Source organism: Streptomyces diversicolor, assembly GCF_057537855.1.
On sequence record NZ_BAAJXA010000045.1, the window covers coordinates 1 to 57,671 of the forward strand.

At 71.9% G+C, this 57,671-nt stretch carries 47 protein-coding genes and 1 pseudogene (1 of these 48 running past the window's edge); 29 read left to right on the forward strand and 19 right to left on the reverse strand.

The window, feature by feature from the left end:
• Positions 1 to 608 precede the first annotated feature (608 nt).
• The 5 genes from AC27LF_RS37000 to AC27LF_RS37020 form a co-directional block, all read right to left on the reverse strand.
• Positions 609 to 1,271: a hypothetical protein gene (locus AC27LF_RS37000; protein WP_479660706.1), complete on the reverse strand. Its 663-nt coding sequence runs from the start codon at positions 1,269 to 1,271 to the stop codon at positions 609 to 611.
• Between the two features lie 405 nt (positions 1,272 to 1,676).
• Positions 1,677 to 1,883 (reverse strand): hypothetical protein, encoded by a 207-nt coding sequence (locus AC27LF_RS37005; RefSeq protein ID WP_479660707.1) that lies wholly within the window; start codon positions 1,881 to 1,883, stop codon positions 1,677 to 1,679.
• A 160-nt stretch (positions 1,884 to 2,043) separates the two neighbouring features.
• On the reverse strand, positions 2,044 to 2,820 hold the full coding sequence (locus tag AC27LF_RS37010; RefSeq protein WP_479660708.1) for a hypothetical protein: 777 nt from the start codon (positions 2,818 to 2,820) through the stop codon (positions 2,044 to 2,046).
• 140 nt (positions 2,821 to 2,960) lie between these two features.
• Positions 2,961 to 3,155 (reverse strand): helix-turn-helix transcriptional regulator, encoded by a 195-nt coding sequence (locus AC27LF_RS37015; RefSeq protein WP_479660709.1) that lies wholly within the window; start codon positions 3,153 to 3,155, stop codon positions 2,961 to 2,963.
• A 536-nt stretch (positions 3,156 to 3,691) separates the two neighbouring features.
• Positions 3,692 to 4,795 (reverse strand): beta family protein, encoded by a 1,104-nt coding sequence (locus AC27LF_RS37020; RefSeq protein ID WP_479660710.1) that lies wholly within the window; start codon positions 4,793 to 4,795, stop codon positions 3,692 to 3,694.
• 473 nt (positions 4,796 to 5,268) lie between these two features.
• On the opposite strand from AC27LF_RS37020, the gene AC27LF_RS37025 reads away from it, so the two are divergent.
• The 4 genes from AC27LF_RS37025 to AC27LF_RS37040 all read left to right on the forward strand — a co-directional run bounded on the left by AC27LF_RS37025 (position 5,269) and on the right by AC27LF_RS37040 (position 7,134).
• Complete coding sequence (locus AC27LF_RS37025; protein ID WP_479660711.1) at positions 5,269 to 5,427, forward strand: hypothetical protein; 159 nt, start codon at positions 5,269 to 5,271, stop codon at positions 5,425 to 5,427.
• Positions 5,428 to 5,430: 3 nt separating this feature from the next.
• Entirely contained in the window at positions 5,431 to 5,622 is a 192-nt protein-coding gene (locus tag AC27LF_RS37030; RefSeq protein ID WP_479660712.1) for a hypothetical protein, read from the forward strand.
• Between the two features lie 65 nt (positions 5,623 to 5,687).
• Positions 5,688 to 5,837 carry a hypothetical protein gene (locus AC27LF_RS37035; RefSeq protein ID WP_479660713.1) on the forward strand — a complete coding sequence of 50 codons (150 nt, stop codon included), beginning with the start codon at positions 5,688 to 5,690 and terminating at the stop codon, positions 5,835 to 5,837.
• 106 nt (positions 5,838 to 5,943) lie between these two features.
• Entirely contained in the window at positions 5,944 to 7,134 is a 1,191-nt protein-coding gene (locus AC27LF_RS37040) for a hypothetical protein (protein WP_479660714.1), read from the forward strand.
• A gap of 51 nt (positions 7,135 to 7,185) precedes the next feature.
• Here the strand turns inward: AC27LF_RS37040 and AC27LF_RS37045 are convergent, their stop codons facing one another.
• The gene (locus AC27LF_RS37045; RefSeq protein WP_479660715.1) at positions 7,186 to 8,016 is read right to left on the reverse strand and encodes a DUF234 domain-containing protein; all 831 of its coding nucleotides are present in this window, start codon (positions 8,014 to 8,016) and stop codon (positions 7,186 to 7,188) included.
• 308 nt (positions 8,017 to 8,324) lie between these two features.
• Between AC27LF_RS37045 and AC27LF_RS37050 the strand changes: the two genes are divergently transcribed.
• Together AC27LF_RS37050 and AC27LF_RS37055 are read left to right on the forward strand one after the other, a co-directional pair.
• Positions 8,325 to 8,795, forward strand: a complete 471-nt coding sequence (locus tag AC27LF_RS37050) for a GNAT family N-acetyltransferase (protein WP_479660716.1) — start codon at positions 8,325 to 8,327, stop codon at positions 8,793 to 8,795.
• A gap of 327 nt (positions 8,796 to 9,122) precedes the next feature.
• Positions 9,123 to 9,533, forward strand: a complete 411-nt coding sequence (locus tag AC27LF_RS37055; RefSeq protein ID WP_479664451.1) for a hypothetical protein — start codon at positions 9,123 to 9,125, stop codon at positions 9,531 to 9,533.
• 17 nt (positions 9,534 to 9,550) lie between these two features.
• Here AC27LF_RS37055 and AC27LF_RS37060 read toward each other — a convergent pair.
• Positions 9,551 to 10,239 (reverse strand): annotated as a pseudogene (locus AC27LF_RS37060) (SWIM zinc finger family protein); the annotation flags it as partial.
• A gap of 202 nt (positions 10,240 to 10,441) precedes the next feature.
• Here AC27LF_RS37060 and AC27LF_RS37065 point away from each other — a divergent pair.
• Entirely contained in the window at positions 10,442 to 11,770 is a 1,329-nt protein-coding gene (locus AC27LF_RS37065; RefSeq protein ID WP_479660718.1) for an MFS transporter, read from the forward strand.
• An 87-nt stretch (positions 11,771 to 11,857) separates the two neighbouring features.
• Here the strand turns inward: AC27LF_RS37065 and AC27LF_RS37070 are convergent, their stop codons facing one another.
• Positions 11,858 to 13,912 (reverse strand): TerD family protein, encoded by a 2,055-nt coding sequence (locus tag AC27LF_RS37070; protein WP_479660719.1) that lies wholly within the window; start codon positions 13,910 to 13,912, stop codon positions 11,858 to 11,860.
• Between the two features lie 1,279 nt (positions 13,913 to 15,191).
• On the opposite strand from AC27LF_RS37070, the gene AC27LF_RS37075 reads away from it, so the two are divergent.
• The 8 genes from AC27LF_RS37075 (at position 15,192) to AC27LF_RS37110 (ending at position 25,903) form a co-directional block, all read left to right on the forward strand.
• Complete coding sequence (locus AC27LF_RS37075; protein ID WP_479660721.1) at positions 15,192 to 16,148, forward strand: TrbL/VirB6 family protein; 957 nt, start codon at positions 15,192 to 15,194, stop codon at positions 16,146 to 16,148.
• A complete protein-coding gene (locus AC27LF_RS37080; RefSeq protein WP_479660722.1) occupies positions 16,145 to 18,289 on the forward strand; it encodes a protein kinase domain-containing protein in 2,145 nt (714 codons plus the stop codon). The genes AC27LF_RS37075 and AC27LF_RS37080 overlap by 4 nt, the downstream gene beginning before the upstream one ends.
• Positions 18,290 to 18,317: 28 nt before the next feature.
• On the forward strand, positions 18,318 to 20,447 hold the full coding sequence (locus AC27LF_RS37085; RefSeq protein ID WP_479660723.1) for a bifunctional serine/threonine-protein kinase/ABC transporter substrate-binding protein: 2,130 nt from the start codon (positions 18,318 to 18,320) through the stop codon (positions 20,445 to 20,447).
• A gap of 314 nt (positions 20,448 to 20,761) precedes the next feature.
• Positions 20,762 to 21,265, forward strand: a complete 504-nt coding sequence (locus AC27LF_RS37090; protein ID WP_479660724.1) for a hypothetical protein — start codon at positions 20,762 to 20,764, stop codon at positions 21,263 to 21,265.
• Positions 21,266 to 21,273: 8 nt separating this feature from the next.
• Positions 21,274 to 22,254 carry a hypothetical protein gene (locus tag AC27LF_RS37095; protein WP_479660725.1) on the forward strand — a complete coding sequence of 327 codons (981 nt, stop codon included), beginning with the start codon at positions 21,274 to 21,276 and terminating at the stop codon, positions 22,252 to 22,254.
• Between the two features lie 270 nt (positions 22,255 to 22,524).
• The gene (locus AC27LF_RS37100) at positions 22,525 to 23,961 is read left to right on the forward strand and encodes a peptidoglycan-binding protein (protein WP_479660726.1); all 1,437 of its coding nucleotides are present in this window, start codon (positions 22,525 to 22,527) and stop codon (positions 23,959 to 23,961) included.
• Complete coding sequence (locus AC27LF_RS37105; protein WP_479660727.1) at positions 23,958 to 24,656, forward strand: ABC transporter ATP-binding protein; 699 nt, start codon at positions 23,958 to 23,960, stop codon at positions 24,654 to 24,656. The genes AC27LF_RS37100 and AC27LF_RS37105 overlap by 4 nt, the downstream gene beginning before the upstream one ends.
• Positions 24,653 to 25,903, forward strand: a complete 1,251-nt coding sequence (locus AC27LF_RS37110; protein WP_479660728.1) for an ABC transporter permease — start codon at positions 24,653 to 24,655, stop codon at positions 25,901 to 25,903. The genes AC27LF_RS37105 and AC27LF_RS37110 overlap by 4 nt, the downstream gene beginning before the upstream one ends.
• Before the next feature lie 645 nt (positions 25,904 to 26,548).
• Here the strand turns inward: AC27LF_RS37110 and ku are convergent.
• Entirely contained in the window at positions 26,549 to 27,607 is a 1,059-nt protein-coding gene (gene ku, locus AC27LF_RS37115) for a non-homologous end joining protein Ku (RefSeq protein ID WP_479660729.1), read from the reverse strand.
• A gap of 62 nt (positions 27,608 to 27,669) precedes the next feature.
• On the opposite strand from ku, the gene ligD reads away from it, so the two are divergent.
• Positions 27,670 to 28,551: a non-homologous end-joining DNA ligase gene (gene ligD / locus AC27LF_RS37120; protein ID WP_479660730.1), complete on the forward strand. Its 882-nt coding sequence runs from the start codon at positions 27,670 to 27,672 to the stop codon at positions 28,549 to 28,551.
• A 225-nt stretch (positions 28,552 to 28,776) separates the two neighbouring features.
• Here ligD and AC27LF_RS37125 read toward each other — a convergent pair whose 3' ends face one another.
• Positions 28,777 to 29,580 carry a nuclease-related domain-containing protein gene (locus AC27LF_RS37125; protein ID WP_479660731.1) on the reverse strand — a complete coding sequence of 268 codons (804 nt, stop codon included), beginning with the start codon at positions 29,578 to 29,580 and terminating at the stop codon, positions 28,777 to 28,779.
• Between the two features lie 552 nt (positions 29,581 to 30,132).
• Between AC27LF_RS37125 and AC27LF_RS37130 the strand changes: the two genes are divergently transcribed.
• Genes AC27LF_RS37130 through AC27LF_RS37140 form a run of 3 tightly spaced genes read left to right on the forward strand, consistent with a single transcriptional unit; the run spans position 30,133 to position 33,342 of the window.
• Positions 30,133 to 30,483, forward strand: coding sequence for an SH3 domain-containing protein (locus tag AC27LF_RS37130; RefSeq protein ID WP_479660732.1), 351 nt, complete (start codon positions 30,133 to 30,135; stop codon positions 30,481 to 30,483).
• A 43-nt stretch (positions 30,484 to 30,526) separates the two neighbouring features.
• The gene (locus tag AC27LF_RS37135) at positions 30,527 to 31,888 is read left to right on the forward strand and encodes an FtsW/RodA/SpoVE family cell cycle protein (protein WP_479660733.1); all 1,362 of its coding nucleotides are present in this window, start codon (positions 30,527 to 30,529) and stop codon (positions 31,886 to 31,888) included.
• Complete coding sequence (locus AC27LF_RS37140; RefSeq protein ID WP_479660734.1) at positions 31,885 to 33,342, forward strand: penicillin-binding transpeptidase domain-containing protein; 1,458 nt, start codon at positions 31,885 to 31,887, stop codon at positions 33,340 to 33,342. Before AC27LF_RS37135 ends, AC27LF_RS37140 begins: the two co-directional genes overlap by 4 nt.
• 145 nt (positions 33,343 to 33,487) lie before the next feature.
• Here the strand turns inward: AC27LF_RS37140 and AC27LF_RS37145 are convergent, their stop codons facing one another.
• Positions 33,488 to 34,594, reverse strand: coding sequence for a ferritin-like domain-containing protein (locus tag AC27LF_RS37145; protein WP_479660735.1), 1,107 nt, complete (start codon positions 34,592 to 34,594; stop codon positions 33,488 to 33,490).
• Between the two features lie 124 nt (positions 34,595 to 34,718).
• Here AC27LF_RS37145 and AC27LF_RS37150 point away from each other — a divergent pair, with 124 nt between their 5' ends.
• From AC27LF_RS37150 to AC27LF_RS37165, 4 genes are all read left to right on the forward strand, one after another.
• Complete coding sequence (locus tag AC27LF_RS37150; RefSeq protein ID WP_479660736.1) at positions 34,719 to 35,657, forward strand: AurF N-oxygenase family protein; 939 nt, start codon at positions 34,719 to 34,721, stop codon at positions 35,655 to 35,657.
• 62 nt (positions 35,658 to 35,719) lie between these two features.
• Positions 35,720 to 36,373, forward strand: coding sequence for a TetR/AcrR family transcriptional regulator (locus tag AC27LF_RS37155; protein ID WP_479660737.1), 654 nt, complete (start codon positions 35,720 to 35,722; stop codon positions 36,371 to 36,373).
• A 10-nt stretch (positions 36,374 to 36,383) separates the two neighbouring features.
• Entirely contained in the window at positions 36,384 to 36,710 is a 327-nt protein-coding gene (locus AC27LF_RS37160; protein ID WP_479660738.1) for a hypothetical protein, read from the forward strand.
• Between the two features lie 114 nt (positions 36,711 to 36,824).
• A complete protein-coding gene (locus tag AC27LF_RS37165) occupies positions 36,825 to 37,865 on the forward strand; it encodes a C40 family peptidase (RefSeq protein WP_479660739.1) in 1,041 nt (346 codons plus the stop codon).
• Between the two features lie 75 nt (positions 37,866 to 37,940).
• Here the strand turns inward: AC27LF_RS37165 and AC27LF_RS37170 are convergent, their stop codons facing one another.
• The 5 genes from AC27LF_RS37170 to AC27LF_RS37190 are packed head-to-tail and all read right to left on the reverse strand — an operon-like array spanning position 37,941 to position 44,168.
• Positions 37,941 to 39,194: a styrene monooxygenase/indole monooxygenase family protein gene (locus AC27LF_RS37170; protein WP_479660740.1), complete on the reverse strand. Its 1,254-nt coding sequence runs from the start codon at positions 39,192 to 39,194 to the stop codon at positions 37,941 to 37,943.
• A 40-nt stretch (positions 39,195 to 39,234) separates the two neighbouring features.
• The gene (locus AC27LF_RS37175) at positions 39,235 to 39,873 is read right to left on the reverse strand and encodes a GTP-binding protein (protein WP_404025918.1); all 639 of its coding nucleotides are present in this window, start codon (positions 39,871 to 39,873) and stop codon (positions 39,235 to 39,237) included.
• Positions 39,854 to 40,273, reverse strand: coding sequence for a DUF742 domain-containing protein (locus AC27LF_RS37180; protein ID WP_479660741.1), 420 nt, complete (start codon positions 40,271 to 40,273; stop codon positions 39,854 to 39,856). The genes AC27LF_RS37175 and AC27LF_RS37180 overlap by 20 nt, the downstream gene beginning before the upstream one ends.
• Complete coding sequence (locus tag AC27LF_RS37185; protein ID WP_404025914.1) at positions 40,270 to 40,773, reverse strand: roadblock/LC7 domain-containing protein; 504 nt, start codon at positions 40,771 to 40,773, stop codon at positions 40,270 to 40,272. Before AC27LF_RS37185 ends, AC27LF_RS37180 begins: the two co-directional genes overlap by 4 nt.
• Positions 40,770 to 44,168, reverse strand: a complete 3,399-nt coding sequence (locus AC27LF_RS37190) for a sensor histidine kinase (protein WP_479660742.1) — start codon at positions 44,166 to 44,168, stop codon at positions 40,770 to 40,772. Before AC27LF_RS37190 ends, AC27LF_RS37185 begins: the two co-directional genes overlap by 4 nt.
• A 397-nt stretch (positions 44,169 to 44,565) precedes the next feature.
• Between AC27LF_RS37190 and AC27LF_RS37195 the strand changes: the two genes are divergently transcribed.
• On the forward strand, positions 44,566 to 45,357 hold the full coding sequence (locus AC27LF_RS37195; protein WP_479660743.1) for a hypothetical protein: 792 nt from the start codon (positions 44,566 to 44,568) through the stop codon (positions 45,355 to 45,357).
• A gap of 316 nt (positions 45,358 to 45,673) precedes the next feature.
• Here the strand turns inward: AC27LF_RS37195 and AC27LF_RS37200 are convergent, their stop codons facing one another.
• A complete protein-coding gene (locus tag AC27LF_RS37200; protein ID WP_479660744.1) occupies positions 45,674 to 46,165 on the reverse strand; it encodes a MarR family winged helix-turn-helix transcriptional regulator in 492 nt (163 codons plus the stop codon).
• Positions 46,166 to 46,383: 218 nt separating this feature from the next.
• On the opposite strand from AC27LF_RS37200, the gene AC27LF_RS37205 reads away from it, so the two are divergent.
• Positions 46,384 to 47,205, forward strand: a complete 822-nt coding sequence (locus tag AC27LF_RS37205; RefSeq protein ID WP_479660745.1) for a lysozyme — start codon at positions 46,384 to 46,386, stop codon at positions 47,203 to 47,205.
• Positions 47,206 to 47,274: 69 nt separating this feature from the next.
• Here AC27LF_RS37205 and lon read toward each other — a convergent pair whose 3' ends face one another.
• Together lon and AC27LF_RS37215 are read right to left on the reverse strand one after the other, a co-directional pair.
• Positions 47,275 to 49,707 carry an endopeptidase La gene (lon, locus tag AC27LF_RS37210; protein WP_479660746.1) on the reverse strand — a complete coding sequence of 811 codons (2,433 nt, stop codon included), beginning with the start codon at positions 49,705 to 49,707 and terminating at the stop codon, positions 47,275 to 47,277.
• A 334-nt stretch (positions 49,708 to 50,041) separates the two neighbouring features.
• On the reverse strand, positions 50,042 to 50,836 hold the full coding sequence (locus tag AC27LF_RS37215; protein WP_479660747.1) for a rhomboid-like protein: 795 nt from the start codon (positions 50,834 to 50,836) through the stop codon (positions 50,042 to 50,044).
• Between the two features lie 234 nt (positions 50,837 to 51,070).
• Here AC27LF_RS37215 and AC27LF_RS37220 point away from each other — a divergent pair, with 234 nt between their 5' ends.
• The 4 genes from AC27LF_RS37220 to AC27LF_RS37235 all read left to right on the forward strand — a co-directional run.
• A complete protein-coding gene (locus tag AC27LF_RS37220) occupies positions 51,071 to 51,748 on the forward strand; it encodes a spermidine synthase family protein (protein WP_479660748.1) in 678 nt (225 codons plus the stop codon).
• A 113-nt stretch (positions 51,749 to 51,861) separates the two neighbouring features.
• A complete protein-coding gene (locus tag AC27LF_RS37225) occupies positions 51,862 to 52,602 on the forward strand; it encodes a response regulator transcription factor (protein ID WP_388720890.1) in 741 nt (246 codons plus the stop codon).
• On the forward strand, positions 52,599 to 53,708 hold the full coding sequence (locus tag AC27LF_RS37230) for a sensor histidine kinase (protein ID WP_404025898.1): 1,110 nt from the start codon (positions 52,599 to 52,601) through the stop codon (positions 53,706 to 53,708). The genes AC27LF_RS37225 and AC27LF_RS37230 overlap by 4 nt, the downstream gene beginning before the upstream one ends.
• Positions 53,709 to 53,989: 281 nt before the next feature.
• Positions 53,990 to 57,671, forward strand: partial view of a multifunctional oxoglutarate decarboxylase/oxoglutarate dehydrogenase thiamine pyrophosphate-binding subunit/dihydrolipoyllysine-residue succinyltransferase subunit gene (locus AC27LF_RS37235; protein ID WP_479660749.1) — the 5' portion only. It continues 149 nt past the right edge of the window; the window shows 3,682 of its 3,831 coding nt (coding positions 1–3,682); its start codon is at positions 53,990 to 53,992; its stop codon lies beyond the right edge, outside the window.

Here is a 57,671-nt window from a genome sequence, read left to right on the forward strand (position 1 = left end):
CAGCGCAGACCTGACGTACGGCCTGGCGAGGAACACCTGCCCGCACCCGGTTGGAAGGCGTACTGGTTCGCCGGAGTGCTGCGGCTATTCGTCAGCGGAGCCCTGACCGGTGCTGTGGCAGCCACCTACCCGCAGAGCACGAATCCACTGGTGGCGTTTCTCATCGGGCTAGGAGCGCTGTCAGCCGTCCAGCAGGCAACGGCAGTGGTGCCGTTGGTGGTCAAGAGCGCAGGAAGGGCTGCTCTGGGCGGCGTAGTGGACGAAGCCCAGATGCAAGTAGGGACTCCCCAACAGAACGGGCAGCAGCCTGGCCCCCGGCAGTCGAACGGTGCTCTGCCACGGCCCCAGACGGGTAGTCCTTCAGCAGAGAATCCGCAGCCGGACACGGGCGTTGTCTCAGAGCAGGATCCGATGGGCGGAGGAGGTGCGACGTGACAATTACTGCCAATTCCTTCACAGGCCGCGTCCTAGCCGTGTTGTCACGTCGCTCGCCTGGCTTCCGGCCTCCCCCGAAGACCTCCAGTCTCCTGCCGCCGGATAGCCCTGCTACGCCTCCTCCAACTCCACTCTCGGATGCTCCTCACCGCCGTGATATTCCTCAGGCTGGTTCAGCCCTGGGCAGCGTGACAGGACTGAGCCTGGCTGACGTAACAGCTCGCTGGAAGCTCGTGTCTCCACAGGAGCGGCTCCGGCGTCGCGGCGCCCTCCTGACAGCTGCGGATGTCCTGCAGACTGCCACCGCGGCCCTCGGTCTCGGCCGTGCCCTTGACCGCGCTCGCGAACTCGACTTGGCTCTCGACCACGGCCTCGACCGCCACATCGACCTCGACTACGCCCGCGCCCGCGACCTGGCCCACCAACTCGAACGCGCCCGCGAACTCGCCCGCCACCTCACCCCCGACCTCCTCCGCCACCGCCATCTCGCCCCCGTGCTCGAACTCGCCGACGAACTCGCCCACCCGTTCGGTCTCGACCTCGGCCTTGACTCCGCCCTTGACATCGACCTCGCCCGCGCCCTTGCCCTCGACCTTGCCCTCGCGCTCGACCTCACCCGTCAACTTGACCGGCTCCTCGACCGCGACTTCGGCCTTGCCCTCGACCTCGCCCGCGCCCTCGAAAGCGGAGTCGCCCCCGCCCGCGCCCGCGAACTTAAGCTTGACCTTGACCTCGACCTTGGACGCGCCCTCGGCCTTGCCCGCGACCTCGCCGGCCGCCTTGACGTCGCCCGTGGCCCGGCTCGCGATCTTGCCCTTGACCTCATCGAAGCTCATGACAACCTGACCGACGCTGCAAGCAACTTCCTTGGCGCTGATCTCGCCGTTGTGGACCTTGTTGAGATCAACCTGGCAGGGATCCGCTGGGACAACGACACACGATGGCCCACCCCTGAGTGGACAGCTCGTATCTCCAGAGCGTCCGTAGAGGACCCTCCTGGATCCGGGGTCTTCGTTGTCCGTCCCGAAGAAGACCACGACTTCGCCGATCTGGGATCCCTGGCACCAATCTCATGAGACGGCACAGCAGGCATTATCGCCGTCTTCTTCCAGCGTCTTGGTGATTTTCGCGTTGGCCGCTTCCTCGTGGCCGTCGATGCAGCCGTGGTAGCGGCGATGGATCACCTCGGGAGAGTTGCCGACTCGCCGGGCTACCTCGGCGATCGGGACTCCGGCGTTGAGTCATCGCGTGATGCAGGCGTGCCGCAGGTCGTAGGGTCGCCCGGCCAACGGCGAGTCGACGCGCTCAGGTGGGAGCGCGTACTCCCGCGCTTCCTCCCACACACGCCAATAGGTGGATGAGCCGACCACTCCCCCACGTTCATTGCCGAACACGCGGCCTTCCTTGGCTGTGCCGAACGCGTCCAGGTGCACCTGCAGGATCGTCACCAGAACGAGCGGGATGGGGACCGGACGGTCACTCTTGGCCTCCCTTGCCTTCAGCCCACGGCGGTCGTGACGTTCTCCGGAGTCGGTCCATTGCTTCCCGGACACGGGACGCGTCTCCCGGAGCGTCAGCGTGCCCCATCCTGAGTCCGGGAGATGGCAGTCAGACCGCCTCAGCCGGACGCAGGCCCGCGTAGTACAGGACCGCGTAGAAGGCCACCAGGCGCCTCCCACGGCACCGATCCCACGATCCAACGGAAACTGCCGCAAGCAACTGACGGGCCTGTAGGGCGTTCACGAGGACGCGCCGGTCCACCATGTCGTTGGAGCCGACGTGCTTACGTCGGGCGCGCTGAAGCGGGTTTTCCGAGAGTGCGCCCGCGATCACTGCGTGTTCGAGAGCGGTGTTCAGGGCACGGCGGCGACGCCTGTACGTGTCGCCCGCCGCCGGGGTGCCGTCCAGCTTGTATCCGAGGCGATAGAGCACGTCCTCGAACACCGCAGCGTCTGCTACATCGGCCACCGGACGATCCGTCGTCGTGAGCCAGTCATACGCGGCTTTGAGGTCGGCCGGCGGGTCCTCGCCCGCATTCGCGGGCACGATCCCCCACCGGAAGGCCAGCCGCAATTGCTCGTCCGAGGGAGCGCCGTCGCAGCGTTTGACCATGGCGAGCGTCACGGCGGCAAGACCGTCCGCCATGCCCTCTCGGGCCTTGGCCGCGCTCGTACGCCACCGCCCGGCGACGTATTTGCGGCAGAACTCGAACCACCGCAGCGGCGGTTCTTCTTCTGAGGCTTTCGCCGCTTCCGCTGCCGCGCGGACTTCGGACTCAGGCTGTCCGCTTGCGATCTCGAAAGCCTCGCCCCGGCGCATTGCCTGCCGCAGTTCCGAGCTTCGGTTTTCGGCGAGTGCCGACGTGGCGAACGTGGCGCTACTCACCTTCCCGCCTACGACCCATCGCAGTTGGTACGGGCGCGCTTTCCGATTGACTTTCGTGACCTTCCACAGTCGGACGTCGAGGGAATACCCCTGCTTGGCCTCCCCCTACGGCCGGAGGACGGGAGCGTTGTCATCCGTGCTCACGCAGCGTCCTCCCGCTCTGTAAGCCAACGTTCGTACTCCGACCGCCGAATCCGTACATCGCCGTTGGGGAGCTTGATTGCGCGGGGGCCTTTGCCGAGTTGGCGCCACCGGTAGAAGGTCGATGGGGCGACCTTCAGATCGGTGATGACCTCTTGGACGGTCATCTTTTCGTCCTGCGTACGGGCGGTCATTCCCTCTCCCTCGGCTTCGTCCGTACCGGACAGGCCGGACGGCTCCAATTCCGACTGTCCGGGGTGTTCGTGCTGGTCAGATGGGGTAACCGGACAGCCGGACAGTGCGCACCCTCTTGCGTGCCCTCTGTCCGGGTGTCGGTGTCCGGGTAGTACCGGCCGCTTGGGTCCTTGGTGAGCTGTCCGGCGTCGGCCATGCGGTTGCAGGTGCGCCGGATCGTGTCCAGGTCGACGTTCGGCAGCTCGCCCGCCATGTCCTTCGGCTTGGCGCCGGGGTGAGCGCGAATCGGCTGGTCAGAGCCCATCTGCAAGCTCAACTCTGATTGTGCCCCGGAGCCGTGTGCGCAGGTTCGAATCTTGCTCTCAGGCATCGCCGCAGGTCAGAAACGTGTTGTCCCTCTGTTGGCCGGACGCAGGTTCATCCCCACCCGGAAACCCGCAGGAGAGGGGAAGGCTGTCCAGGCCGGCTCGCCAGGCGCGGGCAACGCGATCTCCCGGGTGCGCGCGATGCCCATGCTCCCTGGAGCTTCGGTGCCTCACAAAGCGCCTGTCATCAGTCGGCCGACGAAGTCCATGTGCTGCGTGTGCCCCGCCTGGAGCCACGTCTCGGCATTGCCGGAGCCTTTCGAGCCGTTACCGTACGCGCAGGCTCGCAGCCAGCGCTCACCTTCGGCGTGTCCCGGGTCGCCGAGCCCGCGGAAGCCGTTGTGCTCGACTATCCAGCGGGCCTGGGCGCGTACCCGGGAGACGTGGTCGGGACCCCTGGTCGGCGCTCGGGCGATGAGGAAGCCGTCCGGTGTGGTGTAGCGCAGCAGGCTCCAGCCCGGGCCTGGTTGCCGGACGGGGGCGAAGTTGGCGCTGCAGGCGTGCTCCACGGAGTAGTCGCCGTAGACGATACTTCTCGCCAACTCCGGGCGGGCGGTGCGCACCAGGTGGTGCAGCCGCCAGTCGTGGCGCACGGCGGTACGGGTGGGTTGCATGTCGATGTCGTCCATGACCCGGGGGAAGGCGCCGGCGGTGAGGACGAGCGTGCGCCACGGGACGAGGGCGCCGAGGAGGTCGATCGCGATGAGGGCGGTCTTCACGGCTTCCCCGGCGTCCGTGACCGGTCCGAGGTCCAGAATGAGGTCGAGGCGGGAGGGTGGCAGGCAGAGGCGGTCGATCAGGTCGAGGAGCTGCGGGCGGAGACTGCCGTGCGGGTCCAGAGGCTCGTGGAGCGCGAGCCGTATACCGAGGCCGCGACCACTGAGGAAGGCGAGGTCGGCGGCGTAGCGCTGGTGCCTTGGGGCGCGCTCGGGCCCGGTGACCAGGCACAGGCGGCTTCTGACGGCCAGGTGCCACAGGCTGCCCGCGGACCCGTGGATCAAACGCTCGACGTGGACCGCGTCGACCCAACCAGCGTTGTCGCCCATCGTCTCGATGAGGTCGTTCACGCGCGGGGTGAGCCAGTCATTCAGCAGGGTCTCGTCGGTCTCCGGGTCGGACGCCGGAGGTACGCCCCGAAGACGCTCAGGCCCGACACGTGGTACCAGGGTCCACAACGGCTCGATCCGGCGCCTTACCGACGCGTCCATGCGTTCGTAGGCCCGCCTGGCGGCTCGGGTGGTCGGCAGTACCGGTACGTAGACGGTTCTGGCCATCGCGGCTCCCCCGTGGTCCCGCAGCATGGGCGTGTCGCGCCTGATCGAAGGGTGCGGGGAGAGCTTTCATGACGAAAGAGGGCCATTCAGGCCACGGCGGCGGTCGGAACCGCGTTCGGCGCGCCCGTGCAGTCACGCCAGCGGGGCTGTCCTCGACCGTCCGGTCCGCGTCCCGCCCTGCTCTGCAGGACTCGATGGCATGCCGAAGAGCCGTGGCCGACGCAAGCCGGGTGGCGGCAAGAGCCCGTACGCCGTTCGCCGCATCCCCTGCGACTGTCGGATCGTGTCCTGCGGGAGGCCCGAACGCAGCCTCTGGAAGACAGGAATGTCCTCGCGGTGGAGGCGTGGGCGAGCGGGTGTCTGGGCGAGGCGTGGCCGGCCGCCGGGATGATGGAGCCGAGCCGGAGCAGACGCTGTGTCTTGAGGTGGTGGGACGGGCTTCGACGACACCGTCCCCGCATGGCCTTGCCGCGGTGGCCGCGCTGGAGGGGGTCGGCCCGTCCGACGGCCGCTCCCTGCTCGGCGAGACAGTGGAGATCCTCGCCGGGTCGCAGCCGCTGCCCGCCGGGCACGCGGCCGCGCCGCACGGCCCGGTGCGGGCCTGGCGCGCGGTGGATGTGTGGGACAGCTAGCGGGTGCTGTTCGTCGAGTACGACGGTCCCGTCCCGCACACGCTGATGGCGCAGATCAGCGAGGTCGGCGGCACGATGGTCGACAAGCCGGCGCTGCTGACGCCGGCGGCGGCCGAAGCCTGGGCGGCGATGCGGGAGGACCGCGAGGTGCCGATGCCGCCGGTCGAACAGGACTCGGCCCTGGTGCTGCGGTGACGGGCATGCCCTGGCCCCGCCAGGACGACGAGGATTCTTTCGGCGGCCTTCGACGACAAGGAGGCGTGGGGTCCGGCCAGGCGGATCTCGGCCGCCTCGCCGCGCGGGGCGTCGACCTCACCGACCGCGATGCCGTCGACGCCGCCCTTCGCGCCCTCGACGCCGAACGGCTCGCCCGGCACCTCACTGGTCGGCCCCGGCCGTCCGGCTCCTGACACATGCCCCCAGCCAGACGCGCGCCGCGCTGGCAGGCGGCGGCTCGTATCGTAGGGCAGAGATCTGAAGAGCAGGCAGGAACAAGTGGATCAGAGCGATTCCCTCATGGCGCGTCCCTCAGTCGGAAAGCTGCTGGCACGGAGCGGAGATCTCAAGAGCGAGCTGGTGGCGTTCGCGCAGGGTCCGCGCTTCGCTCGGCGACTGGATGCCCGGCTCGACGAGGCCGAGGACCGACTCGGCTTCCTGGACGAGGCAACCGCCATCCAGACGATCGATCACTTCGCGCTGCAGTACCGGCTGGCCGACGGCTCCACAGTCGTCGAGCAGTTCGTGGCCCAGCGCCGGCCGCCGCTGTCGCAGGACGAGCGTGCGATGCTGCTCGGCTGGCGCGACGTGGTCGAGGGCCTCTTCGAGGTACAGGGCCTGGATCGAGGCGCCGCCCTCCTGCACAACCTGCTGGACGACCTCACCTACCGGGTCCACTCCAACCTGGGGCGGCGCGCTCTTAGGAAACTGCGTGACGGGATGTTCGTCGCCGCGCGCATCGTGCCCGTCCACCCCGACACCGACGCCTGGGTGGTCAGCGGCAACCTCACCACCTACCCGCCCGGCGACGGTTCGGAGTTGGCGCAGGTCGCCGTCCAGACTCTGGCTGCCCATCCGCAGCTGCTGCGCCGCAATCCCGAGATGCTGCGCATGGCCTGGGAGATGCAGGCCGAGGCCCGTTCCGACTTCATCGAACTGTTCGGCACCGACCTGCTCGTCCTGGACCCGGCAGAGGCGCAAGTCCGGTTGCGGGAGTATCACCGTCACCGGCAGGAGAAGGCCCTCGCCGAACTTGACGTCGAGGCCGCCGCGCGGGCGAGGAACAGCGGTCCCCCGGTTGACGAACTCAGCACCCTGCCCGAACACCTTCTCGACTCGGACGACATCGCTGTGATCTGTGACGAGGTCGAAGGCATCTGCTATTACGCCGACTTCGGCCGCCTCGACGCACTGTTCGCCGATCCCTCTCTGACCCGTGACCGCGCCCGCCTGAGGCAGCTCCGGGAGTACCTGAACGACGACTCCGTCTCCCCCATGGTCATCCGCCGCCTGGTCCAGCGGCATCCCGGGAACGCCGACGCGGTGTTCCGCGTGCTGCTGCGCAAGCCCGCGTTCACCTGGGAGCGGGACGGGGAGGAACTGCTGCGCCGTCGTAAGAAGAGTCACTACACACACGAGCCCCTGCCAAGCATCACCCCCGTCGGCGCCCGCCTCGCGGAACTCCTGCGCTCGGAAAGGCGCCCCAGCTGATGAGGCCCACCACCGCGCTCGCCGCCTTGGTCGCGGAGGCGATCGTCGATGCTACGACGAGTACGAAGAACTGGGGCATCCTGAGTCGCGTACCCCCGTCTCGCCGCTACTGCCAGGCACGGACCAGGTCTTCAGGCCCCAGTGCGCCGCGAGCGGCAGACCGCCGACGACACCGCTGCGGGACACCGCGACCAGTGGGGTGTCCGGTCCGGCACCGGGCACCGCGAGCGCATCCCGAGCCAGGGCGTCGTATTCACGCCGGCCGAACGGCTGGGACTCCCGCCACTTGATGGAGCCGACGAAGTGCACCGCGTGTTCTACGGGTTCACGATCGGTGCCCACCAGGTCGATCTCGGGGTTGTTCTGCCGGTTCCAGCAGCCGCCGACGGCCTCTGTCTCCGGCCATCGCTCGTCGGGCAGCAGCCGAAGCAGCGACTCGCGGATGAGCGGCTCGACCGCACGCCCGCGCCAGGTGGTCCAGGACCGCTCGTTGCGCTCCAGGGCGAGGTCGCCCCGGCCGCGCTCGATGAGCGGGATCCCTCGTTGCAGGAAGGCCAGCCAGAACCGGAGATACGGATCGGCGATGCGGTAGCGCTTGTTCTTGGTGTCGGCCTTCGCGGACAGTGGCAGGTCGGCCGCCAGAACCCGCTTGGCCTGCGAGGTGTTCAGCAGCGGGGACAGCGTGCCCGATGGCAGGGCACCTGTGCCCCCGGCCTGTGCCGCGATGGTGGAGAAGGTCCGCTCGCCGCTGCCCACCGCCTCCAGCACCGCCCGCGAGTGCGACGCCTCGGGGAACTCCCCCAGCAGCGACAGCTCGCCCGCGACCAGCAGCGGAGACAGCGGATTCGCCACGGCCTCGCGCAGGAAGTCCGCCCGGCCCATCCCTGGCCGCCACGACTGGACGATTTCCGGGACGCCTCCCGTGATCAGCAGCGCGTCCGCCGCATCTACGCTGTGGCTCCGGGCATGCGCACCACCACGTCAGGCCCAGTTGCTCTCCGCCAGGAGCTTCCTTGGACGCGGTCACAGTCCGGCGTGCCAGTTCCGCTCCAGATCCGCGGCGTCGAATACGCTGCCAGGACGTCCGACCTGACGTCCGTGGATTGCGTGCACACAACTGACTGCGGCACCGCGGCGGCTCTTCAGGTTGGCCCGGATGGCGTAGCTGCCCGTATGCGGAAGGGTGTGGCATGAGGTCCCCAGGCGTGCACCTACGGGAGGTCACCGACGACAACCGGGACGCTGTTCGCGCCCTCCGCGTCCGAGGTGATCAGAAGCAGTTCGTCGCCTCCGTGTCCAAGTCGCTCAAGGAGGCGGCCAAGAAACCGGAGGCCAATCCCTGGTACCGCGCCGTGTACCGCGGCGACGAGCCCGTCGGGTTCGTCATGCTCTCGTGGAAGCCGCCGGCTGGTCCCTACAAAGGGCGGCACTTCATCTGGCGCCTCCTCGTCGACAAACGGCACCAGGGGCGGGGGATCGGCCGAGAGACACTCACGCAGGTCGCCGCCCTGGTCCGTGCGGACGGCGCCACCGAACTGCTGACCAGCTACGAGCCCGGCGACGGCGAACCGTGGCCCTTCTATCAGAAGTTCGGGTTCGAACCCACCGGGGAGATCGACGACGGCGAGATCGTTCTGCGACTCGCCTTCCCCGCTCGGTGAGCTGTTACGGAAGCGCGACGGTTCTGTCCTCATGCGGGGGAAGGGAATCGACGTTGCGTTGTCACACCCGGTTACTACGCTTCGGGCATGGGGCTTTCGATATCCGTCGGGTTGCTTTATGACCAGGTGCGCAACGATCCGGAAGGGTATGAGTACCACCGGCGTGGCTTCGTGCGGCTTGGTCGGGCGCTGCGTGCTGAGGGGGTGCGGTGGGCGGAACCGGAGATCGCCGCTCCGCCCAGCCCTCACGTCTTCTCTGGCGGGTTCCCGTACGGGTATCTGACCCGGCTGCGTCGCGTCCTTGTCCTAGCCGACCGGGGAGAGCCCGTGGTTCCCGTCCCGCAGTCCGGCAGCGATGCGTGGCACCGTGACCTTGCGAGGATCGACGACGAGACCTCGTTGTTCGCCTCCCACCTGCTGTGTCACGCGGACAACGCCGGCTATTACGTTCCCGTCGACTTCGCCGATCCGCTCTTCCTCCCACCGGAGTCAGGGGTCGCCGGGGCCGGGATGGTCGGCTCCAGCCAACTGCTCCTGGCCGAACTGGACGGCCTCGCGCCTGCGTTGGGCATACGTCTCACCGACACACACGCCTCGCATCCGGGGTCCGTTGCACAGGACGTATCCGTCGGTCTCGCGGACGACGACCCGTTCGGACCGGAGAAGTGGGCCTGGGGCCAGCTCCGCCAGGCTTGCCTGGCGAGCATCGCCGGTGGGCACGCCGTGGTGTTCCACTGATTCCGGATACTCGGGGTTCACAGTGCGTGGTCGTCCATGCGGCGCATCAGGTTCCGCTTGCGTTTCTGGGCCGTGCGCAGGGCGGTGACGTACGCGGTGAACTCGTCCGGCGTGCCCAGGCGGCGGTGGCAGTCTCGGATGCTCAGCAGGAGGTCGACCAGCTGCTCGTAGACCGAGTTCCCGGTCTGCTTGGCCAGCGGCTCGGCCAGGCGCAGGTAGACGCCCAGTGCGTCGGCGGGGCGGTCGGCGCGCGCCTGGTCGGCGAGGGCGCGCCACTGCCGGTCCTGGGCGCCGGTCCGGGTGGCGGCCTGCCAAGCGCAGAGGTAGTCGACCAGGGCGGTGTCGACGGCGGCGAGGTCCCGGGTTTCCCGGATGTCGCGTTCCGCCTCGTCCAAGCGCCGGGCGGTATCCAGCTCACGCGCGATGACTAGGTGTGTGTGGCCGTTCGGTGCGAGGTCGGCCGCCTGGACGGCGATCACCGCGTCGACATCCCCGCCCGCTTTGGCCAGGCGTTCCCTCAGGTACTTCTCGGCCCAGCCGGTACGGTTGCGCCCCCATGCCTCGACCGCCGACTCCCGCAGGACGGCCATTCCCTCCGCGCCGAGTACGTCCTCGTAGTCGAGCGGATCGATGGCGGCATGCCGTCGTCCAAGTCGCCGAGCGCATGGCCGACCAGCCGGCGCGCGAGTTCCCCGGGGTCGGGGCGCCACAGCACCGTAGTGGCTGGTCGCTCCCCCACGTTCTCGGCTTGGCTCGAACAGGGGCCCCATTGCGGCGGAGCCGCATATCACTACAGCGGGCGGCGGCCCTGACGGTCTTGCCGCTCAAGTCGCGCTTCAGCGGTGGTCCCTATGGTCGCGCCCGGTGCTGCCCTCGGGTGAGTGGCGGCGAACACTTAAGGGGGTGCCATGGAGATCCCGGTACGGCTGCGACAGGCGCGCGCCGCGCTGCTGCTGGTCTTTCTCGTCCACGGCGCGGTCTTCGCCCTGCTGGTCACCCGCATCCCGGCGGTCCAGGACCGGTACGGGCTCAGCGACGCCGCGCTCCCGTTGTTCCTCGCGGCCGTGCCGGTCCTGGCCGGTGTCGGCAGTGTCACCGTCTCGCGCGTGGTACGGCGGGTTCCCGCCCCCGTGGTGGTACGCGTGCTCCAGCCCCTGATCTGTCTGTGCCTGGTCGGGGTCGGGGCGGGCGAGGCCGTCTGGCAACTGGTGGCCTGTCTGAGCGTGTTCGGGCTGCTGGTCGGTGCCATGGAGGCGAGCCTGAACATGACGGGCGTGGGGATCCAGCGCGGCTACGGTCGCAGCATCATGCTGGGCTTCCACGGTTCCGCCAGCCTCGGCGGCATCGTCGGCGCCCTGCTCGCCTGGGCCGGAGCCCACTGGCATCTCTCGCTGTTCGTCCTCTTCGCCGGTTCGGTCGCCTTGCTGCTGCCGTTCGCGGTGTCGGCCGGACCGCGTCTGACCCGGCAGTTGGGCGGGCCGGGCGCGGTGGCGGGCGGCCGTGCCATGGCCGAACCGGCCGCGCGGTCCGCTCGGTCACGCGGAGTCCCCTGGATGCCGCTGCTGCCGCTCTGTCTGATCATGACCGTGGCCGTCGTCGCCGACTCCACCGCCACCAACTGGAGCGCGAAGTTCCTTGAGGACACCCTGCACAGCTCGGAGGCGATGGCGACCGTGCCGTACGCCCTCTATATGGCGGCCACCCTGGTGGGCCGTGGTCTCGGGGACGGCTGGGTGCAGCGGTGGGGAGCGGTGGCCGTGGTACGGGCGGGTGTCCTGCTCTCCGCGGTGGGGTTCGCCGTCATCGCCGCCTCACCGGAACCCGTGACCGGTGCGTTCGGCTTCGCCGTCCTCGGCGCGGGGTTGTCCGTGATCATGCCCCAGCTCTTCGTGGTCGGTGCGCAGCGGCTGCCGGGGACGGTGGACACCGCCGTGGCCCGCGTCAACCTCTTCAACTACGTGGGCTTCCTGATCGGGCCGCCCCTGGTCGGGGCCGTCGGTGCGGCCGTGTCCTACCGGGCGGCCATGTGCGTGCCGCTGCTGCTCGTCCTGGGCGTCCTGCTCATCGCCGGCACCCTGGCCCAACCGGACCACCCGACCGGCCCCGACGCGCAATCCCACTCCGGCGCGGAAACCGACTCCCGGGCGGAATCCGACCCCGGCGCGGAATCCGAATCCGGCGCCGAATCCGCCGCGCCCGTCCCGCGGTCCGAAACGACCAGGACGACCGCCGGCTGACGGCGCCCGCGGCCGGCCGCTCGTCCGCCGCCGGGGGCCGGCGCCGCACCCTCGTTCGCTCGGTGCGGGCTCGCGGGGTCGAGGGTTTCAGTTCGCTGTCGTGGGTTTTCTGGTGGGTGTTCGGTTGGGGGGCGGGCCGTCCAAGTGGGCGACCACGGTGGTGTAGAAGCGGTGTACCGCGTCGTCGACGCTGCGGATGAAGCCGGATTCCGCGTTGCCGCGGCTGCTTCCCATTCCCTTGAAGAGGGACAGGCGGAAGCCGGTGATCTGGGTGCCGTTGTCCTTGGGCAGCATGTCCCCGGGTTCGGGGCGCAGCCGTTCGAGCGTTCCGCGTGGGCCGCCCGTCTCCCCTTCGACGAGGGTTTCGATGTGGAGGTCCGCCGGCGCCTCGGCCAAGCGGCGGACGAGCCGCTTCGCCCATGCCAGGGGGTAGCCCTGCTCGGGTACGGGGATCTCGATGAAGGTGCGGAGCTTGCCCGTACGCAGGTCCGCGCTGATCGCCAGGACGCCCGGCATGCCCTCGATGCGCAGCTTCGCTTCGAGCTTCCCTTCCAGACAGAGCTGATCGGCGAGGCGGTCCCGCAGCGCCTTCGGGTCGGTTCCGCGTCTGGCGCGTTGCACGGGCAGTACCTTCTGCCCCAGTTCACCGCCCAGCCGGAGACAGACCTGGCGAATGAGCCGTTCCCAGCTCTCGACGACCTCCAGTGCGCGGGGGTCTCCCTGGCACAGGGTCTCGTCGTCGATTCCGTTGCGTACCGGAACCCAGGCCGGGCCCATGTTCTGGAATCCGTGGCAGCCGGAGTTCTCGTGCTGCAGGTAGTGCAGCAGTTCCTGAAGCAGCCATGCGTGCGCCGCGTTGCCGACGCCCTCGTGCCGGATCAACATCTGGGCCTGATGGGCGACTTCCGCCCATGACAGGTGCCAGAGGGCCACCTTGTGCTTGCGCCGTCCGTCGATCTTCACGTCGACGAGCGGACCGCCCTCCAACGCGACGTCGTTCGACAAGGTGATCACGGCCTCGTAGCCACGGCGCGCGGCGATGTCCGCGTAGGCCTGTACCTGATCGGCCTTGAGGACATTGCCGTTGGTCTTCGTCTCGACCAGCGCCGTCCACAGCTTGCCGGCCCGCTCGACACGGATCACTCCGTCGGGGCGTCGCGGGGTGTCACCGTGCGGAAGCGTGACCTCGGTGAAGGTTTCCGTACGACCGGCCGGCGCCCCGAACGCGGCGGTGAGCCTCCTGCCGAACTCCGGTACCTGCGCCATGACCGACAACAGCACCGAGGTCGCTCGCATTTCACGGTCCCGGTCGCTCTTGAGGACCGAAACGGGGAAGAGTCTGGCCTCCTTCCACGACTCGTTCTCCGCCAGCGTCTTCTTGGCCGCCTTGGGCAGGGTGACCTTCTTCTTCGCCGTACGAGGCCGTGCGGTCGGTTTCCTCGGTCCTGGCTCGCTCTCCGGGCGGCGAGGAGCGGGGATCGCCTCCAGTGTCCCCGGCGGTGTCGGTTCGTCGGCCGGCCCCGGTGCCGGCGCCGGTTTCGTCGCGCCCGCCTGCTCGTCGACGGCGGCGTCGGCCGGTGCCTCTTCTGCCTCCGCGTCGTCCTCGATGTCGACCCCGAAGTCCGTCGCCAGACCGGCGAGGCCGGTGTCGTAGCCCTGGCCGACGGCGCGGAACTTCCACTCCTGCCCGCGCCGGTACAGTTCGCCGAAGATGATCGCGCTCATCGCGTCGGCGCCCTCGATGGAGAAGCGGAGCAGTTCCTCGCCGCCACCGTCCGCCAACGACAGCCTGACGCCCTCCAGTTCTGCGAAGCGGGCGCCCTCGTACCGGCTGGCGGCCACGACGATGCGGTCGATCCCGGACGGTACCGCGGTCAGGTCGAAGCTGATCCGGTCCTCGCTGCCGTCGGCCGTCGGTGTCTTGCCCAGAAGCTGCACGCTCCCGTCGGCGGCGACCGGGTTGTTGTAGAAGCAGAAGTCCGCGTCGCTGCGGACCTTGCCGTTCGCGTCCAGCAACAGGACGGATACGTCGGCATCCCCTTCGCCGGTCGGACTCCGCCAGCCCAGACCGACGATCACCGAATCGACGTTCTCGCTCAGGGCTGTCAGAGATACGTTCGAGCCCTTGACCATCTCCCGCATAAAGCCCCCCAACACGATGCACACCGGGCGTGAGAGCGGCCCCGCCCCAGTTGCCTGATGTACAGCACTATGTGACGAGCCGCACACGGGTGACTGTAGTGCCCACGGAGCACGATGGTAGGGAGTGCGGAGAATTCATGGAGATCATGTGGGCCGGGGTCCGAGGGGACCGTGGGTGCGCGGTGGGTCGGCGTCGTCCCAGTGGGCGCGGGTCGTGGGGTTGGCGGTGAGGGGGCGTGGGTGTCGTGCGTGGGGGGCTTCACATGGGTGGGTTTCCTGCGACTTTTCGCTCGCGCCCGTGACGCGGGATGCGCGCGTCGCGCTGGACGTAGTGACCCCCGTGCGGGGTCGGCGCCTGCACTCCGGGGGGAGGCTCGCGGGCGCTGGTGTGCAGGGCGGGCTCGTTTCACCCCCCGTTGCGGGTCTGCCCCTGCGCGAAGGGTCGGCTCGGGCGCCCCATACGTGGCAGGGCGCCCGAGCCGATGCCCGTCGGGATCGGCGGGATCGGCGTGTGATGAGGATCGTTGCCGGCGCGGTCGAGGGTGCGTCCGCGGCGACGGTCACCGACGACAGGGTGCCGGTGCCTGGCCGGTCGGTCCACACGCCCTTGAGCACGGCGCGGGTCCGGCAGGGCACGGTGTCGGTGATGTCCTCGGCGGGGCGGTGGGTCAGGTCGCCGGGTGTCGTAGTGCACCGCTGGCGGCCGGATGATGTGCGGCCGGAACTGGCCGCCAGCCACGTTGTGGTGACGGCGAAGAGGCGGGAGCCGTCGGGGGTGGAGCCGGTGGCGGCGGCGCGGGCGGCGTACTTTCCGTCGCCGCTGAAGGCGACCGCGCCGGCGGTGGCGCCGTACGGGAGCAGCGGGTAGGCATTCGCCGCCTCGGACAGGTCGTCGGTGTTGCGCAACGGTGTGCCGTGAGCGGCGTCGGGGCCGCGGCCTTGCTGTCGTCGGCGGAGAACGCGGCGCCGGGTGCGAGAGCGTCGTCGTGGGTGTCGTACACCAGGCCCGCCTCCGGCCGGAGTGCAACCGGCCACCCACGCCGTGTGGTCAAGTGTGCCCCGCGCAGGGGGCGTTGGTGTTCATCGCGCTCGACGCGGCACTCGTGACGCCCGTGAAGCGGCTGTGAAGATCCGCTGTTCAAGGGTTACACGGCTGTTGCCGGCCTGATGCGTCGCGCGTCGCATCGCCGTCTCCTCATGCGCCAAGATGAGTTGATCGATGCCCGCCAACCCCGGGCGGTGCGGTGTGCGGGCCGGGGCGGGCGGCGCGGGAGGGAAGATGGTGACGTACGCAGGGGCGCTCAGGCGCGGAAGACGGGCATCCGCGGTGCTGGTCTGTGCGGCGTTGGCGCTGCCGGCCGGGTGTTCGGGGGAAGCGGGGAGCGGGGCCGGCACCGGTACCGCCACCGCGTCCGCGACGGGCGGCGACTCGGCGGGCTCCGGCCCGGCCGACGGCGGCACGACCAACAGCGGTACGGCCAACGGCGGTACGGCCGACGGCAGCACCGCCGACAGCGACACGGCCGACGGCAGCACCGGTGCCGGCGCGCAGGCCGGCCAGTCGGCCACGGCTGCGGGCGCGGCCGAACCGCGGTTCCGGGCCGATGCCGCGCGGCTGCCCGAGACCCGGTCGCAGGCGCTGCGGCTGCTGCGTACCGTCACCGCCGGGCCGGACAGTTACGGGCCGGGCTACGAGCGCCGCACCCCGTACGAGAGCGATCCGGCCGACTGGCCGGTGCTGGGCTCCGACTGCGTCTGGCGGCAGGCGTCGCTGCCCGCCGACGTGCTCGGCAGCCTCACCCGCTATGCCCGGCTCCCGGCCGGCGGGGGCAGGGGCGAGGTGCGCGCCGCCGCGACCGTCACCGTGCACCGCACCGCAGGCCAGGCCGACGGGGAGATGGCCGAGACGCTGGAGGAGGCGCTGCGCTGCCCCGACCAGCAGCTGCGGGCCACCGAGCGGATCCGCGGTCTGAACTCGATCGGCTCCGGCTACGGGACGAACGGGAACACCTCGGCCGACGATGTACTGCTGGAGATGGGCGAGTATCTGAATCCCGGCCTCGGCAAGGGGGCGACGTCCTACTTCTGGGACCAGGTACGGCTCGGGCCGGTGACGATCGCCGTCGTCGTCGAGGGCGGCAAGGGGTATCCGCCGGGCGATCTGCTGACCGCGCAGGCGCGGGCGGTGGCCGCCATGGAGACCAAGGTGCGCGGCGAACTGGGGGCCGGCAAGTGATCGACCGCTCGCTGCGCCCCGGCGATCCGTCCTTCGTCGGCGGATACCGGCTGCTGGCCCGGCTCGGCGAGGGCGGCATGGGTGTCGTCTATCTCGGCCGGACCGACTCGGGCGCGCTCGCCGCCGTGAAGGTGATCCGGGCCGAGTACGCGCTGGACGACGACTTCCGTACCCGTTTCCGCCGTGAGGCGGACGCCGCACGGCGCGTGGACTGCCCCTGGGTGGTCAAGGTCACCGGTGCCGGCCCGGACGCCGCGCGGCCCTGGCTCGCCACGGTCTTCGAGCCCGGTCCCTCGCTCGCCGAGGCCGTCGGCCGGCACGGCCCGCTGCCCGTGCGGGCGGTGCGGGTGCTGGGCAAGGCGCTGGCCCGCGCGCTGGCCGCCGTGCACGGGGCGGGGCTCGTGCACCGGGACGTGAAGCCGGGCAACATCCTGCTCGCCGCCGACGGCCCCCGGCTGATCGACTTCGGCATCGCGCGCTCCCTCGACGCGACCGCTCTGACCGCGACCGGCTTTGTGGTCGGCACGCCCGGGTTCCTCGCCCCCGAGCAGGCGGCGGGGGACGGCGACCGGGTCGGGCCGGCCGGCGATGTGTTCTCGCTGGGCTGTGTGCTGGCGTACGCGGCGACGGGCCGGCCGCCGTTCGGCGGCGGCGCGGTGGACGCCCTGCTGTACCGGACCGTGCACGACGAGCCCGATCTCGACGGCCTGGACGAGGTGGACGAGGAGTTGGCGGCCGTGCTGCGGCGCTGCCTCGCCAAGGATCCGGCGGGCCGGCCCGCTCCGCAGGAGTTGGACGCCGCTCTCGTGGAGGACGTGCCGTCGGGGACCGTCGACTGGCTGCCCGCCGCCGTGGTCCGCATGGTCGCCGACCGGTCGGCCGAGATGCTGTCCCTGCCGGAGATCGGGGCCACGATCATCGAGGGGCCGGTGCGGGACGGCGGCCCGTCGCGGCGCGGGTTCCTCGCGGTCGCCGCGGGGGGTGCGGCCGTCCTCGCCATGGGCGGCGGTGCCGCCGCCTGGGCCGCGCTGCACGACGGCTCCGGCAGGCACACGTCGGCCGGGCGCGGCTGGGCCATCGGGGTGCAGGCCGATCTGAGCGGCCCGGGTAAGGCGGTCGGCCGGGCGCAGGAGCAGGGGGCGCGGATCGCGGTGGAGGAGTTCAACGCGCGCGTCGGCCGGCCGTTCACGCTGCACCTGACGACCTCCGACGACGGGGGCCGGGCCGAGCGCGCCGCGGCGGCGGCCCAGCGGCTCGTCGACGAACCGGACGTCCTGGCGGTGATCGGGTCCAGCACGGACGTCACCACGCAGGCCGCCCTGCCCGTCTACGACGCGGCCCTGCTGCCCGTGCTGGGCATGTCCGCGGGGCAGAACCTGGCGCGGGACGTCCGCTCCTTCGTGCGCGGCCGGCCGCTGCACAACGTGGTCGCCATGAGTCTCGGCTACCAGTTGGAGGCGACGAGCGCGGCGACTCCGGTCGGGGTGCTGCTGGACCGCAGCGGCGGTGATGTCTCCTGGATGACCATCCAGATGGTCAACTTCGTCGTCCGCCAGTACGGCGACGCCACGCACCCGCGGGTGGTGCCGGCCGGCACCGGCGATCTGACCCCCGTGCTTTCGGAGATGCGCGCCGCCGGCATCAAGGCGTTCGTGTACGCGGGTCCGCTCGACGGGGCGGTCAGGGCGGCGCGGGGGCTGGCGGACTTCACCGGGCCGAAGTACGCGGCCGAGCCCGCCCTCGACGCCCGGTTCGCCGCCGAGCCGGCCGCGGCCGGGTGGACGGTGGTGGCCAGCGCGATCGGGCCGGGCGCGGCCGGCGTCCGCTCGTTCGCGCAGTCCTTCCGCACGCGGTACGGGCACGCGCCCGGCTTCTGGGCCGCCGAGGGCTACGACGCGGCGAAGCTGCTGATCCGGCAGCTCGTCGCGACGAACGGGAGGCGGCCGGCGCGCAAGGCGCTGATCGGCCCGTTGCAGAAGGCCACGTACCACGGCATCACCCGGGACTTCGCCTTCGATCAGACGGGCGCGGGCCAGCCGGTCCTGACCACGCCGGCCAGTTTTGTGCACCAGGTCATCGACGGCGAGTTCCACTATCTGGGCCCGGCCCCGGACAAGGCGCCGCAGCCGAGGACGGCGTGACGGTGCGCCGGCCGGGGGGCGGGCGACGATGCTGCCGCTGACCGCCGCGGACCCGGAGTCGATCGGCGGGTACCGGCTGCTGGCCCGGATCGGGGCGGGCGGCATGGGCGTGGTGTATCTGGCGCGCTCCGGGGGCGGGGCCCTGGCCGCCGTCAAGGTGATCCGTGCCGAGCACGCCGCCGATCCCGGTTTCCGGGCCCGGTTCCGCCGTGAGGCGGCCGCGGCGGCCCGGGTCGACGGCCGGTGGACGACGCCGGTGACGGCGGCCGATCCGGAGGCCCCCGAGCCGTGGATCGCCACCGCGTTCGTGCCCGGTCCCTCGCTCGCCGAGACGGTCGGCGGGCACGGGCCGCTGCCCGCGGACACGGTGCGGGCGCTGGGTGCCCGGCTCGCGGACGCGCTCGCCGCCGTGCACGCTGCCGGGCTCGTCCACCGCGACGTGAAACCCGGGAACGTGCTGCTGGCCCTCGACGGCCCCCGGCTGATCGACTTCGGCATCGCCCGTGCGAGCGGCGCCACCGCGCTGACCGCGACCGACGTGATCGTCGGCACCCCTGGCTATCTCTCGCCCGAGCAGGCCCGGGTCCGCGACGAGGAGGTGGGTGCGCCGAGCGACGTCTTCTCGCTGGCCTGTCTGCTCGTCTACGCGGCGAGCGGGCGGCCGCCGTTCGGCAGCGGCGGGGCGCCGGGTGTGCTGTACCGCACCATCCACGAGGCGCCCGATCTGCGCGGCGTCCCGGACGAGTCGCTGCGCGCGCTGCTCGCCCGCTGCCTCGCCAAGGATCCGGCCGACCGCCCGACCGTGCCCGAACTGCGGGCGGGGCTCGGGGAGTTCGCCACCGACGACTGGCTGCCGCCGGGTCTGCCCGCGGTCATCGCCGAGCGTTCGGCCGAGGTGCTGAACCTGCCGGAGCCTGAGCGGAGCGCGCCGGGCGACGCGGCACCGGCCGAGGGGCGGACGGTGTCCGGCCGCCGCCGTTTCCTGGTGCTGGGCTCGGCGGCGGCGGGCGTCGTGGCCGCGGGCGGCGGCGCCGCCTGGCTGCTCGGCGGTCGCCGCGGGGCGGACGCGAACGGCCGCCGGCCCTCGCGCACGATCGCCGTGCAGGCCGATCTGACGGGCCCTGGCAGGGCGCTCGGCACCGCCGTCGAGCGGGGCGTGCGGCTCGCGGTCGAGCAGTACAACGCGCGCCAGGACCGCGGCTTCGACCTGGCCCTCACCGTGCTCGACGACCGCGGGGACCCGGGCCGGGCCAGGGAGCTGGCCCGGCGGCTCGTGGCAGGCGGGAAGGCGTGCGCGGTGGTCGGACCGACGTCCGACGCGACCGCGTTCGCGGTCCGGGACACCTACAACAAGGCCCCGCTGCCGATGGTGACCGCGTGGGCGGGCTCCGACGCCCTGTACAGCACGGTGTCGGTGACGGAGCCGGCCGTGTTCCAGGTCAGGCCGTCCGACGGCGCGATCGGCGCGCCACTCGTCCGCTATCTCACCCGTGTCAGGCCGGTCACCCGTACCGCGCTGGTCGAGGACCGTGCCACCCGCGACTACAGCTGGCTGATCGCCACCTCGCTGACGGCGGCTCCGCCGTCCGGCGGGTCGGTCACCACGTACCCGGTGGCCGCGGGCACCGACGACTTCGGTGCTGTGGCCGCCCGGGCGGCGAGGGCCGAGGCGGTGGTGTACTGCGGCGGTTCGCCGCGGCGGGCCGCCGCCTGTGCCCGCGCGCTGCGTGCGGCCGGGTTCACCGGCACGGCCGCCGCGACCGAGCCGGTGCTCGACCCGGTGTTCCTGGACGCGGCGGGCGCGGCGGCCGAGGGGTGGGTCTTCTCGGCGACGTTCGTGGACCCGGCGCGGCTGAAGTCGGCCGCCGGGTTCGTCCGTTCGTACCGGTGGCGGTACGGCGTGGGGGCGGTGGGGCGGGGCGCGGCGGAGGCGTACGACGCGGCCGGTCTCGTCGCCCTCGCGCTGACCGCGGTGGGGACGGGTCCGGTGGACACGGGCGCCCTGGTCCACCGGTTGCGGTCGCTGTCGTACCGGGGTGTCACCAGGACCATCGTCTTCCGGTCGGACACCGGCGCCGTGCAGATGAACCCGGGGCTGTTCATGTGGCGGGTGACGGACGGGGCGCCGGTGTTCCTCGGGCAGTACCAGCAGGTGTAGGCGGTGGGCGAGCGCCGGACGTGGCGGGAAGGCGCCGCAGGTGTGGCCGGTTCCCGCGCCCCGAAAGGCGACGATGGCGGGGCATGGCGCGGTTCGTCCGCCCTGCCCCCGGCGCCCCACTTGGGAATCTTTGGAAGAGAAAGCGCTTCGATTTTTCCCGATCGTTATCAAGATCGCCGCGTCGGACCCCCGACGGGGAACGTATGTTCCTGCTGTTGATCACCGGTCACTCATGCGTGTGACCGGCTCATGACATGTCGGCGGTGTCCGACGCGGCGTCAGCCGTGGAACAGGGGGAGGAAATCGTGAAGACCATGTCCGCGCGAGTCAGAGCGGGTGCCGCGGTGTCGGCGTTCGCGGCCGCGGCCGCCGTACTGGCGGGCGCCGGTCCCGCCGAGGCGGCGACCACCGTGAAGGTCACCAGCAACTGCGACGTCTACGGCGTGAACTGCACCGGCGACCTGTGGATGGTCTACAACTCCAAGGAGATCGCCCTCAACGGCGACCGCATCGTGTCCAGTTGGGCCGACTTCTACGGCAACATCCCCGACTTCGCGGGCCGCAGCAAGTACGTCGGCTCCGACCTGTACAACTACGTCTACGTGTTCAACGGCAACGGCAACGGCAGCGGTCAGGCCGTGAAGAACAACGCGGCGTCGGTGCGCAACTGCGCGCCCGCGGACAACTACCGCGTCTACTACAACTCCGACTACCTGGGCCACTCGCAGTACTTCGGCCACGCCTCCGCGTACGACTGCCCGTTCGTCAACCTGGACTCCACGTTGAAGAACGAGAACGCGTCCGCGCACTTCGCGTGAGCCGGCCGGTGAGCACGAGCACGGGCCGTCGGGGACGCCCGGCGACCGCCGCCGCGGTCGCCGGGCTCCTGGCCCTGGCCGCGGCCGCCGCGGGCTGCACCTCTGAACCGGGCGGCACGGACGGCACGGACGGCGCGCGGGCCGCCGCGGCGGCCCGGGCGGGCGCCGACACGGCCGCTTGGCCGGACGCGACGCCCCGGCAGGGCCTGGCCAAGGGGCTGTCGCTGCCGTTGGAGGACTACATGCAGACGTACCAGGACACGGTCGTCCTGGAACGGGCCTCGCGCACGCTGCAGAGCGAGTGCATGGCGCGCTACGGCTTCCAGGTGACGTTCCCCCCGGTCGGGGTCAATCCGCCGCCGAACGACAACGACGCGAACATCGAACGCCGTTACGGCATCACGGACCGGGCGACCGCCGAACGGTACGGCTACGGGCTGGCCGAGGAACCGGACCGGCGGGGGCAGCGGATGCCCGAGCTGAGCGAGGCGGCGGTGGCCGTGCTGACCGGCCGGGTCGCCTTCAGCCCCGAGGCGTCGGCGGCACCCCGCAGCTACCGGGGGAAGAAGATCCCCGAGGGCGGCTGCGGGCGCTGGGCCGTGGACCGGATCGGCTCCTCCAAGCCGGACTTCTCGCTGGTCTCCAAGCTCGACCACGACAGCCTCGACCAGTCGCGGCAGACCGCGCCCGTGCGGTCCGCGCTCGCGGCCTGGTCGCGGTGCATGAAGGGGAAGGGCTACGACATCGGCACACCGTACGAGGCACCGAAGCTGGCGCCGTCGGCGGGCGGCAGGCCCTCGGAGCGGGCGGTCGCCGTCGCCCTGGCCGACATCGACTGCAAGAAGTCGGTGGATCTCGTGCGGATCTGGTTCGAGCAGGACGCGGCGATCCAGCGGCGGCAGATCGAGACCCACCAACTCGAACTGACCGAGGCGAAAACCCTCAACGAGTCCGCCCTCAAAACAGCCGAACAAGCCCTACGCGACTGACGGTCCGCTGCGCGGCTCAGCGGGGTCCATGGCTGAGGGGATCACCGCGCCGCCGGGCGGCCATAGCGGGGCCGGGTTGCCGGACGACCGGGCGGGCGTTGCGCGGTTGAAGGGGCTGCGGCCTTCGGGTGGGGCGGCAGGCGGGCTGGCAGCGTGCGGTTGAGCGGCGAAGGTCCTGGTGGGCATGGAGGCGTAGGTTTCGGAAAGGGGGCCGGTGTGGGTGAGGTCGGGGCGGGGCGGGGCGATGGGTTTGTGCGGGGGCGGCGTTGGGTGGTCTGGGGTGTTGCGGGGGCGGTGCTGCTGTCCGGGGCCGGAGTGGCGGCGGCTCAGTTGATCAAGTCGCCGGCGCAGGCGGTCGCGGACTCCTCGGCGCCGCCGCCGAGCACGCTGACGGCGCCGGTCGAACACCGCACCCTTCAGGACTCGGTGATCGTGCGCGGCACGGTGCGGGCGGCGCAGTCCGTCGAGGTGGCTCCGGCCGGCTCCGGCTCGGACGCGGGCGCGCCCGTGGTGACGAAGCTCCCGGTGAAGGCCGGACAGCCGCTGCGGGCCGGCCAGTTGCTGCTGGAGGTCTCCGGCCGGCCGGTGTTCGTGCTCAAGGGCGGTCTCCCTGTCTACCGGGACCTCAAGCCGGGCGCCGACGGCGACGACGTGGCGCAGCTCCAGTCGGCGCTCGCCGGCCTCGGCCACGGCACCGGCGGTGACCGCACGGGCCACTTCGGCCAGGGCACCAAGGACGCGCTCGCCGCCTTCTACGCGAGCATCGGCTACGACCCGCTGCCCGCCGACGCGGACGGCGCCGAGGCGGTGGACGCCGCCGAGAAGGCGGTCACCGAGGCCCGGCGCGCCGCCGAGGACGCGCAGGACACGCTGGACGCGGCCCGCTCGCCCGCCGCCGACGGGAACGGTACGGCCGGTGCGCGGCCGTCGGCGTCACCGGCCCCCTCGGACGCGCCGGCCAAGCCGTCCCCGGCGGCCGATCCGGCCGAGGCGCGCAAGCAGGTGACCCGTGCGCAGGAGGACCTGCGCACGGCCCGCGAGCACCTGACCGCGGTGCGGGAGACCTCCGGTCCGATGCTTCCGGCCGCCGAGGTCGTCTTCGTCGACCGGTTCCCGGCCCGTGTGGAGAGCGTGGCCGCGCATGTGGGCAGCAAGGTCGCCGGCACGGTGCTGACCGTCTCCGCCGGCCAGCTCGTGGTCAGCAGCTATCTCCAGGCGCACGAGAAGGGGCTGATCAGGGCCGGTCAGCGCGTCGAGCTGCTGTCCGAGCTGACCGGGACGACGGCCACCGGCAGGGTGTCCTCGGTCGCCGACACCGCCTCACGGGAGGCGCCCGCGGCAGGCGACGAGCAGGCACAGGGCCAGGAGTCGGCCGCACAGGGCTATCTGATGCTGGTCGAGCCGGACAAGAGCCTGCCTGTGGACCTGGCAGGGCAGGACGTGCGGCTCACCGTGCGGGCGGCCTCGACCCGGGGCAAGGTGCTGGTCGTACCGGTCTCGGCGGTCTTCGCCGGTGCCGACGGCACCACCTCGGTCACCGTGCTGGACGAGGACGGCACCCGGCGGCGGGTGCCCGTCACCACGGGCACCACGGGCGACGGCTATGTGGAGGTGCGGCCCCGAGGCGGCGCCCGACTGGCGCCCGGGGACCGTGCCGTCACCGGCGTGCGCTCCGGTGCGGCGGCGTCCGGCGGGGCGGCGCGGTGAGCGCCGCGGCCGGGGCGCCGCCGGTCATCGAACTGCGCGGGGCCACGCTCACCTACCCGGGGCCGTCCCCGGTGCGGGCCCTGCTGCCCTGCGATCTGACCATCCACAAGGGCGAGTTCGTCACGGTCGTCGGCCCGTCGGGCGCCGGGAAGTCCTCCTTCCTCAATGTGCTCGGACTCCTCGACTCGCTGACCGAGGGCCGCTACCTGCTGGACGGCATCGACGTCGACGCCCTGCGGGACGCCGAGCGCACGGCGCTGCGCGGACAGCGCATCGGGTTCGTCTTCCAGTCCTTCCATCTGCTGCCGCACCGCACCGCCTGGGACAACGTGGCACTGGCCCTGACCTACCGGGGGACGCCACGCCGGGAACGCTGGGCGCGCGCCCGGGAGGCGCTGGAGCAGGTCGGCCTCGGCCACCGGATCAGGGCGCTGCCGACGACGCTGTCCGGCGGTGAGCGGCAGCGGGTGGCCATCGCGCGCGCCCTGGTGGGCCGCCCGTCGCTGCTGCTGTGCGACGAGCCCACCGGGAACCTGGACACGGCGACGGCGGAGTCCGTCCTGCGGCTCCTGGACCGGCTGCACCGGTCCGGCATGACGATCGTGGTCATCACCCATGATCCGGCGGTGGCCGCGCACGGCGGCCGGACCGTGGCGATCCGGGACGGCCTGCTGAGCGAACCGGTGGGCGCGTGAGGATTCCCTTCCGGCGTGCCGCACGCCCCGCCCGCACGGTCCGTCCGTCCCGGCTGCCGCTGCGCGACCTCGTCTCGGAGGCCCTGGCCGGGATTCTGCAGCGGCCCGCGCGCTCCGCGCTGACCTCGGTCGGCACGGTGCTCGGCGTGGGCACGTTCGTCGCCATCCTGGGGCTGACGGCGACGGCGTCCTCCCAGATCGACGAGCGCTTCAACGCCCTGTCGGCCACCGAGGTGAACGTGGAGGACGTCTCACGGGAGCAGAACCCGTACGTCCCGCTGGGTTTCCCGGCCGACGCCGACCGGCGGGTCGAGCGGCTGAACGGGGTCGAACACGCCGGTGTGTACTGGCCGGTGGAGTTGGGCGCGGGCGCCGGTGTGCGGGCGGCGCCGGTGGGCGACGGCGCGGGCGGCGAGCAGATCCCGGTGGTGGCCGCGTCGTCCGGAGTGCTGCGGGCCGCGGGCCCCACCCTGGAGCAGGGCACGCTCTTCAACTCCTGGCACGACAGGACCCGGCAGCGGGTGGCGGTCATCGGCGCGGGCATGGCCTCCCGGCTGGGCATCGGCACGCTGGAGACCCAGCCGGCGATCTTCATCGGCGAGGAGGCTTTCGTCGTCGTCGGCATCGTCGACGACGTCCGGCGCAAACCGGACATTCTGTTGTCGGTCGTCGTGCCCCGCTCCACGGCGCAGGAGGTCTGGGGCACGCCCCGGGGCAACGCGCAGATGTTGATCTCCACCCGGGTGGGGGCCGCGCCGCAGGTCGCGCGGGAGGCGCCGGTGGCGCTTGACCCGGCGCACGCCGAGTACTTCAAGGCGACGCCGCCGCCGGACCCCAAGGCGCTGCGCAACGAGGTCGGTTCCGATCTCGACCAGTTGTTCCTGCTGCTCGCCGTGATCTGCCTGCTGATCGGCAGCATCGGCATCGCCAACACCACGCTGGTCGCCGTGCTGGAGCGCACCGGCGAGATCGGGTTGCGGCGCGCGCTCGGCGCCCGCGGCCGGCACATCACCGCGCAGTTCCTCGCGGAGTCCGGTGTGCTGGGCGGCCTCGGCGGGCTCGCCGGTACGTCCCTGGGGACGCTCACCGTCGTGGGCGTCGCCGTGGCCCGGCAGTGGACGCCGGTGCTGCACCCGGCGGTCGTGGCGAGCGCGCCGGCCATCGGTCTGGCCACCGGCGTCCTGGCCGGCGTCTATCCGGCCTGGCGAGCGTCACGCATCCAGCCCGTGGAGGCCCTACGCCGCTGACACCCCGACGGCCGGCACCGCAACGACCCACTCCACCGGCCCACGCCCCGGCTTCTCCGCACCGTGCGCACCAGCTCGTGCACCGAAACCTGACCTGCCACCAGCCGAGGAGGACCTCGCCGTCGGGAAAGATCCGCGAGTCGGGAGGCGGGAGGCAGGAGCAACGCGACGCCGCCGGGCAGCGGCTGCTCGGGTGTCCCCTGGTCGCGCGGTGTGCGCGGGGCCCGCACCCAGGCGGTGCGCTCGCGCGGTGCGCCACGTGCGCGCCCGGCCCGCGCGATCTCTTCGATCGCGGCGACCACACGCCCGCCAGAGCCTGGCGGCGGCAGGCGGGGGACCCGGCGCACGGCGTAGGGCCGTGGCGACCGTGCGCCCAGGGGGCGTCCGGCTCCACGCCCGAAGAACCGCGTCGGCCCGCGCACCACCGTCCCCCGCGGACGGCAGCCCGGGCCGCGCCGGCCGGGGAATGTCCACGGGTCCTGGCAGACTGCCTGCGGACGCGCGCGGACGGTGTGCTCAAGCCGTGCGCCTGGGGACGCGGAGCGCCCCGTGCGCTTCGACCACGGCGGCTGCGCGCCCGCACAGGGGCCGGCTGCGCGACCAGGGGACCGCTTCGCGGGGCCGGTGGTGCGGCTGCCTGCACGGTCAGGCCGTGCGTTTGCGGGACGCGGTGGACTTCTTGGTCGTCGTCTTCTTGGCCGTGGTCTTCTTGGCCGCCGCCCGTTCCGCGGACTTGGCCGTCGGCTTCGCCGCCGTCTTCTTGGCCTGGGCGGACTTGGCCGCCTTCTCCCCGGCGGCCGTGGTCTTCTTCGCCGCCGTCTTCTTCGCCGCGGCCGTCGTCTTCCGGCCGCCGGTCTCCTTGGGGGCGGCGCGGGTGGACCGGCCCCGCGGCAGCGCGGTGACCTCGGCGTGCTCCGCCTCCTCCGCACCGCGGGACTCCTTGGCGGCCCGGACGCTGTTCTCCAGCGCGGCCATCAGGTCGAGCACCTTGCCGCCCGGGGCCGGGGCGGGCACCTCGGGAGGCTCCTCGCCTGCCGCCTTCGCGGCGATGACCTCCTCCAGGGCCACCTGGTACTCGTCGTGCAGATCGGCCAGGTCCACCTCGCCGAGCGTGTCCATCAGGGCGTCCGCGAGATCGAGTTCCTTGTCACGGACCGTGACGTCTGTCTCCGGCGCGACTCCCTCGGGGGCCCGTACCTCGTCCGGCCACAGCAGGCCGTGCATGGCGATGGCCTCGCCCACCACCCGCAGCATCCCCAGGCGCTCCCGGCCGCGCAGCGCGTACTTGGCGATGGCGACCTTGTTGCTGCGCTTGAGCGCCTCGCGCAGCAGGGTGTACGGCTTGGCGGCCGCCGCGCCACCGGCAGCGAGATAGTACGCGGCGCCCATCTGGAGCGGATCGATCCGTTCGGCCGGTACGAAGGCCACGATGTCGATCGTGCGCGCGGTCGGGATCGGCAGGTGAGCCAGGTCGTCGTCGGAGATCGGGACCAACGTGCCGTCCGCGTCCTCGTACGCCTTGCCGATCTCCGCGCCGCTCACCTCGCGCTCCTCCAGTTCGCAGACCTTGCGGTACCGGATGCGGCCGCCGTCCTCGGTGTGGATCTGGCGGAAGGAGATCGCATGGCTCTCGGTGGCGTTCACCAGCTTGATCGGGATGCTGACGAGGCCGAAGGAGATGGCGCCGTTCCATATGGATCGCACGTTCCACACCCTTCCATCCGGTTCGTGGTGATGGGTCCGCGAATATCTGGGATTGTCATCGTATGACGCCTATCACAGAGGTGGAGGGGCGACGGGTCGCGCTCAGCAACCTGGAGAAGGTGCTGTATCCGGCGACCGGCTTCACCAAGGGCGAGCTGCTGCACTACTACGCGACCACATCCCGCGTCCTGCTCCCCCACCTCCGTGACCGGCCGGTGTCCTTCCTGCGCTATCCGGACGGGCCGGACGGTCAGGTGTTCTTCACCAAGAACGTGCCACCGGGTACGCCCGAGTGGGTCACGACCGCCGAGGTGCCCAGGTCGGAGGGGCCCGCGCGGATGGTGCTGGTGCAGGACCTGGCCTCGCTGATGTGGGCGGCGAACCTCGTCACCGAGTTCCACACGCCCCAGTGGTCGATCCCGGCGCCCGAGCAGGCCGACCGGCTGGTCTTCGACCTCGACCCCGGGGCCCCGGCGACGGTCGTGCACTGCTGCGAGGTCGCACTGTGGCTGCGGGAGCGGCTGGCGGCGGACGGGATCGAGGCGTACGCGAAGACCTCCGGGGCCAAGGGGCTGCATCTGCTGGCCGCGGTGCGCGGTGCCTCGTCGGAACGCGCCTCCGAGTACGCGAAAGGCGTGGCCGTGGCGGCGGAACGTGCGCTGCCGCGGCTGGTGGTGCACCGGATGACCCGGAGCCTGCGGCCGGGCAAGGTGTTCGTGGACTGGAGCCAGAACGCCGGGCGGAAGACCACGGCCACGCCGTACACGCTGCGCGCCAGGACCGAGCCGTCGGTGTCCGCGCCGGTCACCTGGGAGGAGGTCGAGGAGTGCCGGGAGGCGGGGCAGCTGGTGTTCCGGGCCGACGACATGGCGGCTCGGCTACAGGATTTCGGCGACCTGATGGCCCCGCTCATGGACGGCGCGCACGCGGCGGAGCTTCCCTGACGGGGCAGGCGGACATGCCCCGCTGGTCCTCACATACGGCGGGGCGTACTGCCGCGCCGGGCCTCACGTACGGCGGTCTCTCCGGTGGGGCACCGCGCCGCGGTTGCGCAGCGCCCCGAAGGGGGCGCGGGGAACTGCGCGACCGGCCACACCCGCGCCGCAGCCGCCCGACGGCGCGGCACGACTCTCCGGTGGGGCGCCGGCGGGCAACTGCGCGGCCGGGCCTCACACCCGCAGCCAGGTGTTGCGGTCGCGGGCCATCGCGTGCAGGGCCTCGACGTCCGCCGGCTTCAGCACCGCGCCCAGCCGGGACAGCGCCGGCACGTCCGTGTCCCGCAGGACGCGCAGCTCACGCGGCGGGACGGCGACGGTGACCTCCGCGGCTCCCGTCAGGGCCAGGACCGGGCGTACCTCGGCGGTCAGGGCGTAGGAGGCGCGGTCGGCGTCGGCGCGGACGCGGCGCAGCAGCGGGTGCGCCTCGCGGCGGCCCAGCGCGACCAGTGGGTCGGTCACCAGGACGCGCTGCTTACGGGCGTACAGGCTGTGCAGGGCGAAGAGTCCGCCGGGGCCGATCAGCAGGTGGTGGATGCGGTCGCCGCCCGGCAGCGGAATGGAGTGCAGGGTGTGCCAGCCCGCGCCGTCCAGCCCGTCCAGGGCCTCGCCGACGGTCTGTTCGGCGAGCAGCGCCCGGCGTCGCGGGTCTGGCCGCAGCCGCCGGGCCGGGCCGGGGTCCCGGTCGAGGGCCACCAGCAGTGCCTCGCCGGGGCGGTTGGGTGCCAGGTCGTCGTCCGGGTGCAGGGAGAGCCGGGTCAGCTCCGCGGGTGTGGGGACGGGCGGTGGGCCCACGGCCACCGGGCCGGTCAGGAAGGGGCCCAGGGCCTCAAGTACGTCCTCCCTGCGGTCCTCGCTGAGCAGGTTGACCCGGGCCGACTCGCGGTCGTACCAGGCGACGTTCCTGCCGTCGACGAGGCACACGTACAGCCGCTCCCGGCCGTGCCGGCGGTCCGGTACCACGCGCAGTCCGCTCATGCGGCATCACCCCTTGACCATGGGAACAGGCGGGGTGGGGCGGGGGCAAGACGCGGCGGCTGCGTGGGGGCGGTTGCGCAGTTCCCCGTGCCCCCCTGACGGGGGCGGCTCGGGGGTGCGCGTCTGATGCGGAGTGCGGGTCGCCTGTGGCCGTTCGCGCAGTTCCCCGCGCCCCTGACGGGGCCCGCTCGGGAGTACGCGTCTCATGCGGAGTGCGGGTCGCTTGTGGCCGGTCGCGCCGTTCCCCGCGCCCCTGACGGGGCCCGCTCGGGGGTACGCGTCTCATGCGGAGTGCGGGTCGCCTGTGGCTGATCGCGCCGTTCCCCGCGCCCCTGACGGGGCCCGCTCGGGGGTACGCGTCTCATGCGGAGTGCGGGTCGCCTGTGGCCGGTCGCGCAGTTCCCCGCGCCCCTGACGGGGCCCGGGCGCGCGGCGTTCCTCTTCGGGGGCACTGGGTTGGTGCTGTTGGGTCAGTGTGGGGGGACGCGGGGGTGGGGGGCTTTTAGCGTGGCGGGCAGTCGGCTTCTTCTCGTTTTCCTCTCGGAGGTCTTCATGGCCCTGCGTTCCGTCCTCGTCCGCGCTCTCGCCCTGGGCGCCGCGTCCTGTGCTCTGGTCGGCGCGTTCTCCGGCGCGCCCGCCGCCGCGGCGTCCCGTGCGGGTGCGGATCACCACTACCGGGGCGTGGTCACGGCGGGCAGCGGCCTGTGGCTGCACGCCCGTCCCGACCGCGACAGCCCGCGGATCGGCTTCCTGGAGCCGGGCGAGATCGTCTCGATCCGCTGCGCGGTCCGCGGCGACAGTGTCCGCGGCAACCCGCTGTGGTACCTGCTCACGGACGGCACCTGGGCCTGGGCCTCGGCCCGGTACATCGACAACATCGGGCCCGCGCCACGCTGGTGCTGACGCCCAAAGCCCGCGAGGCCGCCGGTACGGGTAGGTTCCGGACATGACGAAGGCCGGAACCGCCGGGCCGGCGGCACAAACCCCCACCCCCGTCGTACCGCTCCCCCGGCGCCGCGGCATCGAGCTGGCCCTCATCGTGCTGGCCGTCCTGCTGTCCGTGTACGGCTACTGTGCCGTCGGCCTCGCGCGCACCGGTGCCGTACCGCCAGGCGCCGTCGGCTACGGCGCCGGGCTCGGCGTGCTCGCCCTGCTGGCGCACATGGCGGTCCGGCTCCGGGCGCCCGGCGCGGACTGCCTGCTGCTGCCGATCGGCGTGCTGCTCAACGGCCTCGGCCTGGTGCTGATCTACCGGCTCGACCTGGAGACGCCCGGCGACCGGGCGGCGCCCGCCCAGCTCGTGTGGTCCACGCTCGGCGTGGGGCTGTTCATCGTGGTGGTGGCGCTGCTGCGGGACCACCGGGTGCTCCAGCGCTACGCCTACGTCAGCGGCGCCGCGGCCCTCGGCCTGCTGATGCTGCCGATCCTGTTCCCCGCGGTGAACGGCGCCCGCATCTGGGTCCGGATCTCCGGATTCTCCATCCAGCCGGGCGAGTTCGCGAAGGTGCTGCTCGCGGTGTTCTTCGCCGCGTACCTGGCGGCCAACCGCAGCGCGCTCGCCTATGCGGGCCGCCGCGTCTGGTTCGTGCAGCTGCCCACCGGCCGGGTCCTCGGTCCGATCGTCACCGTGTGGCTGATCAGCGTCGGCGTTCTGGTCCTGGAGCGGGACCTCGGCACCTCGCTGCTGTTCTTCGGCCTGTTCGTGGTCCTGCTGTACGTCGCCACCGGCCGCACCGGCTGGATCGCGGTGGGGCTGCTGCTCGCCGCGTTCGGCGCGGTCGCGGTCGGCTGGCTGGAGCCGCACGTGCACACCAGGATCGAGGACTGGCGGCACCCGTTCGCGACGATCGAGGCGGGCGAGGGCCCCAACCAGCTCGCGCAGTCCCTGTTCGCGTTCGCCGCGGGCGGTGTGCTCGGCAGCGGCCTCGGCCTCGGCCACTCCGTACTGATCGGCTTCGCGGCCAAGTCGGACTTCATCCTGGCGACGGCGGGCGAGGAGCTGGGGCTCGCCGGGCTGTCGGCGATCTTCCTGCTGTACGGGCTGCTGGTGGAGCGCGGCTACCGCACCGGCCTCGCGCTGTGCGATCCGTTCGGGCGGCTCCTCGCCACCGGCCTGGCCTCGCTCGTGGCGCTCCAGGTGTTCGTCATCGCGGGCGGGGTGACCGGGCTGATCCCGCTGACCGGCATGGCGATGCCGTTCCTGGCGCAGGGCGGCTCCTCCGTCGTCACCAACTGGACGATCACCGCGCTGCTCATCCGGGTCAGCGACGCGGCGCGGCGCCCCGAAGAGCCGTGGGGGGACCGATGACGCGGCACATCCGACACGCCGCCGTGTTCTGCGCGCTGCTGCTCGCGGCGCTCCTTGTGAACGCCGCCCGGGTGCAGGTCGTGCAGGGCCCCGCCTACGACGGCAATCCGGCCAACCGCCGTGCCACGATCGCCCGTTACGGGCAGCCACGCGGCGACATCCTGGTCGAGGGCGTCCCGGTGACCGGCTCCAGGGACACCGGGCAGCAACTGCGCCACGAACGGACGTATGCGAACGGCCCGTTGTACGCCCCGGTCACCGGCTTCGCCTCGCAGGTGTACGGGACGACGTTCCTGGAGCACGCGGAGGACGGCATCCTCTCGGGCTCCGATCCGCTGCTGGCGCCGTTCCCGCTGTGGAACGACGTGACCCGGGCGCTGAACCAGCCGGGGAACGTCGTCACCACGCTCGACCGGGCCGCGCAGCAGGCGGCGTACCTGGGGCTCGGCGGGCGCAAGGGCGCGGTGGCCGCCGTGGAGCCGTCGACCGGCCGGATCCTGGCGCTGGTGTCCAGCCCGTCGTACGACCCGGCCGTGCTGTCCGGGAACGGCGGTTCGGTGACGTCGGCCTGGGCCCGGCTCAACCGGGACCCGGACAAGCCGATGCTCAACCGGGCGGTGCGGCAGACCTATCCGCCGGGTTCCACGTTCAAGGTGGTCACCGCGGCGGCGGCGCTGGACGCCGGTCTGGTGCAGGACCTGGACCGGCCGACGGACTCCCCGGACCCGTACACGCTGCCGGGCACCCGGACGCGCCTGACCAACGAGGGCGAGGGCTGTGCGGACGCCTCGCTGCGGGCCGCGTTCGAGTGGTCCTGCAACACGGTGTTCGCGAAGCTGGGCGTGGACGTCGGGGTCGAGAACATGGTGTCCACGGCGCAGGCGTTCGGTTTCAACGACACCGATCTGAAGATCCCGTTCTCGGTCGCGCAGAGCACCTTCGACACCTCGGTGGACAGGGCGCAGCTGGCGCTGTCGTCGATCGGCCAGTACAACACGCGGGCCACGCCGTTGCAGATGGCGATGGTGGCGGCGGCCGTCGCGGGCGGCGGGCAGGTGCGGGCCCCGTACCTGGTGGAGCGGACCACCCGCAGGGGCGGTGAGACGCTGGGCACCGCGGGTCCCCGCGCGCTGCGCCAGGTGATGAACCCGGCGACGGCCATGCGGATGAAGGAGCTGATGACCGGCGTGGTCCGCGACGGCACGGGCACCAACGCGGCCATTCCGGGTGCCACCGTGGGCGGTAAGACGGGCACCGCGCAGCACGGCGTCGGCAACGCCGGTGTGCCGTATGCCTGGTTCGTGTCCTGGGCCAAGGCCGACGCCGATCTGGAGCCGAAGGTGGCCGTCGCGGTGGTGGTGGAGGACGCCTCGGCGGACCGCGGTGAGATCAGCGGCGGCGGTGACGCGGCGCCGATCGCCAAGGCGGTGATGCGGGCGGTCCTCGGACTGTGAGGCGAGGTCTGTGAGACGGGGTCTGTGAGACGAGGTCCCCGCGGCCCGTTGCCCGAGGTGAGGGTGCCGGGCGCACCGGCCGACGGCGGCATGGCCGGCTGCCGAGCGCACGCCGGCCCGCGCGGCGGGCGGGGCGGGCGGCCCGTCAGCCGTCCGTGCCCGCCTCGATCGTCCGCTCCACCTCCGCCACCCGTTCCCGTTCCTCCGCCGCGAAGCGCTCCGCGTCCAGCTTCTCGGCGATCTCCTCGTCCTGGGCCATGAGCCGGTCGAGGTCGCCGTCGCCCAGTTCCAGGACGCCCATGTCGACGTATGCCTGCTGGAGGCGTCTGCCCCACAGGCCGATGTCCTTGACGCAGGGCACGATCCGGCTGAACAGGAGCTTGCGGAACAGCTGGAGGAATTCGGACCGTTCGCTCAGTTCCGCCGCCTGCGGCCCGGGGATGCCGAAGTTCTCCAGCACCTCCACTCCGCGCAGCCGGTCCCGCATCAGATAGCAGCCCTCGATGACGAAGTCCTCGCGCTCGCGCAGTTCGGCGTCGGTGAGCTGTTTGTAGTAGTCCCGCAGCGCCATCCGGCCGAAGGCGACGTGCCGGGCCTCGTCCTGCATGACGTACGCCAGGATCTGCTTCGGCAGCGGCTTCTCGGTGGTGTCGCGGATCATGCCGAACGCGGCGAGGGCAAGGCCCTCGATCAGCACCTGCATGCCCAGGTAGGGCATGTCCCAGCGGCTGTCGCGCAGCGTGTCGCCGAGCAGCGACCGCAGGTTGTCGTTGATCGGGTAGACGAGCCCGATCTTCTCGTGCAGGAACCGGCCGTAGATCTCGGCGTGCCGTGCCTCGTCCATGGTCTGGGTCGCGGAGTAGAACTTGGCGTCCAGGTCGGGCACCGACTCCACGATCCGCGCGGCGCAGATCATCGCGCCCTGTTCCCCGTGCAGGAACTGGCTGAACTGCCAGGAGGCGAAGTGCCTGCGCAGCTCGCCCTTGTCGCGGTCGGTCATCTTCGCCCAGTAGGGGGTTCCGTAGAGGGTCATCGCCTCGTCGGGGGTGCCGAGCGCGTCGTACGGGTCGACGTCGATGTCCCAGTCGATGCGCCGCGTGCCGTCCCACTGCTTGTCCTTGCCCTTCTGGTACAGGGCGAGCAGCCGTTCGCGGCCGTCCTCGTACTCCCAGCTGAACCGGGCCGCGCCGGTCGCGGGCACCTGCCAGAGGGGTTCTCCCGGGTCCTTGGCGTACACGTCATAGGTGGGCATGTCTCGCAGGCTCACACGTAGACGCCGAGTCAACAAGTCGTGTGCGGGGGATTGACGGGCTTGCTGACAAGCAGTCTCATAAGTGCCGGAGAGGTTGGACCCCGGGCAACGAGGTGACGGAGCCATGACGACCCTGACGGAAGCGGACGCCCTCGACGGGCTGCGCGACGCGCTCGGCCTGCTCAAGGACCGGGAGCAGGTGGCCGAGCGACTGCTCGCCTCTTCCGCCAAGCACTCCTTCGATCCCGACCAGGAGCTGGACTGGGACGCGCCCTTCGAGGAGGGCAAGTGGTTCTGGCCGCCGGAACTGGTCTCGCTCTACGACACCCCGCTGTGGAAGCGGATGAGCGAGGAGCAGCGGATCCTGCTCTCCCGGCACGAGGCGGCGGCACTCGCCTCGCTCGGCATCTGGTTCGAGCTCATCCTGATGCAGCTGCTGGTCCGGCACATCTACGACCGGGCGGCGACCAGCGCCCATGTGCGCTACGCGCTCACCGAGATCGAGGACGAGTGCCGGCACTCCAAGATGTTCGCCCGGCTGATCTCCCGCGGCGGCACGCCCTGGTACCCCGTGGGCCGCGCGCACCAGACCCTGGGCCGGATCTTCAAGACGGTCTCCACGACTCCCGGCTCCTTCACGGCGACGCTGCTCGGCGAGGAAGTCCTCGACTGGATGCAGCGGCTGACCTTCCCCGACGAGCGGGTCCAGCCGCTGATCCGGGGCGTGACCCGGATCCACGTCGTCGAGGAGGCCCGGCACGTGCGCTACGCCCGCGAGGAGCTGCGCCGCCAGATGGTGACCGCCCCCCGGTGGTCCCAGGAGTTCACCCGGGTCACCTCGGGCGAGTTCGCCCGGGTGTTCTCGGTGGCCTTCATCAACCCCGAGGTGTACACGAACGTGGGCCTGGCCAAGCGGGAGGCGATGGCGCAGGTGAAGGCCAGCGGCCACCGCCGTGAGGTGATGCAGACGGGGGCCAGGCGCCTGACGGACTTCCTGGACGACATCGGGGTGCTGCGCGGTGCGGGCCGCCGGCTGTGGCGCTCGTCCGGGCTGCTGGCCTGAGCCACGGGGCGAGGGCGAGGGCCCCGGGCTCGCCTGCGCCGAAAGCGGTTACGCTGCCGGTCATGACCCCGCAGGCCGCCAGCCCCGCCTACCGCCGGCTCAGCGTCGAGGAGCGCCGCAGTCAGCTCATCGACGCCGCGCTGTCGCTGTTCGCGCACCGCGCGCCCGAGGACGTGTCCCTGGACGACGTGGCGGAGGCGGCCAAGGTCTCGCGCCCGCTGGTCTACCGCTACTTTCCCGGCGGCAAGCAGCAGCTGTACGAGGCCGCCCTCGGGTCCGCCGCCGACGAGCTGGAGCAGTGCTTCGAGGAGCCACGCGAGGGCCCCCGGCTGGCCCGCCTGGCCCACGCCCTGGACCGCTACCTCGCCTTCGTCGACCAGCACGACACCGGCTTCAGCGCACTTCTGCAGGGCGGCAGCGTCGTGGAGACCAGCCGCACCACCGCGATCGTGGACGGCGTCCGGCGGGCCGCCGCCGTGCACATCCACCACCACCTCGGCATCACCGACCCCGGTCCCCGGCTGCGGATGACCGTACGGATGTGGATCACGGCCGTGGAGGCGGCCTCGCTGATCTGGCTCGACGAGGACAAACAGCCGCCCCTGGACGAGCTGCGGGACTGGCTGGTCGAGCAGTTCGTGGCCGCCTTGACGGTCACCGCGGGCCGTGACCCGCAGACGGCGGCGCTCGTCGCCGCGCTCGCCGAGGATGGCTGACACTGGTGCCGTGAAGAGTCAGGACATCCCGTTCGAGGGCGGGCCCATGGACGGGCGCGTGCTCCCGGTGCTGCTGGGCCTCACCGGCCACCCGCCGAAGACGTACCGCATCCCGGTGCCGGACGCGCACGGCGGGCCGCCCACGGTCCTCGTCTACCGCCGCGTGCCCCGCGCCCACAGCAGGCGCATGGGTCTGGTGCAGGGCTGGAAGTACACGTTCGACGCCGAGGGCGGCAGGTCGGCCAAGGGCGGCGCCGGGCTCCGGTGGCCCTGGTCCCGGCCGGCGGCCGGAGCGGATCCCGCGTCGCCCGGCAAGCCGGATGACACCGACGGGTGACGCGGTTGCGCCGAACCGCGCACGTTTCGGCGCGCGCGTCGCGCGCGTACCCCTGATGTCCACGGTGCGGAGGCGAAGATACGACAAACGCCCGCCCGCACCGGAGGTGACAACGTGTCAGAAAGGTTGCTGCGCCTGGTGGGTACGGTCGCGGTCGCGGCCCAGGCCGCCCTCGTGCCCGCACCCGCCGCAGCCGCGCCGGCACCGCAACGGCCCGTGGCCGAGCTGCTGACGGACCTTCAGAAGCTGTACCGGCAGGCCGAACGGTCCACCGAGACCTACAACGCCACCGCGGAGCGGCTGGCCCGGCAGCGCGCCGAGGTCGAACGGCTCGACGCGGAGCTGGCCCGCGCCCGGCGATCCCTGCACGACAGCCGCCGGGACGCCGCGCGGCTCGCCCGGCAGCAGTACCAGGGCAGCACCGCCCTGTCCCCGTACGTACGGCTGCTGCTCGCCCGCGATCCGCAGCGCGCGCTCGACGAGGGGCATGTGATCGGCCAGGTGGCCCGGGGCCGCGCGCGGACGGTGGACCGGCTACGGGCCGGGGAGAAGAAGCAGGACGCCTTGGTCCGCAAGGCCCGCAAGGCCCTCGACGGTCAGGTCCGGCTCGCCGAGCGGCAGCAGCGGCAGCGGAACGACGTGCGTGACCGGCTCGCCGACGTCGAGAAGCTGCTCGCCTCGCTCAGCGCCGACCGGCTCGCCGAACTCGCCCGGTTCGAGCAGGACGGCATCGACGCCGCCCAGCGGGGGCTCGTCGCCTCCGGCTCGCTCGGCAGCGCGCGGCCCCCGTCGCGGCAGGGCGACCAGGCGGTGCGCTACGCGGTGCGGCAGCTCGGCAAGCCGTACCAGTGGGGTGCGCAGGGGCCGGGGGCGTACGACTGCTCGGGGCTGACCTCACAGGCGTGGGAGCACGCCGGCACCCCGATCCCGCGGACCAGCCAGGAGCAGTGGGCGCGGCTGGCCCACGTCCCGCTGGACGAGCTGCGCCCGGGCGACCTCGTCGTCTACTTCCCCGAGGCCACGCACGTGGCGATGTACCTGGGCGACGGAAAGGTGGTCCAGGCCCCCCGCACCGGCGACCGAGTAAAGATCTCCCCCATCGCCACCAACCCCATCCTCGGCGCAGTACGCCCCGACCCAACTGCCACCTCATAGGCATAGGGGCGCGGGGAACTGCGCGATCGGCCACAACGTACCCGCTGCCGCCCGCGCACACAGCCCCCGCGGCGATTAGGCCCCGGCCACAGAAGCCACGTACGCCTCCGACTTCTCCGCCTCATAGAAGAAGTTCTCAAAGTCGGCCGGATCATTGAACCCGTTCGCGAACCGATCCGCGACCGGCTGCAACTCCCCCGCCGCCCCGATCAGATTCAGCACATGCTCCGGCGGCGGCGCAAGCATCGCGTTGGTCCACTTGGTGACATGCCGGGCCGTCTCCCAGTACCGCTCGAACGTGGCCCGCATCCACGCCTCGTCGAACTCCTTCTCCCCGTGTTCGAGGATCGACGCGAGATAGGAGGCCGCACACTTGGACGCCGAGTTGGAACCCTGGCCGGTGATCGGGTCGTTGGCGACGACGACGTCCGCCACGCCGAGAACCAGCCCACCGCCGGGAAGCCGGCCCACGGGATGGCGCACGGTGGGCGCGTAACGGCCGGCCAGCACCCCGCCCGCGTCGGTCAGTTCGGCCTTCGTGGCCCGCGCGTGCTCCCAGGGCGTGAACCGCTCCATGAGTTCCAGGGTCAGGGAGAGGTGTTCGCCCGGGTCCTTGACGCCCGCGAAGGCGTCGACCGGTCCGCCCGGTATGCCCTCCCAGAACAGGATGTCCGCGCGGCCGGAGGTGGTCAGGGTCGGCATGACGAACAGTTCGCCGACGCCGGGCACCAGGTTGCAGCGCACCGCGTCGAACTCGGGGTGCTCCGGGCGCGGGCCGAGGCCGTGCACGTAGGCCACCGCGAGGGCCCGCTGCGGCTCGCTGTAGGGCGAGCGCTCGGGGTCGCGGGCGAACATGGACACCAGCTCGCCCTTGCCCGCCGAGACCAGCACCAGGTCGTAGGTGCGGGAGAAGTAGTCGAGGTCGCCGACCGCCGCGCCGTGGATGACCAGTTGGCCGCCGCGCTGCGCGAACGTCTCCATCCAGCCGGCCATCTTCACCCGCTGGTCGACGGACTGCGCGTACCCGTCCAGCTTGCCCACCCAGTCGATGGCCCGCTGCGCGGGTCCGGGGTCGTAGGAGCCGGGTGCCGCGACCGAGACGCCGAGCCCTTCGATCTTCGGGGCCTGGGACTCCCAGAAGTTCAGCTGGAGATCGCGCTCGTGCTGCAGCGCCGTGTGGAACATGCACTGCGTCGACATGACCCGGCCGGAGCGGATCTCGTCCGCGGTCCGGTTCGACATCAGGGTGACCTCGTAGCCGTGGGACTGGAGTCCGAGGGCGAGCTGGAGACCGGACTGGCCGGCTCCGACGACGAGTATCTTCCGCATGCGGGTGGTGCCTCCTGGAGGGCGACAGTGGGCCTACGGCCTACTCGGGGGTTTCCTCAAGTGCGTGGGCGACGAGGGCGAGGAGGGTCTCGATCACCGATATCCGGCGCCGCGCATCCATGATCATGACAGGTACGTGCGCGGGAACGGTGAGCGCGTCCCGGACGTCCTGCGGGTCGAACAGCTCGCTGCCGTCGAAGTGGTTGACGGCGACGACGTACGGCACCCCGCAGCTCTCGAAGTAGTCGAGCGCCGGGAAGCAGTCCTTGAGCCGGCGGGTGTCGGCGAGGACGACGGCGCCGATGGCACCCCGCACCAGGTCGTCCCACATGAACCAGAACCGCTGCTGACCCGGCGTGCCGAACAGGTAGAGGACCAGGTCGTCGTCGAGCGTGAGACGGCCGAAGTCCATGGCCACGGTGGTGGTCAGCTTGCCGGGCGTGGCGGTGAGGTCGTCGGTGGCCTCGCTCGCCTCGGTCATCAGCGCCTCGGTCTGCAACGGAGTGATCTCCGAGACGGCGGTGACCAGCGTGGTCTTGCCGACGCCGAAGCCGCCCGCCACGACGATCTTCGTGGCCGCGGGCGCCCGGGTGCGGTCCGTCTGCCAGGACTTCAGCTCCTCGTCGGGCTCGACGACGAGGGGGGCGACGCCGACGGCGTCAGAGACGACGGAGTCCACTCAGCACCCTTTCCAGCAGAGCGCGGTCCGGCCGGCCGACGCCGTGATCGGTTCCGGTTCCGTACACACGGATCTTTCCTTGGTCCGCGAGGTCGCTCAGGAGCACCCGCACCACGCCGAGCGGCATGTGCAGCAGCGCGGCGATCTCGGCCACCGTACGCATGCGGCGGCACAGTTCGACGATGGCCCGCATCTCCGGCATGACCCGCGAGGTGACTTTACTGTTCGTCAGTTCCTTGCGCTCTTCCGGGGCCTCCAGGGCCTCGGTGCTGGCCACGAACGTCTCCACGAGGAGGACATGACCGAAGCGGGTGCGGCCGCCGGTGAGCGAGTAGGGACGGACCCGGGCGGGTTTGCGGTCGCCGCCGCGGACCGGGAGCTTCTTCGGAGTGCTGCTCATCGGGGGCTCCCCGTCGACTCGGACTCCAGGGATTTTCGCAGCTCGCTGCGGAGTTCGGGGGTCAGCACATGGCCGGCCCGGCCGACGAACAGCGCCATGTGGTACGCCACGACGCTCATGTCGCAGTCCGCGGAGCCGTGCACTCCGAGCAGCGAGCCGTCGCTGATCGACATCACGAAGAGGCTCCCCTCGTCCATCGCGACCATCGTGTGCTTGACCCCGCCGGAGTCCATCAGTTTGGCGGCGCCGAGGGTGAGGCTGCCGATGCCGGAGACGATGGTGGCCAGGTCGGCGGCGGAGCCGCGGGGGCCGGTGCGCGGCGTCTCGCCGGCCTCTCGGGCCTCGGCGGCCCGGGCGGGGTCGGAGGACAGGAGCAGCAGGCCGTCGGAGGAGACCACCGCGACCGACTGGATGCCCGGCACCTCCTCGACCAGGTTCGTCAGCAGCCAGTGCAGGTTGCGGGCCTCACTGCTCAGTCCGAAGGTACTGGGCGCGGTCAACTGCTTGCCTCCTCGACGGTGCCCCCCGTGGCTTCTCCGGCCGTGCGCTGCGCGGTCTGGGCCGCGGGTGTGCTGGTCTCGCCTGTCTGTTCCGCCATCTCCGCCGCGACGTCGCGGCGGCCGGCCTCCGCTCCGCGGCGGAACCCGCCGAGCCTGCGGCGCAGGGCGTCGGCGTCCACGGACCCGGACTGCCGGCGGGGGGCCGGGGCGGTTGCGGTGATCTTCGGGGTGCGTTTGGGCAGGCCCTTGGCGGTGAGCAGGTCGGGCGTGCGCTCGTGGGCCGCCTCGTCGCCGGTCTCCCCCTCGGGGGCGGTGCCGGGCGCCTGGGCGTCGTCGCCGGACCGGGGGGTTCCGGGCGCGGGGAACGCTTGGGTCCCGGCCTCCGTGACGGGTGCGCCCTGCCGGGCCGCCCCGGCGTCGACGGCCGCCGGATTGGGCGCCAGCAACTCCATGGTCGTCTCGGCAAGCCGCTCCGAGGACCCGACGGACCCCGGCCCGGCACCACGCCCCACCGGACGCTCAGACACGGCAGCATGCCCGCCGGGACCACGTCCGTCGGCCGGTGCCTCCGTCTGCCCCTCCCGGTATCCCGGCGCCGCGGCGTACTCGGCCGGGCCGTTCCCGTCCGCCGGTACGTCCCCGCGCCCAACCTCGGCGTATCCGCCGGGCCCACCGTCCGCCGGCCCGTCCGCGTGACCCGCCTGCCCGGCCGAGGGCCCCGGCACCGCGGCGTGCCCGCCAGGACGGCTCCCGGACACGGGCGCGTCCCCGAACCCCGACTCGGCATGCTCGGCGGGACGGCTTCCGTCCGCCGACGCATCCACGTGCCCCGCCGACCCGGCCGGATGCCCCGGCGCCGCGGCGTGCCCGCCGGGACCGCGTCCGTCGGCCGGTGCCTCCGTCTGCCCCTCCCGGTATCCCGGCGCCGCGGCGTACTCGGCCGGGCCGTTCCTGTCCGCCGGTGCCTCCGCCTGCCCCGCCTGCCCGGCCGGCTGCCCCGGCGCCGCGGCGTGCTCGCCGGGATCATTCCCGTCCGCGTGCCCCGCCGGGTGTTCCGGTGTCCGGGTGTGTGCGGACGGGGCGTGCTCGGGCTCCGGGTGGCCGGTCCTGGGGTGCGGCGGTGTGGGGGCGTGCGGGAGGCCGTCCGTGCCGGCCGCGTCCCGTACGGTCTGCTCGGCGAGCGCGACCAGCGGGTCGGCGTCGGCCGTCCGGCCGTGCAGCACATTGGAGTTGGCCTCGGCGTCCGCGCCGGGCAGGGAGACGGGCCGGGCGCCGCCGACCGCGGCCGCCGGGGACGGCACGGCCTTCGCCGGTGCGCTCGTCAGCAGATCCTGGGTGAGGACCACGACCGCGGCCACCCCGCCCTGCTTCTGCTCGCGCAACTGCACCCGCACGCCGTGCCGGTGCGCGAGGCGGGCCACGACGTACAGGCCGAGCCCGAGACCGTCCTCGCTCTCCTGGCCGTACGCCGCCTCCGGGTCGAAGTCGGCGAGCCGGGCGTTGAGCCGTTCCAGCCGCTCGGCGGCCATGCCGATGCCCTCGTCCTGCACCGAGAGCATCACCTCGCCGCTCTCCAGCAGCCAGCCGGAGATCTCGACGGGCAGGTCCGGCGGGGAGAACGAGGTGGCGTTCTCCATCAGTTCGGCCAGCAGATGGGAGACGTCGTCGGCCGCGAAGCCGGCCACGTGGGCGTGCGGCGGCAGCGCGGCGATGCGCACCCGCTCGTAGCGTTCGATCTCGCTGACCGCGGCCCGTACCACGTCGACCAGCGGCACCGGCCCGTGGTGGTTCTGCACGTGCTCGGTCCCGGCGAGGACCAGCAGGTTCTCGCTGTGCCTGCGCATGACCGTGGCGAAGTGGTCGAGCTTGAACAGCGTGGCCAGCCGGTCGGGGTCCTGCTCGCGTTCCTCAAGGCCCTCGATGACGGCCAGCTGCCGCTCGACCAGGCCGAGCGTGCGCAGCGCCAGGTTCACGAACGTGCCGCCGATGCCGCCCCGCACCTGCTCCAGGTGCGCCTGCGCGGACGCGAGTTCGGCCCGCAGTTCCTCGCGGGCGTCGGCCATCTTCTGGCGCTGGCCGACCAGGTGTTTGCGGTCGGCCTCCAGGGTGGCGACGCGCTCGTACAGGGCGGCGGCACGCGCGTGCAGGGTGTTGACGGAGCGGACGGCCTGGGCGAACTCGTCGTTGCGGCCGGTGAACGTGATGGGTTCCTCGGCCGACGGGTTCTCGGCGTCGGCCAGCCGTGCCGAGCCGCGGCGCAGCACCGAGAGCGGGCGGGTGAGGGTGCGGGCCAGCCCGGTGGCGATGCCGACGGCGATCAGCAGCAGGGCGCCGAGGGCGGCGATACGGATCTCCAGCGCGGTGACGTCGTCGTCGCGCAGGAGTTCCAGGTCCTTGGTGCGGCGGTCGTAGAGCGAGGACTCCACGCCCCGCATCAGGTCGACCCGCGAGGACAGCGCGGCGTCCAGCTTCTTGGTGCTGGTGGCCAGTTCGCCGTCGGAGAGCGTCGGCTGGTCGGTGAGGGCGGCGAGGTATTTGTCGGCGGAGTTGACCTCGGGGCCGGTGACCGTGGAGTCGTACGTCGTGACGGCCGGCTTGGGCGCGCCGTCGCGGAAGTCGGCGAGGGCGGCGTCGGCCCGCAGGCGGGCCTGCTGGGCGGCGGCGGTGAGGGCGTCGCGCTGCTTCTTGTCGGCCTCGGAGGTGACCGCGGTCGTCGTGGGCAGTCCGGTGATGGGGTCGATCACCGTCTGGGTGGTGCTCGGCACGTTCAGGGCCGCGAGGAGCAGCCCGCGGGCGGCGGCGGACTGCTGGACGGCGAGGTCGAGCTCGGCGAGTGCGTAGGCGCCGGAGCCCGCCCGCTCGGGCATCCGCTCGGCCAGTTCCCCGGCCAGCCGGTGCAGGTCGGTGATGGTGGCGGTGTAGCCCTGGTGGGCTTCCAGCGCGGTGCTCTTGCCGGTGAGCGCGGCCCGCCGGACGGAGGCGATGGCGTCGAGGTCCGCGCGCAGCCCGGAGGGCGTGTCGGGGTCGGCGCGCAGGTCCTCGACCTGCTGGTCGACGCGGGCGCCGCGGTCCTCGGAGGGTGCCTTGGACTTGGGGCGGCCCGCGGCGATGTAGGAGGTGACCTCGTCGCGTTCGTCGGCGAGCGCGTGCGCGAGGGTCAGCGCGCTCTCGGTGCGTCCGGCGAAGGTCACCAGTTCCTGGGTGTCGCTCAGCTGTCCGGAGGCGGCGAGCAGGGACGGGGTGCCGGCCCCGGCGACGGCCGCGGCCACCACGGCCACGGCGACGATCAGCCGGTTGCGTACGTGGGTGGGGCGGCCGGTGCCGACGGATGTGTGCCCGGCGCTCCCTTCGGGGGTCGTCTGCCTGCCTTTGCGCCGAGGCCGCTTCATCTGCACCGGTGCTCGCATTCCTGAACTCGTCTGCCCATGGGTCCGGGTGGCACCCCGCCGTCTCGATGCTCGTCGTCGATGCCAAGGTGGTGTGTACACCCGGTACGGTCCGTTCCGACCCTCCCAGTGCCGGTGGTCGGCGGTCATGCATCACCTGGCCCGCCACCCGAAGGAGTGAACCTCGGAGGGGAGTTGGCGGGCAAGTTCCTCCGGCAAGCGCCGGGGCGGTTTCGGGCGGGCCGGTTGGACGCGGGCGGCAGGCTTTGGCAGGATTCGCCGCCACGCGTTCCCGGAGTGTGTCATTCCCCCGCAAACCCGGCGGCTGACCTGCGCTGTCGCGTCGATGCGGCCACCGTAGGGGGTCTTTGACAGACCTTGTGAAGGGCTCGTGCAGACTGGCTGGATGCGTACTGACGTCGTTTCCGAGCCCGGCGACCCGGACCGTCCCGACGAGGACTTCGCCGGTGTCGGACTACCGGCCTGCGGACAGGGCGGTTGCGTGATCGTCCTGGACGGGGTGACCCCGCCGGAGGACGGGACGGGATGTCTGCATTCCGTCCCGTGGTTCACCGCGCGACTCGGCGGCGCACTGACCGAACTGACCGTTTCCGACCGAGATCTGACGCTGTCGGAGATTCTCTCCCGGGCGATTCTCCGTACAGCCGAGGCGCACGCGTTCACCTGTGACCTTTCTCACCCGCGCACGCCCCAGGCGACCGTCGTCCTGGTCCGCTGGTCGGCCGACCTGCTGGAGTACCTGGTCCTGTCCGACTCCACCCTGCTGCTGGAGTCGCCCGCCGGCACGGTCACCGCGGTCCAGGACGACCGGCTGGCCCGGCTGCCCCGCGCCGCGCTGGCCTCGGACGCGGTGGCGGACGCGACGGTCCGCAACAAGGAGGGCGGCTTCTTCACGGCCGCGGCGGACCCGTCGGTCGCCGCCCGCGCGGTGACGGGGAGCGTGCCGAGCCATGAGGTCCGCGCCCTGGCCGCGCTGACGGACGGGGCGACACGCTGGGTGGAGAAGTTCCACGAGGGCGACTGGGCGGACTGCTTCACTCTGCTCCGGAAGGAGGGCGCACGGGCCCTGGTCGACCGGGTACGGGCCCTGGAGACGGCCGACCGCGAGGAACGCAGGCATCTGGGGCGCAGCAAGACGCACGACGACGCGACGGTGGTCTACGCGGAACTGCGCTGACCGCGGCCGTCCTGAGAGCCGGGCCCCACCCAGCATGACCGAGCCACATCCGTCACCCCACCACGGCCGACCCCGCCAGGCCCCGCCCTCCCAGGACGCACCCCGCCACGACCTGCCTCTTCACGCCCCGCCCCGGCAGGACCCACCCGCCCACGGCCTACCGCGCCAAGCCCCGCCCCGACAGGACCCACCACTCCACACCCCGCCCCTTCACAGCGGCCCACCGCGCCAGGCCCCGCCCCTCCAGGACGCATCCCGCCACGCCCCGCCCCGTCACGACCAGGACGCGCCGCTGCGTGGCCTGCCCCTCGATGGCCTACTTCTCCATGACGCCGTTCAACTGGTGGAGCAGCCGGGCCAGTTCCGCGACCTCGCTGCGGTCCCAGTGGGCGAGCTGGCGGACGTAGCGGGCGCGGCGGGCCTCGCGCACCCGGACCACCCGGCCGCGGCCCTCCTCGGTCAGGGCCACCAGCCAGGCGCGGCCGTCCGCGGGGTCGGGCTCGCGGCCGACCAGCCCCAGCTGCTCAAGGGCGCGCAGCTGGCGGGACATGGTGGCCTTGCCGACGCCGATGTAGCCGGCGAGGTCGGTGGCGCGCTGCCGACCGTGTTCCTCCAGCAGGACGAGCAGGCCGTACGCGGCGGGCTCCAGATCGGGGTGGACCTCGCGGGCCATCTCGCCCTGGTTGGCCCGGGCACGCCGCAGCAGCATCGTCAACTCGCGTTCCAGCGCCAGGAATTCCTGGTCTGCACCACTCGCCGACAGCCGGCCGGCGACGGGCCGTCCGTCGCCGTTCGCGTCCTCGTGCACGTCAGCACCCCTGATCGGTTTCGCGGTTCTGAAAGTTTCCGCCACGTGCCGCCATCGCCGCAGCTCCGTAAGTATTTCGCAGGCGTAGACCAACGGCAGCCTCCGGGGCCCCTTCCCACGGCGCGGTCTACGTGCGTAGCTTCTCTGCCAGGCAATTACTGGCATGCTCACGCCAGTCGTCATCCGCGGTCCCCCCACCCACTCCTCGGAGGCACGCCATGCCCGTGCACAGACCCGGCACCACCCGCCGCAGATTCACGGCCCTGTTCGTGACGCTGCTGGCCGCCCTGTCCCTCACCCTCCCCCTCACCAGCGCCCAGGCCGCCACCACGCCCGCCCGCGGCTCCGCCTACATGGGCATGGGCGTCCTGGCGCACGACGGCCAGAGCGGCATGCCCCGCACCGGTGACGCCACCCAGACCGAGGGCGTCGACGTCGCCAGCTACCAGGGCAACGTCGCCTGGTCGACCCTGTGGAACAGCGGGGTCAGGTGGGCCTACACGAAGGCGACGGAGGGCACGTACTACACGAACCCCTACTTCGCCCAGCAGTACAACGGCTCCTACAACGTCGGCATGATCCGCGGCGCGTACCACTTCGCGACCCCCGACACCACGAGCGGCGCCGCCCAGGCCAACTACTTCGTCGACCACGGCGGCGGCTGGTCCCGGGACGGCAAGACCCTCCCGGGCGCCCTCGACATCGAGTGGAACCCGTACGGCGCCGCCTGCTACGGCAAGACGGCCGCCGCGATGGTCAGCTGGATCGCCGACTTCCTGAACACGTACAAGGCCCGCACGGGCCGCGACGCCGTCATCTACACGGCCACCAGCTGGTGGACCCAGTGCACCGGCAACTACGGCGGCTTCGCGTCCGCCAACCCGCTGTGGATCGCCCGTTACGCCTCCGACGTGGGCACCCTCCCGGCCGGCTGGGGCTACTACACCATGTGGCAGTACACCTCGACCGGGCCGACGGTCGGGGACCACGACAAGTTCAACGGGGCGCTGGACCGGGTGCAGGCACTCGCCAACGGCTGACCTCCCAGGCAGGCGAAGGCCCGGGTCCCCGGCAGGGGGCCCGGGCCTTCCTTCATCCGATGACGTCCGTCACGCCGCCACCGGAACCTCGGGCTCCGCGCCGTTCGCGGCCGGCGCGAGGGCCAGCTCCAGGGCCTGACGGACATCCGTGACGGTGTGGACGTCGAGCTTGTCCAGCACCTCGGCCGGGACGTCGTCCAGGTCGGGCTCGTTGCGCTTCGGGATGACGACGGTCGTCACCCCGGCCCGGTGCGCGGCCAGCAGCTTCTGCTTCACCCCGCCGATCGGCAGCACCCGGCCGGTGAGCGAGACCTCGCCGGTCATCGCCACGTCCGTGCGCACCAGCCGGCCGGACAGCAGCGAGGCCAGGGCCGTCGTCATGGTGACGCCGGCGCTCGGACCGTCCTTCGGCACCGCGCCCGCCGGGAAGTGGATGTGCACGCCCCGGTCCTTCAGGTCGGCCACCGGCAGTTCCAGCTCGGCGCCGTGGCTGCGCAGGAAGCTCAGCGCGATCTGCGCCGACTCCTTCATCACGTCGCCCAGCTGCCCGGTCAGGGTCAGGCCCGCCGCGCCGGTCTCCGGGTCCGCGAGGGACGCCTCGACGAACAGGACGTCGCCGCCCGCCCCGGTGACCGCGAGGCCGGTGGCCACGCCCGGCACGGCCGTACGGCGCTCCGCCGGGTCCTGGGCGGACTCGGGCACATGGTGCGGCCGGCCGATCAGGCCCCGCAGTTCGGCGTCCGTGATGGTGAACGGCAGCTCGCGCTCGCCCAGTTCGTGCTGGGCCGCGACCTTGCGCAGCAGCCGGGCGATGGACCGCTCCAGGGTGCGCACGCCCGCCTCGCGCGTGTACTCGCCTGCCAGCTTGCGCAGGGCGCTCTCGTCGAGCGTGACCTCGTCCTTGGCCAGGCCCGCCCGCTCCAGCTGGCGCGGGAGCAGGTGGTCGCGGGCGATGACGACCTTCTCGTCCTCGGTGTAGCCGTCCAGGCGGACCAGCTCCATGCGGTCGAGCAGGGCCTCCGGGATGGCTTCGAGCACGTTCGCCGTCGCCAGGAAGACGACGTCGCTCAGGTCGAGTTCGACCTCCAGGTAGTGGTCGCGGAAGGTGTGGTTCTGCGCCGGGTCCAGGACCTCAAGCAGGGCCGCCGCCGGGTCGCCGCGGAAGTCCGAGCCGACCTTGTCGATCTCGTCCAGCAGGACCACCGGGTTCATCGACCCGGCCTCCTTGATCGCGCGGACGATCCGGCCGGGCAGCGCGCCGACGTAGGTACGCCGGTGGCCGCGGATCTCGGCCTCGTCCCGGACGCCGCCGAGGGCGACGCGGACGAACTTGCGGCCCATCGCGTGCGCCACGGACTCGCCCAGGCTGGTCTTGCCCACACCGGGCGGCCCGACGAGCGCGAGCACGGCGCCGCCGCGCCGGCCGCCGATCACGCCGAGGCCCCGGTCGGTACGGCGCTTGCGCACCGCCAGGTACTCGGTGATGCGCTCCTTCACGTCCTCCAGGCCCGCGTGCTCGGCGTCCAGGATCGCCTTGGCGCCCTGGATGTCGTAAGCATCCTCGGTCCGCTCGTTCCACGGCAGTTCCAGGACCGTGTCGAGCCAGGTGCGGATCCAGGAGCCCTCCGGGGACTGGTCGCTGGCCCGCTCCAGCTTGTCGACCTCCTTGAGCGCGGCCTCACGGACCTTCTCCGGCAGGTCGGCGGCCTCCACTCGGGCGCGGTAGTCGTCGGACTCCTCGGCCGAATCCTTGCCGTTCTCGCCGTTCAGCTCCCGCAGTTCCTTGCGGACCGCCTCCAACTGGCGGCGGAGCAGGAACTCGCGCTGCTGCTTGTCGACGCCCTCCTGGACGTCCTTGGCGATGGTCTCGGCCACGTCCTGCTCGGCGAGGTGGTCGCGCAGCTGCTGGGTGGCCAGCCTGAGCCGGGCCACCGCGTCGCCGGTCTCCAGCAGTTCGATCTTCTGTTCGGTGGTCAGGAACGGCGAGTAGCCGGAGTTGTCGGCGAGCGCGGAGACGTCGTCGATGGCCTGCACGCGGTCGACGACCTGCCATGCGCCGCGCTTGCGCAGCCAGGCGGTGGCGAGGGCCTTGTACTCCTTGACGAGTTCGGCGACGTGGCCCGGCAGCGGCTCCGGCACCTGCTCGTCGATGCGGGTCCCCTCGACCCACAGCGCCGCGCCCGGCCCGGTGGTCCCGGCGCCGATCCTCACCCGGCTCCGGCCGCGGATCAGCGCGCCGGGGTCGCCGTCGGCCAGCCGGCCCACCTGCTCGACGGTGCCGAGCACACCGGTGCTCGCGTACGTCCCGTCGATGCGCGGGACCAGCAGGACCCTGGGCTTGCCCGGTTCCGCGCGGGCGGCGGCCTGGGCGGCCTCCACCGCGGCGCGTACGTCGGTGTCGTTGAGGTCCAGCGGAACCACCATCCCGGGCAGCACGACCTCGTCGTCGAGCGGCAGCACGGGCAGGGTGAGCGTTGTGAACGCCGCGGACTCAGCAGCCATGATCTCCCCTTCGGCAGTCAAGTTGAGCTATGCCGACTCAATGCACGTGAGCCTCCGATTGTTCCCCGCCCCCCGTTCGCTCTGAGCGATCACCAGGCCGCCGGGGGGTCGCCGTCGCGGAGCGGGACGGCCGCCGGGTGCGGGCGCGTTGTGGTTGCCCGCGCAGTTCCCCGCGCCCCTTCGGGGGCACACCAGCTCAGATACCGAGTGCCGGTTCGTTGTGGTTGGTCGCGCAGTTCCCCGCGCCCCCTCGGGGCACACCAGCTCAGATACCGAGTGCCGGTTCGTTGTGGTTGGTCGCGCAGTTCCCCGCGCCCCTTCGGGGCACACCGGCTCAGATGACAGGTGCGGGCTGCGTCGGGGGGTGGGGCGAGCGGCGGGTCAGGGGCCAGGTCGCGACGCCGATGGTCAGCGCGATGAGATGGCCCCAGTCGGTCATCGGGTCGGCGAACTCGATCAGGTCCGCGGCGACCATCCCGCCGAACAGGCCCAGCAGCGTCCACCGCAGCCAGGGCGCGACCAGCCCGGCCAGGGCCCCGGTGACGGCGGCCACGCCGAAGCTGATGCCGTAGTCGAGGCGGTGCAGCGAGGTAGCCGGCAGTTGCCCGGCGAGCACGGCGAGCCCTACGGGTACCTCGGTCGCCAGCGTGGCCACCACGTGTCCGAGCAGGAAGACACCGGCCGCGCGCAGGGCGCCGACGCGCCGCTCCAGCGCGGTGAGGACCAGCAGGAAGCCGAGCGCGTACGGCGAGGCGACCCCGCCGGCGATCCACAGCGCGCTCGCCACCAGCACCGCGCCGGGCGCGCCCATCAGGTGGGCCACGTCCGTGCTCGATCCCTGCTGGAGGGCGTGCACCAGGGACCGGTCGGCGAACGAGGCGATCAGTGAGGTCGCGGCGAGCAGGGCCGCGTAGGCGAAGGTGAACGGCGTACCGGCGGGCGTGGGCAGCAGCCGCCAGGCCCGCGGGACGCACAGCGTCCGTGCGACCGGCGGTGCCGCCGACGGCGCGGGGCCCCGCTGCCGCGGCATTCCGTCCAGCAGCTCGGCCGCCCGGCTCCCGACCGGCTCGGGGGCGTCCGTGAGGCGCGTGGGCGGGGCCGTGGTCGCCGCCTCCGCGGTCCGTTCCACCGTCAGGCGCTCCTTCCGCTCGGCCCCAGCCTTCGCTCCGCGGGGGCCGCTGTCTATGACCGGCGCCACGCGTCACCGGATTCACAGGATGCTCAGAGGAACCGGCTGCGCCGTACGGGGAGACACGGCCGCGGCGCGCCGCTCGTTCGGGTGACGCGCGCCGCCCCCCGTGACCGCGGACGGAACCGTGACCGGCCCGCAGGCCCGGCCCCGGATGTCGGGCAGGATGGGGCCATGACCACGCCGTACGCCATTCCCGAAGTCCTGGACCGCCGTGCGGGCCCCTACGGCGAGGTGGTGCTGCGCCGGCACGGCGCGCTGCTGCAGATCATCGCCAACGGCTGCTTCCTGATGGACACCTCCGACGGGCGCTCGGAGCGGCTGCTGGTGGACGCCGCGCTCGACGCCCTGGACGACCGCACGGCGCCGGAGGTGCTGATCGGCGGCCTGGGAGTCGGATTCTCGCTCGCACACGCCGCGGCGAACCCCCGCTGGGGGCGGATCACGGTCGTCGAACGGGAACCCGCGGTCGTCGACTGGCATCGCGGCGGACCGCTCGCCGAGGTGTCCGCCGCGGCCCTGGCCGACCCGCGCACCCGCATCGTGGAGGCGGACCTGGTGGCGTACGTCCATGAGACGTCCACCACGTTCGACGCGCTGTGCCTGGACATCGACAACGGGCCCGGCTGGACGGTCACCGAGGGCAACGGCGGCCTCTACGCACCGGCCGGACTGACGGACTGCGCAAGGGTGTTGAGGCCCGGCGGGGTACTCGCGGTGTGGTCGGCGCAGCCCTCTCCGGAATTTGAAGGAACCTTGCAGAATGCCGGGTTCCAGCAGGTGCGTACCGAAGAGATCCCCGTTGCCCGGGGCGTTCCGGACGTCGTGCACCTCGCCGTACGACCTGGATAGCGACGGCACGGTCTGTCACCGTAATGTGCTTCCCTGACGCGGATCATTCAAGCGTCAATCGCAGTCATGGGATCACCCCACGGATTCCGGAAAGCACACTTCAGGGGCGGGCGATGGAGCAGACACACACCTCCCACAACGGCACGTCGGCGGCCAGCCCGGGCGCTCAGCGCCGGGTCCTGGTCGTCGAGGACGACCAGACGATCGTCGACGCCATCGCGGCCCGGCTGCGCGCCGAGGGTTTCCTCGTGCAGACCGCGGGCGACGGTCCGGCCGCCGTCGACACGGCCGAGGCTTGGCAGCCCGATCTGCTGATCCTCGACATCATGCTGCCCGGCTTCGACGGTCTGGAGGTCTGCCGCCGGGTGCAGGCCCAGCGCCCGGTACCGGTGCTGATGCTGACCGCGCGAGACGACGAGACCGACATGCTGGTCGGGCTCGGGGTCGGGGCGGACGACTACATGACCAAGCCGTTCTCCATGCGGGAGCTGGCCGCACGGGTGCATGTGCTGCTGCGCCGGGTGGAGCGGGCCGCGCTGGCCGCGGCGACCCCGCGGTCGGGCATCCTGCGCCTCGGCGAGCTGGAGATCGACCACGCGCAGCGCCGGGTACGGGTGCGCAGCGAGGACGTGCACCTCACACCGACCGAGTTCGATCTGCTGGTCTGCCTGGCGAACACCCCGCGCGCGGTGCTCTCCCGCGAGCAGCTCCTCGCCGAGGTGTGGGACTGGGCGGACGCCTCCGGCACCCGGACCGTCGACAGCCACATCAAGGCGCTGCGCCGGAAGATCGGCGCCGAGCGGATCCGCACGGTGCACGGGGTGGGCTACGCCCTGGAGACACCGACGCCATGAGCGACGGGCGGTCGGCCGCACGGAGGAGCCCCGGGGAACCCTGGGGCGGCGTACGCCCGTTCTCGATCAAGACCAAGCTGGGCGCGCTGGTCGTCATCTCGGTGCTGATCACGACAGGGCTGTCGATGATCGCGGTGCACACGAAGACGGAGCTGCGCTTCATCACGGTCTTCTCGATGATCGCCACCCTGCTGATCACGCAGTTCGTGGCACTGTCGCTCACCGCGCCGCTGGACGAGATGAACGCGGTGGCGCGCTCCATCTCGCACGGCGACTACACGCGCCGGGTGCGCGAGAACCGCCGCGACGAACTGGGCGACCTGGCCCAGACGATCAATGTCATGGCGGACGAGCTGGAGGCCCAGGACCGCCAGCGCAAGGAGCTGGTGGCGAACGTCTCGCACGAGCTGCGCACCCCCATCGCGGGGCTGCGTGCGGTGCTGGAGAACGTCGTGGACGGCATCGCGGAGCCGGACACCGAGACCATGCGCACGGCGCTCAAGCAGACGGAACGGCTGGGCCGGCTGGTGGAGACGCTGCTCGACCTGTCCCGGCTGGACAACGGGGTCGTCCCGCTGCGCAAGCGGCGTTTCGAGGTGTGGCCGTATCTGTCGGGCGTGCTGAAGGAGGCCAACATGGTCGCCTCGGCGCGCGCCGCGATCGCCTCCGGCTCGGGCAGTCACACCCGTACCGACGTCCATCTGCACCTCGACGTCTCCCCGCCGGAGCTGACCGCGCTCGCCGACCCTGAGCGCATCCACCAGGTCGTCGCGAACCTCATCGACAACGCGGTCAAGCACAGTCCGCCGCACGGCCGCGTCACCGTGAAGGCGCGGCGCGGCCCGCAGCCCGACTCGCTGGAACTGGAGGTCCTGGACGAGGGCCCCGGCATTCCGCGCTCGGAGTGGCGCAAGGTCTTCGAACGGTTCAACCGGGGCGCCGTCAGCCGCCCGCACGGTCCGGGCAGCGACGGCGGCACCGGGCTCGGTCTCGCGATCGCCCGCTGGGCGGTCGATCTGCACGGCGGCCGGATCGGGGTGGCCGAATCCGAGCGGGGCTGCCGGATTCTCATCACCCTTCCGGGAGAGCCTTCTCTGCCAAGTTGACGTAAAGTTCGAAGCGGAGCCACAAGATCCACGAGCGTCCCGACCGACGGGTGCGTGGATCCGCGCGAAGCCGCGCCGCCACGCGCGCCGAGGCACGGGCCGAGCCATCCCTCGCACAGCTGAATCCCGCTTGTTTCCCGCCATTTCAAGGCCCGAAACCCGCTTTCTGATGTGACTTACACGACGATGAACCGGCCCGACCTGACCTTCCCGCTCATGGAGGCGTAGCCTTTATTCCCGCTGTCCATCACCTTGTGAAGCGGAAGAGGGCGGTTGCCGCCGTGTCGCCACAGTCCCCCAGTAACCCGAGCTCCGCCGGCCTTCGGTCGGGCGGTGCCACCACGACCGACGAACAGGCCGGGAAGAACCCCACCGCCGCGTTCGGCGCGAACGAGTGGCTCGTCGACGAGATCTATCAGCAGTACCTCCAGGACCCGAATTCGGTAGACCGCGCCTGGTGGGACTTCTTCGCCGATTACAAGCCCGGAGCGGCCGCCGCCCCGGCCCAGGCGGGTACTGCGACCGCGGGGGCCGCAGAGACCACCGCACCGGCGGCCCCGGCCCGGCCCGCCGCCCCGGCGGCACCCACGCCCGCCGCGGCCGCACCCGCCGCGCCTGCGCCGGCCGCCCCTGAGCCCGCGACCCCGGCCCCGGCGGCCCCCCGGCCCGCCGCTGCCGCCCCCGCGCCGGCCAAGCCCGCCGCGCCTGCGGCCAAGCCGGCCGCACCGGCCACCGAGGCCCCTGAGGGCCCCGAGTACGTGACGCTGCGCGGTCCCTCCGCGGCGGTCGCCAAGAACATGAACGCCTCGCTGGAGCTGCCGACCGCCACCTCGGTCCGCGCGGTCCCGGTGAAGCTGCTGTTCGACAACCGCATCGTCATCAACAACCACCTGAAGCGGGCGCGCGGCGGGAAGATCTCCTTCACCCACCTCATCGGCTTCGCGATGGTCCAGGCCATCAAGGCCATGCCGTCGATGAACTGGTCGTTCGGCGAGAAGGACGGCAAGCCCACCCTCGTCAAGCCGGCCCACGTCAACCTCGGCCTCGCCATCGACCTGGTCAAGCCCAACGGCGACCGCCAGCTCGTCGTCGCGGCGATCAAGAAGGCCGAGACGCTGAACTTCTTCGAGTTCTGGCAGGCCTACGAGGACATCGTCCGCCGTGCCCGCGACGGCAAGCTGACGATGGACGACTTCACCGGCGTCACCGTCTCCCTGACCAACCCGGGCGGCCTCGGCACCGTCCACTCCGTGCCGCGTCTGATGCCCGGTCAGTCGGTCATCATGGGCGTCGGCTCGATGGACTACCCGGCGGAGTTCCAGGGCACCAGCCAGGACACCCTGAACAAGCTCGGCATCTCGAAGGTCATGACGCTCACGTCGACCTACGACCACCGGGTGATCCAGGGCGCCGCCTCCGGCGAGTTCCTGCGCCAGGTCGCCAACCTGCTGCTCGGCGAGAACCGCTTCTACGACGAGATCTTCGAGGCGCTGCGCATCCCCTACGAGCCGGTCCGCTGGCTCAAGGACATCGACGCCTCGCACGACGACGACGTCACCAAGGCCGCCCGCGTCTTCGAGCTGATCCACTCCTACCGGGTCCGCGGCCACGTCATGGCCGACACCGACCCGCTGGAGTACCGCCAGCGCAAGCACCCGGACCTGGACATCGTCGAGCACGGTCTGACGCTGTGGGACCTGGAGCGCGAGTTCGCCGTCGGCGGCTTCGCCGGCAAGTCGATGATGAAGCTGCGCGACATCCTCGGTGTGCTGCGCGACTCGTACTGCCGCACCACCGGCATCGAGTTCATGCACATCCAGGACCCGAAGCAGCGCAAGTGGATCCAGGACCGCGTGGAGCGCCCGCACTCCAAGCCGGAGCGCGAGGAACAGCTGCGGATCCTGCGCCGGCTGAACGCCGCGGAGGCGTTCGAGACGTTCCTGCAGACGAAGTACGTCGGGCAGAAGCGGTTCTCCTTGGAGGGCGGCGAGTCCGTCATCCCGCTGCTGGACGCGGTCCTCGACTCGGCGGCCGAGTCCCGGCTGGACGAGGTCGTCATCGGCATGGCCCACCGCGGCCGCCTGAACGTCCTCGCCAACATCGTCGGCAAGTCCTATGCCCAGATCTTCCGCGAGTTCGAGGGCAACCTCGACCCGAAGTCGATGCACGGCTCCGGCGACGTCAAGTACCACCTGGGCGCCGAGGGCACCTTCACCGGCCTGGACGGCGAGCAGATCAAGGTCTCGCTGGTCGCCAACCCCTCCCACCTGGAGGCCGTCGACCCGGTCCTGGAGGGTGTCTCCCGCGCCAAGCAGGACATCATCAACAAGGGCGGTACGGACTTCACCGTGCTGCCGGTGGCGATCCACGGCGACGCGGCCTTCGCGGGCCAGGGCGTGGTGGCCGAGACCCTGAACATGTCGCAGCTGCGCGGCTACCGCACCGGCGGCACGGTCCACATCGTCATCAACAACCAGGTCGGCTTCACCGCGGCCCCCGAGTCCTCGCGTTCCTCCATGTACGCGACGGACGTGGCCCGCATGATCGAGGCCCCGATCTTCCATGTGAACGGCGACGACCCGGAGGCGGTCGTGCGCGTCGCGCGCCTGGCCTTCGAGTTCCGCCAGGCGTTCAACAAGGACGTGGTGATCGACCTCATCTGCTACCGCCGCCGCGGTCACAACGAGTCGGACAACCCGGCCTTCACCCAGCCGCTGATGTACGACCTGATCGACAAGAAGCGCTCGGTGCGCAAGCTCTACACCGAGTCCCTGATCGGTCGCGGTGACATCACCCTGGAGGAGGCCGAGCAGGCGCTGCAGGACTACCAGGGCCAGCTGGAGAAGGTCTTCACGGAGGTCCGCGAGGCCACCTCGCAGCCGGCCGCCGCGAGCGTCCAGGAGCCGCAGGACGGCTTCCCGGTGGCGATCCCCACGGCCGTCTCCTCCGAGGTCGTCAAGCGCATCGCCGAGTCCCAGGTCAACGTGCCCGACCGGGTCACCGTCCACCCGCGGCTGCTGCCGCAGTTGCAGCGCCGGGCGGCCATGGTCGAGGACGACACGATCGACTGGGGCATGGGCGAGACGCTCGCCATCGGCTCGCTGCTGCTTGAGGGCACCCCGGTCCGGCTGGCGGGCCAGGACTCGCAGCGCGGCACCTTCGGCCAGCGCCACGCGGTGCTGATCGACCGCGAGACGGGCGAGGACTACACCCCGCTGCTGTACCTGTCCGAGGACCAGGCCCGCCTCAACGTCTACAACTCGCTGCTCTCCGAGTACGCGGCGATGGGCTTCGAGTACGGCTACTCGCTGGCCCGGCCGGACGCGCTGGTGATGTGGGAGGCCCAGTTCGGCGACTTCGTCAACGGCGCGCAGACGGTGGTGGACGAGTTCATCTCCTCGGCGGAGCAGAAGTGGGGGCAGACGAGCGGCGTGGTCCTGCTCCTCCCGCACGGCTACGAGGGCCAGGGCCCGGACCACTCCTCGGCCCGTCCCGAGCGTTTCCTTCAGCTGTGCGCGCAGAACAACATGACGGTCGCGATGCCGACCCTGCCGTCGAACTACTTCCATCTGCTGCGGTGGCAGGTGCACAACCCGCACCACAAGCCGCTGGTCGTCTTCACCCCGAAGTCGATGCTGCGCCTGAAGGCGGCGGCGTCGAAGGCGGCGGAGTTCACGAGCGGCCAGTTCCGCCCGGTCATCGGCGACGACTCGGTCGACGCGGCGGCCGTGAAGAAGGTCGTCTTCTGCGCGGGCAAGGTCTACTACGACCTCGAAGCCGAGCGGAAGAAGCGCGGTGTGACCGACACGGCGATCATCCGGATCGAGCGGCTGTACCCGCTGCCGGGCGCCGAGTTGCAGGCCGAGATCGCCAAGTACCCGAACGCCGAGAAGTATCTGTGGGCCCAGGAGGAGCCGGCGAACCAGGGTGCCTGGCCGTTCATCGCCCTCAACCTGATCGACC

Coding starts and splice junctions, on each gene's coding strand:
- AC27LF_RS37225 (WP_388720890.1), top strand. CDS start 51,862: ATGGAGCAGACACACACCTCCCACAACGGCACGTCGGCGGCCAGCCCG.
- AC27LF_RS37220 (WP_479660748.1), top strand. CDS start 51,071: ATGACCACGCCGTACGCCATTCCCGAAGTCCTGGACCGCCGTGCGGGC.
- AC27LF_RS37040 (WP_479660714.1), top strand. CDS start 5,944: ATGGCGCGTCCCTCAGTCGGAAAGCTGCTGGCACGGAGCGGAGATCTC.
- AC27LF_RS37075 (WP_479660721.1), top strand. CDS start 15,192: ATGGTGACGTACGCAGGGGCGCTCAGGCGCGGAAGACGGGCATCCGCG.
- AC27LF_RS37090 (WP_479660724.1), top strand. CDS start 20,762: ATGTCCGCGCGAGTCAGAGCGGGTGCCGCGGTGTCGGCGTTCGCGGCC.
- AC27LF_RS37070 (WP_479660719.1), bottom strand. CDS start 13,912: ATGCGGGAGATGGTCAAGGGCTCGAACGTATCTCTGACAGCCCTGAGC.
- AC27LF_RS37140 (WP_479660734.1), top strand. CDS start 31,885: ATGACGCGGCACATCCGACACGCCGCCGTGTTCTGCGCGCTGCTGCTC.
- AC27LF_RS37195 (WP_479660743.1), top strand. CDS start 44,566: ATGCGTACTGACGTCGTTTCCGAGCCCGGCGACCCGGACCGTCCCGAC.
- AC27LF_RS37170 (WP_479660740.1), bottom strand. CDS start 39,194: ATGCGGAAGATACTCGTCGTCGGAGCCGGCCAGTCCGGTCTCCAGCTC.
- AC27LF_RS37230 (WP_404025898.1), top strand. CDS start 52,599: ATGAGCGACGGGCGGTCGGCCGCACGGAGGAGCCCCGGGGAACCCTGG.
- AC27LF_RS37045 (WP_479660715.1), bottom strand. CDS start 8,016: ATGGGCCGGGCGGACTTCCTGCGCGAGGCCGTGGCGAATCCGCTGTCT.
- AC27LF_RS37050 (WP_479660716.1), top strand. CDS start 8,325: ATGAGGTCCCCAGGCGTGCACCTACGGGAGGTCACCGACGACAACCGG.
- AC27LF_RS37015 (WP_479660709.1), bottom strand. CDS start 3,155: ATGACCGCCCGTACGCAGGACGAAAAGATGACCGTCCAAGAGGTCATC.
- ligD (WP_479660730.1), top strand. CDS start 27,670: ATGACGCCTATCACAGAGGTGGAGGGGCGACGGGTCGCGCTCAGCAAC.
- AC27LF_RS37145 (WP_479660735.1), bottom strand. CDS start 34,594: ATGCCCACCTATGACGTGTACGCCAAGGACCCGGGAGAACCCCTCTGG.
- AC27LF_RS37085 (WP_479660723.1), top strand. CDS start 18,318: ATGCTGCCGCTGACCGCCGCGGACCCGGAGTCGATCGGCGGGTACCGG.
- AC27LF_RS37000 (WP_479660706.1), bottom strand. CDS start 1,271: ATGAGCTTCGATGAGGTCAAGGGCAAGATCGCGAGCCGGGCCACGGGC.
- AC27LF_RS37020 (WP_479660710.1), bottom strand. CDS start 4,795: ATGGCCAGAACCGTCTACGTACCGGTACTGCCGACCACCCGAGCCGCC.
- AC27LF_RS37130 (WP_479660732.1), top strand. CDS start 30,133: ATGGCCCTGCGTTCCGTCCTCGTCCGCGCTCTCGCCCTGGGCGCCGCG.
- AC27LF_RS37205 (WP_479660745.1), top strand. CDS start 46,384: ATGCCCGTGCACAGACCCGGCACCACCCGCCGCAGATTCACGGCCCTG.
- lon (WP_479660746.1), bottom strand. CDS start 49,707: ATGGCTGCTGAGTCCGCGGCGTTCACAACGCTCACCCTGCCCGTGCTG.
- AC27LF_RS37135 (WP_479660733.1), top strand. CDS start 30,527: ATGACGAAGGCCGGAACCGCCGGGCCGGCGGCACAAACCCCCACCCCC.
- AC27LF_RS37150 (WP_479660736.1), top strand. CDS start 34,719: ATGACGACCCTGACGGAAGCGGACGCCCTCGACGGGCTGCGCGACGCG.
- AC27LF_RS37155 (WP_479660737.1), top strand. CDS start 35,720: ATGACCCCGCAGGCCGCCAGCCCCGCCTACCGCCGGCTCAGCGTCGAG.
- AC27LF_RS37125 (WP_479660731.1), bottom strand. CDS start 29,580: ATGAGCGGACTGCGCGTGGTACCGGACCGCCGGCACGGCCGGGAGCGG.
- AC27LF_RS37065 (WP_479660718.1), top strand. CDS start 10,442: ATGGAGATCCCGGTACGGCTGCGACAGGCGCGCGCCGCGCTGCTGCTG.
- AC27LF_RS37180 (WP_479660741.1), bottom strand. CDS start 40,273: ATGAGCAGCACTCCGAAGAAGCTCCCGGTCCGCGGCGGCGACCGCAAA.